This is a genomic window from Actinacidiphila sp. bgisy160, from assembly GCF_965342435.1.
Classification (GTDB): domain Bacteria; phylum Actinomycetota; class Actinomycetes; order Streptomycetales; family Streptomycetaceae; genus Actinacidiphila.
Window position 1 is genome coordinate 1 of sequence record NZ_CBDRCM010000046.1, and the last position, 56683, is coordinate 56683.

Consider the following 56683-nt stretch of genomic DNA (forward strand, 5'->3'; position numbering starts at 1 on the left):
CGAAGATCTCCTCGGCCTCGGAGCCCAGGTGCGGGCCCGCCAGCCAGCGGGGGCTGTCCTGCGGGCCGATGGAGGTGTTGCTGACCAGGGCCGGCTTCCCGCCGGGCCCCCGGGCGAACCAGCCGCCGCCGGAGGAGCCCGCCGTCATGGTGCAGCCCAGCCAGTGCATGGCGGGCGCGCCCGCGTTCAGCGCGAGGCGGACCGGATCGCCCGAGCACTGGTACTGCTGGTAGCCGAAGCCGTCGAAGGGGGCCGCGGCGGGGTAGCCGCGGATGTCCATGGAGTCGATGCCGGCCGAGGTGGGCGCGTCGAACCAGACCGGCACGGAGGCCCCGACCGTCTCCTCCAGCGACCGGGTCGAGTCCGGATCGGTCACCTTCAGCACCGCGAAGTCGTAGGGGTAGGCGGAACTGGTCTGCGAGGACTCCCCGCCCCCGTCGATCCACTGCTGGGAGGTCCCCGCCTTCGTCGCCCACCACGTGCCGTAGGGGGCCAGCTGCTCCTTGCCTGCGCTCCGCAGCGCGGCGCCGCTCAGGCCCGTGTCGTTGAAGGACGGCACGAAGACGATGTTGCGGTACCAGCCGCCCCGGGCGCCCGCGTGCACGCAGTGGCCCGCCGTCCACACCAGGTTGCTGCGGCCCGGGTTCGCCGGGTCGCTCACCACGGTGGCCGAGCAGACCGCCTGGCCGTCGGGCATGTCGAAGAGCAGTTTGCCCGTCGCCGGGGAGGCCCCGTGGTACGGGGCCGGCAGGTGCCGCGCCCGGATCGCGGCGGGCTCCGGGTCGCTGGTGCCGTCGTCCACCTGCCCCAGGTCGGGCCGTTGCTCGTCGTCCGGGGTCTCGTCGGCGCTGCGGAGCCGGTCGGCGTCCCAGAGGTCCTTGATGATGGGATTGATGAAGTCGGCCGCGTCGCGCAGCCACTTGTCCTTGTCCCAGTCCTTCCACCCGCCGTCCTTCAGAGCGTCGGCCCACTTGTCCAGATCGTCCAGGCTGGTGGGGAGGGCGGTCGGCAGCTGGAGGCCGCCGCCACCGGCCGTCGCGGTGGGTGTCGGGCCGGGTTTGGCGTCGGCGTTGTCGTCGGACGGGCCGCAGGCCGTCGCCGTCACGGCGAGCAGGGCCGCCGCGACAGCGGCTGCGGCCAACCGGCTTATCGGTGCCATGGGTTGCGCTCCCCCTGTTGTCAACACGTTGTCAACAGTCGTCTGCCCACTCGAGGGCGACCCCTCACCGTGCCCTCAAGGGGAGGACGGCGGGCGCCCCGCCGACGGTTCCTCACCAGGATCTGCGCTCCAGACAGTTGCCGGTCAGCGCGTACGTCGTTGGTAGCTCCGGGGACGCAAGCACCGACACCGAGGAGTGAGCACGTGGCCGCCATGCCGAGCGCGAGGAGCCGACCGGCGGTGCGCGGGGGCGAGCACGAGTCCGACACCGAGTTCGACGACACCGAGGGCATTCTGAGGCGTCAGTCGATGCGCGAGTCGGCCGCCCGCACCTACGCCCGCTCGCTGCCCGTCGTGCCCGTGCGGGCCCAGGGCATGACCGTCGAGGGCGCCGACGGCCGCCGCTACCTCGACTGCCTCTCCGGCGCCGGCACCCTCGCCCTCGGCCACAACCACCCCGTCGTCCTCGAGGCCATCCGCGCCCTCCTCGACTCCGGCGCCCCGCTCCACGTGCTGGACCTCGCCACGCCCGTCAAGGACGCCTTCACCACCGCCCTCTTCGAGACCCTGCCGCGTGAACTCGCCGACCACGGACGCATCCAGTTCTGCGGCCCGGCCGGCACCGACGCCGTCGAAGCCGCCCTCAAGCTCGTCCGCACCGCCACCGGCCGCGGCGGACTGCTCGCCTTCACCGGCGGCTACCACGGCATGACCGCCGCGGCCCTCGCCGCCACCGGCGACACCGCCGTGCGCGGGGCGGCCGGCGGTACCGTCGACGCGCGGGTCACGCGGCTGCCGTACCCGTACGACTACCGCTGCCCGTTCGGGGTGGGCGGGGAGCAAGGCGCAGAGCTGTCCGCGCGGCTGACGGAGAGCCTGCTCGACGACCCCAAGGGCGGCATCCAGCCGCCCGCGGGCATGCTCTTCGAACCCGTCCAGGGCGAAGGCGGCGTCATCCCCGCCCCCGACACCTGGCTGCGGCGGATGCGCGACCTCACCGCGGCCCGCGGCATCCCGCTCATCGCCGACGAGGTGCAGACCGGCGTGGGGCGCACCGGGGCCTTCTGGGCGATCGAGCACAGCGGCGTCGTCCCGGACGTGATGGTGATGTCCAAGGCGATCGGCGGCAGCCTCCCGCTCGCCGTCATCGTCTACCGCGAGGAACTCGACTCCTGGCGGCCCGGCGCCCACGCCGGCACCTTCCGCGGCAACCAGCTCGCCATGGCGGCGGGCACCGCCACCCTCGGCTACGTGCGGCGCAACGGCCTCGCCGAGCGCGCCGCCCTCCTCGGGGCCCGCATGCTCGCCCGGCTGCGGACGCTGGCCGAGGAACACCCCTGCGTCGGCGACGTCCGCGGCCGCGGCCTCATGCTCGGCGTCGAACTCGTCGACCCCGACACGGACCCCGGGCCGCGGGGCGTCCCCCCGACCGCGCCCCGCCTCGCGGCGGCCGTCCGGCGGGCCGCCCTCGACCGCGGCCTCATCGTCGAACTCGGCGGCCGCGACGGCAGCGTGATCCGGCTGCTGCCCCCGCTGACGATCACCGAAGAACAGTCAGAAGCCGTCCTGGACCGCCTTGCCGACGCCCTCGTCGCCGCGACGGCGGTCCGGGCGTGACCTTGCGCCCAGCGGCCCCGCCCCCGGGGCGGGATCCCACCGGGCGCCGACCCCTCACGGAGCGAAGCGATGACCGTACGTCCCGGCGACGAAGCCACCGCGGCCGTCCCCCATCAGCGCGCCGCCGAGGCCGGCCTGCCGGGCCGGGCCGGCCCCGCGGCCCCGCCGCCCGTCGCCGACCCGCTGGAGCAGGAGGATCCGTGGGCCGCCGCCGACGCCGCCGGCACGGACGCCCTGCTGCGCTGCTGGGTACGTGAGACGGGGCTGCCGCCCGAGCCGGACGGCCGCACCCTGCGCGTGCCGTTGCCCGCCGCCGGCGCCGAGCTCCTCGTCCCGGTCCACCACTGGTCGGCCGTCGGCCACCACCGCTTCGGCGCCCCGCGCCCCGCCGCCGGAGGTGCCCCGCTGGACGCCGTCACCCTCGCCGCGCTGCTCGCACGGGAGGCCGCCGCTCCCGGCCCGGACGGTCCCGGACTCGTCGCGCGGGTCGCCGACTCCGTACACCGCACCGCGGCCTTCCTCACCGCACGCCGCGCCCACCCCGCCGCCCCCCACGGCACCCACCCGTTCCTCGACGCGGAGCAGGACCTCGTCCTGGGCCACCCGCTCCACCCCGCACCCAAGAGCCGGGAAGGAGTCACCGAGGCCGAGGCCGCGGTGTACGCCCCGGAGCAGCGCGGGGCCTTCGCCCTGCACTGGCTGTCCGTGCACCGCTCGCTCCTGGCCACCGACTCCGCCTGGACCGAACGCGGCCGCCCCGTACCCGCCGAGCAGCTGCTGACGGCACTGGGCGGACCGGAGCTCGTCCGGCGGCTCCCCGCGGGTACCGTGCCCCTGCCGCTCCACCCCTGGCAGGCCCGCGAGGCCGCCCACCGTCCGCAGGTGCGCGCCCTGCTGGAGGCCGGGCTGCTCCACGACCTCGGCGCCGCCGGCGACCCCTGGCACCCCACCTCCTCGCTGCGCACCGTGTACCGGCCCGGCGCCCCCGCGATGCTCAAGCTCTCGCTGGCCCTGCGGATCACCAACTGCCGCCGCGAGAACCTCCGCAAGGAACTCCACCGGGGCGTCGAGGTGCACCGGCTGCTCCGGGCCGGCCTCGCCGCGCGCTGGCACGCCGTCCATCCCGGGTTCGACATCGTCCGCGACCCCGCCTGGCTGGCCGTCGGCACCACCGCCGGCGTTCCCGTACCCGGCCTCGACGTCGTCCTGCGGCACAACCCCTTCGGCCCCGGCGACGAGGTGCGCTGCCTCGCCGGCGTCACGGCCCCGCGCCCCGCCCCGGACGGCGGCGGCGCCCTGCGGTCCCGGCTCGCCGAACTGGTGGCGCGGCTCGCCTCCCGTACCGGACGACCGGTGGCGGCCGTCGCCACCGAGTGGTTCCTGCGCTACCTGGAAGCAGTGGTCCGGCCGGTCCTGTGGCTCGACGGCGAGGCGGGCATCGCCCTGGAGGCGCACCAGCAGAACACGCTGGTCGTCCTCGACCCCCACGGCTGGCCGGCCGGCGGCCGCTACCGCGACAACCAGGGCTACTACTTCCGCGAGTCCGCGCGCGCGGCCCTCACCGCCCTGCTGCCCGCAGCGGGCGAGAGCAGCGACACCTTCGTGGCCGACGCCGTCGCCGACGAGCGATTCGCCTACTACCTCGGCGTCAACAACGTCCTCGGTCTCGTCGGCGCCCTGGGCTCCCAGCGCCTCGCCGACGAACGGGTGCTCCTCGCCGCCCTGCGCCGCTTCCTGGAGCAGGCCGCCCGCACCGGCCGCTCCGGGCTGCCCGCGCGGCTGCTGGAGGAGCCCCGGCTGCGCTGCAAGGCCAACCTCCTCACCCGGCTGCACGGGATGGACGAGCTGGTCGGCCCCGTCGACACCCAGTCCGTCTACGTCGCCGTCCCCAACCCCCTCACCACCTGACGAGAGGAGGCCGCGACCACCGTGGCGACCGCCGACCCCACCCCCGCCCCCGTGTCCCCGCCCGGGAACGCCGACGACACCCTTGACCTGGAACTGCCCGCCGACGTCCTCGCCCTCCTCGACGAGGACGTCACGGCCGACGACCGCGCCGGCGGCCCGGCCCCGCTCGACGACCTCCTCGACGGCGTCGCCGACTGGGGCCCGGTCGGCACCCCCGCGGGCACCTTCCAGCTGGTCCCCGTACGTCCCGAGCGCGACCTGCGCGTCATCGCCCACTGGATGAACGACCCCGCCGTCGCCGAGTTCTGGGACCTCGCGGGCCGGCCCGAGGTCGCCGAGCGGCACCTGCGCGCCCAGCTCGACGGCGACGGGCGCAGCGTGCCGTGCGTCGGGGTCCTCGACGGGGTGCCCATGAGCTACTGGGAGATCTACCGGGCCGACCTCGACCCGGTGGCCCGCTACTACCCGGCCCGCCCCCACGACACCGGGCTCCACCTGCTCATCGGCCCCGTCGCCGACCGGGCCCGCGGGCTCGGCGGCATCCTGCTGCGAGCCGTGGCCGACCACGCACTGCGGCAGCGGCCCCGCTGCACCCGGGTGATCGCCGAGCCGGACCTGCGCAACACCCCGTCCGTCGCCGCCTTCCTCGCCGCGGGCTTCCGCTTCTCGGCGGAGGTCGACCTGCCGGGCAAGCGGGCGGCACTCGTCGTCCGCGACCGCGCACTGCGTCACCTCCTGTGACCCGCCGGCCACGCGGGAGGGTCGCCGTACGGGCGGTGGCGACCGCGTTGTCGGTGCCGCCCCGTAGGCTGGACCCGCTATGACACAGCCCTCGAAGCCCGCCCTCACCGACCTCCTCCACGCCGCCGTCTCCGCGGTCGGCGGGGTGGAGCGGCCCGGCCAGGTCGCCATGGCCGAAGCCGTCGCCGAAGCCGTGGACAACGGCTCCCACCTGCTCGTCCAGGCCGGCACCGGAACCGGCAAGTCGCTCGGCTACCTGGTGCCCGCGCTGGCCCACGGCGAGCGCGTGGTCGTCGCCACCGCGACCTTGGCCCTGCAGCGCCAGCTCGTCGAGCGGGACCTGCCGCGCACCGTCGACGCGCTGCATCCGCTGCTGCGGCGCGAGCCGCAGTTCGCGATGCTCAAGGGCCGCTCCAACTACCTGTGCCTGCACCGGCTCCACGAGGGCGTGCCGCAGGACGAGGGCGACGGGCTGTTCGACCAGTTCGAGGCCGCCGCGCCGACCAGCAAGCTCGGTCAGGACCTGCTCCGGCTGCGCGACTGGTCGGACGAGACCGAGAGCGGAGACCGCGACGACCTGACGCCCGGCGTCTCCGACAGTGCCTGGCAGCAGGTCTCGGTGACCTCCCGCGAGTGCCTGGGCGCCTCGCGCTGCGCGTACGGCGCCGAGTGCTTCGCGGAGGCGGCGCGCGAGCGCGCCAAACTCGCCGACGTCGTGGTCACCAACCACGCGCTGCTGGCCATCGACGCCCTCGAAGGCGCGCCCGTCCTGCCCAGCCATGAGGTGCTCGTCGTCGACGAGGCCCATGAACTGGTCTCGCGCGTCACCGGCGTCGCCACCGGTGAGCTCACACCCGGCCGGGTCAACCGGACGGTGAAGCTCGCGGCCAAGCTGGTCAACGAGAAGGCCGCGGACGCCTTGATGAGCGCGTCGGAGGGCTTCGAACGGCTCATGGAACTGGCCCTCCCCGGGCGTCTGGAAGAGCTGCCCGAGGATCTGCGCTACGCCCTGATGGCGCTGCGCGACGCGTGCCGTCTGGTCATCACCTCGCTCGGCGAGACCCGTGACCGCTCCGTGCAGGACGAGGACGCCGTCCGGAAGATGGCCCTCGCCGCCACGGAGAACGTCCACGAGGTCGCCGAGCGCATCGTCGAGGGCTCGGATTACGACGTCGTCTGGTACGAGCGCCACGACCGCTTCGGTGCCTCGCTGCGGGTGGCCCCGCTCAGCGTCTCCGGCCTGCTGCGGGAGAAGCTGTTCACCGAGCGCTCCGTCGTCCTGACCTCCGCCACGCTCCGGCTGGGCGCCGACTTCAACGGCGTCGCGGCCTCACTGGGACTGGCCCCTGAGGGCGCCGTGGCGGCCGAGGGGGAGGAGGACCCGCCGGAGTGGAAGGGCCTCGACGTCGGCTCGCCCTTCGACTACCCCAAGCAGGGCATCCTCTACGTCGCCCGCCATCTGTCACAGCCCGGCCGGGACAGTGGCCGCGAGGACATGCTGGACGAGCTCACCGAGCTGATCGAGGCCGCGGGCGGCCGCACACTCGGGCTGTTCTCGTCCATGCGCGCGGCTCAGGGCGCCGCCGAGGCGCTGCGCGGCCGCATCGACCACCCGATCCTGCTGCAGGGCGAGGAGACCCTGGGCGAGCTGATCCGCCGCTTCGCCGCGGACGCCCGCACCTGCCTGTTCGGCACCCTCTCGCTCTGGCAGGGCGTGGACGTGCCCGGGCCGAACTGCCAGTTGGTGGTGATGGACCGGATCCCGTTCCCCCGCCCGGACGACCCGTTGATGAGCGCGCGCCAGAAGGCGGTGGAGGAGAAGGGCGGCAACGGCTTCATGGCGGTGGCCGCCACGCACGCGGCCCTGCTGATGGCGCAGGGCGCCGGCCGGCTGGTACGGGCCTCCGGGGACCGCGGGGTCGTCGCCGTCCTCGATCCCCGGCTGGTCACGGCCCGCTACGGCGGCTTCATCAAGGCCTCGATGCCGGACTTCTGGCAGACAACGGACCGCAACCAGGTCCGCCGTTCGCTGGCCGCCATCGACGCCGCCGCCTCGGCGGCCGAGTGACGTCGCCGGGGCGACCCCCGGCAGCGCACAGGAACAGCCCCCGCCCACAACGGGGCCCCGGAACCGGCGCAGAGGTCCCGGGGCCCGGTCACGGGCGGGTCCTGGCTCAGACCCGGCGCAGCACCGCCACCACCTTGCCGAGGATGGTGGCCTCGTCACCCGGGATGGGCTGGTAGGCGGCGTTGTGGGGCATCAGCCACACATGCCCGTCCTCGCGCTTGAAGCGCTTGACCGTGGCCTCTCCCTCGATCATCGCCGCGACGATGTCGCCGTTCTCCGCGACCGGCTGACGGCGCACCGTCACCCAGTCGCCGTCGCAGATGGCGGCCTCGATCATCGAGTCACCGACGACCTTGAGCACGAACAGCTCGCCGTCGCCCACCAGCTGGCGGGGGAGCGGGAACACGTCCTCCACGGACTCCTCGGCGAGGATCGGGCCACCGGCGGCGATCCGGCCCACCAGGGGAACGTACGACGCGGAGGGCTTGCCCGCGGTGTCCGTGGGCTGCGCCTGCGCGGAGTCGGAGGCGCGCACCTCGTACGCACGGGGGCGGTGCGGATCACGCCGGAGGAAGCCCTTGCGCTCCAGCGCCATGAGCTGATGGGCGACCGACGACGTGCTCGACAGCCCGACGGCCTGGCCGATCTCACGCATGGAAGGCGGGTATCCGCGCCGCTGGACGGAATCCCGGATCACCTCGATGACGCGCCTTTGGCGGTCGGTGAGTCCGGAACTGTCCGCCCGGATTCCCGGAGGTCGTCCTGGTAGCGCTCGCGCGGGCTTTGGCGTCTCGTCGTTCATCGCTTCCATCGGGCGTAGCCGGTCCTGGGGGCGGTCATGGGCGGTCAATGTGGCGCTGTCGGCGGTGGTGGTCACGGCGGCCCCTCTCGAGATGTTCTCCCTAGTAGGACAACGGTAGTTGCTTTCGAAAGGTTGCGCCAAACACACGTTCGAGTGAATTTGTGCTGATCCACTGTTGCGATCAAGCTGCAGATGGTATTGATCGAATATGAATTCGAATTCATCCGGCATTCGGGTTCCGAACGCCGTTTCCGCGGGCCGGTATTGCGTCGTCGCCTCCTGTCCGCCCGTCCGGCTCCATGATGCGCGAGTCGTGACGATCCGTACACCCAGTGTGTCACTCGCGCCCCGGCTCTCCCGGGAGGCCGCGCGTCGCGTAGGCTCCCGTCCCGTCGGCGAGCCGCGACACGCGGTTCGCGCGATGGGTGCGTTTGGCCACCACGCCACCAGATCTAGTGGTTGGATGGGGTCCTGCCCCCACAAGTAGTGGTCCCCGGGTCATCAGACCCTTCCGGATCGCCTATGCTTGTGGCTGCTTCGCGGGGCCCTGACCGGCCCCTCGGGCTCAGAAGCCGTGCGCTCACCGTGGGTGAGGGAGGGAGAGGGAAACGATGCACTGCCCCTTCTGCCGACACCCCGACAGCCGCGTCGTCGACAGCCGGACCACCGACGACGGCACCTCGATCCGCCGTCGCCGGCAGTGCCCCGACTGCGGCCGCCGCTTCACCACCGTGGAGACGGCCTCGCTGATGGTCATCAAGCGCAGCGGGGTCACCGAACCCTTCAGCCGGAACAAGGTCATCGCCGGAGTCCGCAAGGCCTGCCAGGGCCGGCCCGTCACCGAGGACGCCCTCGCCCAGCTCGGGCAGCGCGTCGAGGAGGCGGTGCGCGCCACGGGCAGCGCCGAGCTGTCGACCCACGATGTCGGGCTGGCCATACTCGGCCCGCTGAAGGACCTGGACCTGGTCGCCTATCTCCGCTTCGCCTCCGTCTACCGGGCCTTCGACACGCTCGAGGACTTCGAGGCGGCGATCGCCGAGCTGCGCGACCAGGGGCCACCGAACGACACCGGGGGGCGGGACCGGGACGTGGCCGTCCCCACCGCCGCCGTCGCCGCGGAGTAGCGGCGACACACCGGCACCAGACTTGCCGGGCACCTGGGGGGGTGCACCGGCCGTGAGAGACACCGGCGCGGGAAGACCGCGGCGCTTCAGGGCGTTTTACCTGTAATGCCTGTAATGGGAGGCGGCACATGACAGAGACGACGAGCGGCCCGGCAAGGGGTTCCCGAGCCAAGGCCGGCAAGGCGGCCGCGGCGGCCCCGGCTGCCAAGGGCCTGCGCATCGAGCGCATCCACACCACCCCGGGGACGCACCCCTACGACGAGGTGGTCTGGGAACGCCGTGACGTCGTCATGACCAACTGGCGCGACGGCTCGATCAACTTCGAGCAGCGCGGCGTGGAGTTCCCCGACTTCTGGTCGGTGAACGCGGTCAACATCGTCACCAGCAAGTACTTCCGCGGCGCCGTGGGTTCCCCGCAGCGCGAGAGCAGCCTCCGCCAGCTGATCGACCGTGTGGTCACGACGTACCGCAAGGCCGGTGAGGACCACGGCTACTTCGCGTCCCCCGCCGACGCGGAGATCTTCGAGCACGAGCTGACCTGGGCCCTGCTCCACCAGGTCTTCAGCTTCAACTCCCCGGTGTGGTTCAACGTCGGCACCGCCCAGCCGCAGCAGGTCTCGGCGTGCTTCATCCTCTCGGTCGACGACTCCATGGAGTCCATCCTCGACTGGTACAAGGAAGAGGGGATGATCTTCAAGGGCGGTTCCGGCGCGGGCCTGAACCTCTCGCGCATCCGCTCCTCCAAGGAGCTGCTCTCCTCCGGCGGCAACGCCTCCGGCCCTGTCTCCTTCATGCGCGGCGCGGACGCCTCCGCCGGCACCATCAAGTCCGGCGGCGCCACCCGCCGCGCGGCCAAGATGGTCGTCCTGGACGTCGACCACCCGGACGTCGAGGCCTTCATCGACACCAAGGTGAAGGAGGAGGAGAAGATTCGCGCCCTGCGCGACGCGGGCTTCGACATGGACCTGGGCGGCGACGACATCACGTCCGTCCAGTACCAGAACGCCAACAACTCCGTGCGCGTGAACGAAGAGTTCATGAAGGCGTACGAGGACGGCGGCAAGTTCGGCCTGCGCGCCCGGATGACCGGAGAGGTCATCGAGGAGGTCGACGCCAAGGCGCTCTTCCGCAAGCTGGCCGAGGCCGCCTGGGCCTGCGCCGACCCCGGCATCCAGTACGACGACGTCATCAACCACTGGCACACCACGCCGGAGACCGGCCGCATCACCGCGTCCAACCCCTGCAGCGAGTACATGCACCTGGACAACTCGTCCTGCAACCTCGCCTCGCTCAACCTGCTGAAGTTCCTGGACGACGACGGCAAGGGCAACCAGCGCTTCGACGCCGTGCGCTTCGCCAAGGTCGTCGAACTCGTCATCACCGCGATGGACATCTCCATCTCCTTCGCGGACTTCCCGACCCAGAAGATCGGCGAGACCACCCGCGCCTTCCGGCAGCTGGGCATCGGATACGCCAACCTCGGCGCCCTGCTCATGGCGACCGGGCACGCCTACGACTCCGACGGCGGCCGCGCGCTCGCCGGTGCGATCACCTCGCTGATGACCGGCGTCTCCTACAAGCGCTCCGCGGAGCTCGCCGCGGTCGTCGGCCCGTACGACGGCTACGCCCGCAACGCCACCGCCCACAAGCGCGTCATGAAGCAGCACTCCGACGCCAACGCCGTCGCCACGCGGATGGACGACCTGGACACCCCGGTCTGGGCCGCGGCCACCGAAGCCTGGCAGGACGTCCTGCGCCTCGGCGAGAAGAACGGTTTCCGCAACGCGCAGGCCTCCCTGCTGGCCCCGACCGGCACCATCGGCCTGATGATGGACTGCGACACCACCGGCATCGAGCCGGACCTCGCCCTGGTCAAGTTCAAGAAACTGGTCGGCGGCGGCTCCATGCAGATCGTGAACAACACGGTCCCGCAGGCCCTGCACCGCCTCGGCTACCAGCAGGAGCAGATCGAGGCGATCGTCGCCCACATCGCCGAGCACGGCAGCGTCATCGACGCGCCCGGCCTAAGGCCCGAGCACTACGAGGTCTTCGACTGCGCCATGGGCGAGCGCTCCATCGCGCCGATGGGCCACGTCCGGATGATGGCCGCGACCCAGCCGTTCCTGTCCGGCGCCATCTCCAAGACGGTCAACATGCCGGAGTCGGCGACCGTCGAGGAGATCGAGGAGATCTACTACGAGGGCTGGAAGCTCGGCCTGAAGGCGCTCGCGATCTACCGCGACAACTGCAAGGTCGGCCAGCCGCTCTCCGCCAAGAAGAAGGCGGCGGAGAAGAAGGCCGAGGAGGCGGTGGCCGCCGCCCCCGCCGCGGTCGAGAAGGTCGTCGAGTACCGCCCGGTCCGCCGTCGGCTCCCCAAGGGCCGTCCGGGGATCACCACCTCCTTCACGGTGGGCGGCGCCGAGGGCTACATGACCGCCAACTCCTACCCGGACGACGGTCTGGGCGAGGTCTTCCTGAAGATGTCCAAGCAGGGCTCGACCCTCGCGGGCATGATGGACGCCTTCTCCATCGCCGTCTCGGTCGGCCTGCAGTACGGGGTGCCGCTGGAGACCTACGTCTCGAAGTTCACCAACATGCGCTTCGAGCCGGCCGGCCTCACCGACGACCCGGACGTGCGGATGGCGCAGTCGATCGTCGACTACATCTTCCGCCGCCTGGCGCTGGACTTCCTGCCCTTCGAGACCCGCTCCGCCCTCGGCATCCACTCCGCCGAGGAGCGTCAGCGCCATCTCGACACGGGTTCGTACGAGCCCGCCGCCGATGAGGTCGACGTCGAGGGCCTGGCGCAGTCCGCCCCGCGCCAGACCGAGGCGCCCAAGCCGGCCGCCACGGCCAAGCCCGAGGCCGCGGCGACCCCAGCGGCGAAGACCGCCCACAACTCCACGGAGTTGCTGGAGATCCAGCTCGGCCTGAACGCCGACGCCCCGCTCTGCTTCTCCTGCGGCACGAAGATGCGCCGTGCGGGCAGTTGCTACCTCTGCGAGGGCTGTGGCTCCACCAGCGGCTGCAGCTGAGACTTAGGCGGAATTGCATCTGCTGCAACATTTCGCAGGTGTAGCCGATCCGCCTGAACGGCAGCTCAAGGGGGTGTCGACCGATCGTCGGCACCCCCTCGTTCGTCGATGAGCTGGGCGTTCCCGAAGGCCGCGTAGCCGATTCAACGATGTTGCGTTGCACGCAAGCAGCGGAGGCCGCTGTGGCTGTTCTTGGAGTACCTCACGGACGCGCGGTATTCGTGGCCGGCGGTCTGCCAGGAACGTCAGCTGACAACAACCGGCACATTGCCGATGCTGCGGCGACTCGAAGCCGCCAACGCCCGCATCCGGCGCCTCACCGAGGAGAACCAGCGGCTCCGTGAGCAACTCGCCCGCGCACTCGGCGAACAGCGCCCGGCGACGAATCGCACGGGCCCGCCGCGGGCGAGTGCGAGGAGTGTCGGGGATGTCTGATCTGACTTTCGCCACCCCGTGCTCGGCACTTCCCCGGACCTGCTCACCTTGGATCCTCACTGCGAGGTGCGGGAACCGTCTGGGTGCGGTCGGCGGTGCGTCGTGCTGGATTGTCCAGGAATGCCTTGGACGGAGACGCAGGGCCTATCGGAAGGCGGCGATGTGGCGCTGGGCCCAGTCGGCGAAGGTGCGGGGCGCGCGGCCGAGGAGCCGCTCGACGTCGGGGCTGATGCGCTGCTCAGCGGGGGTGGGCTCACCCAGGATGGTCAGCGTGGTCTCGACCACGGGCTCGGGCATGAACCGCAGCATCTGCGCCTGGGCCTCGGCGCGGGTCTGCTCGATGAACCGGACGGGTTCGCCGAGTGCGTCGGCAATCGCCTCGGCCCGCTGGCGGGGCGTGCTGAGGGCGGGGCCGGTCAGCTCGTAGATCTGTCCGGCGTGGCCGTCCTCCCGCAGGGCTGTGGCGGCGACCTCGGCGATGTCGTCCGGGTCGATGGTCGGCAGGCCGATGTCGGCGAACGGCGCGGCGATGGTCCTTCGGGCGCGGACCGACTCGGCCCAGGCGTACGCGTTGGAGTTGAAGCCTCCGGGCCGCAGGATCGTCCAGTCCATGCCTGACTGCCGGACGGCGTCCTCGATGGTTCGTCCCAGGTTCCCGTGAGAGGCCGAATGCGGTCGGGTCGCGACTCCTTGGGAGGACAGCAGGACGACCCGCCCGACGCCGCCGGCCTTGGCGACGTCGAGGATGTCTCGTGGGCTCAGCAGGTGGGCGCTGGGGCCGCCGCTTTGCAGGAACAGCGCGTCGGCTCCGTTGAGAACGGGCCGAAGGCTCTCAGGATCGACCAGGTCCGCCTGCGCGTACTGGACGCTCTCCGGCACGTCCGCGTCCGAGATCCCCCGGGATGTCGCGGTCACCTGCGCACCGGCTGCCGCGAGGGCCCGCACGAGCGATCGGCCGACGTTGCCGGTCGCACCCGTCACTACGAACATGAACAACTCCCGTGTCGATTCAGCATGGTTGTCGCCGCCCGAGCGGGCGGGGCCGCCGCGGAGAGTTGCTCTCCGGGCGACACGGGGACGCTAACACCGTCGATATAGTAGGTACCTACAGGAAAGTGACTATCCCGAGGGGGCGTGCATGGCCGGCGACGCTGACTGGGTGGCAGCCGCTGCGACCGACCCAGAACTCGCCTGTCCGACCAGTGCGGTCGTGGACATCGTGTTCAGCCGGTGGACCACGCCGATCCTGTGGACTCTCCACATGCATGGTCGGCAACGGTTCGTCGAGCTGGAACGACGGATCGGCACGATCACACCAAAGGTACTGACCCAGCGGCTGCGTCAGCTGGAACGCGACGGCATGGTCGTGCGTACGTACCACCCGGAGGTCCCCCCTCGGGTCGAGTACGAGATCAGCGAGCTGGGCCGCAGCCTCGCCCCACTCTTCGCGCACCTCGCAGAATGGGCTGCCGGCAACCTGGACAAGGTCGAGCAGGCCCGGCACGACTACGACACCGTTCCACCCCGGTAGCGCGCCAGTGGGAGGACTCGATCCTTGTCCGAACTTCCGCTGCCTGGTTGATTCCGCAAGCAAGTGGCCGGTCCGCCGCGGCCCGAAATAGGGTCGAGGGGATCGCTGTCGCATTCCCGTGACCGTCAGGCGTATTCCTCCTCCGGCGATCGGCGCTTTCTTCCCCCGTACGCCAAGGAGTTCCTGTCGTCCACCGATCCCATCGCCGACACTGTCGCATCGCTCATTCGGCAGCGCCGAAGGAACTCGCGGAACTCGTCGGGTTCAGGTCGGTCGCGGACCCGGACGTCGCACCTCACCTGATCGCTGGAGGAGCCGGCCGCCGCGAGGAGGGTGGCCCTCGACGCCTGTGCGGCGCTTTTCTCCCGCGCAATCTCGGAGCGACCGTGTTCCGGGCTCAGTGCGAGGCCCCGCGGCGAGCGACTGCCTGCGGCCGCCGCGGGAGCCGCCGGACCCGCGGGGGCGGGCCCGGCAGCCCGCGGTCAGGCCGGTGGAGGGGCGTGCCGCCCACGCCGCGGCCGAAGGATCACCAGCGCGAGGAGGAAAGCCGCCGCGAGCAGGCCCGCGCCGGTGCCGAAGGCGAGGCGGAAGCCGCCGGTGAGTGCGGAGGCGGCGTCGTGCCCGTCGGCGGCCAGGGCGTGTGTCCGGGAGTCGGCGAGGGTGGACAGGACGGCCACGCCGAGGGCGCCGCCCACCTGCTGGGTGGTGTTGAACAGGCCCGAGGCGACGCCCGCGTCCTGCGGCCCCGCGCCTGACATGCCGAGCACGGTCAGGGCGGAGACGGCGAGGCCGAAGCCGGCCGCCAGCAGCATCGTGGGCAGCAGGTCGGCGGCGTAGCCTGCGCGGACCGGCAGCCGGGTGAGCAGGCCGAGTGCCACTACGAGCAGGGCGATCCCGGTGAGCAGGACACGGCGTTCGCCGAAGCGGGCGCCCAGCCGGGCGGAGAGCAGCAGCGAGACGGTGCCGATGGACAGCGCGGCAGGCAGCATGGCCAGCCCCGTGGCGGTGGCCCCGTACCCCCGGACGGTCTGCAGGTAGAGCGCCATGAGGATCTGGAAGCCGAAGAGGGCGGAGACCATCAGCACTTGGACGAGGTTGGCCCCGAAGACCTCGCGCGAGCGGAACATGCGCAGCGGCAGCAGCGGGGACGCCGCCATCGCCTGGCGGACCACGAATGCTCCGAGCAGCGCCGTGGCGAGGGCGGCGAGGCCGAGGGTGCGTGCGGAGGACCAGCCGTGACCGCCGGTCTGGACGATCGTGTAGACGCCGGTCATCAGGCCGGTCGTGACCAGGAGCGCGCCGAGGGCGTCGGCGCCCCGGGCGGGGGGACGCACGGGGTCGGGCTCCAGTACGCGGACGGCCAGGAGCGCGGCCGCCAGTCCGATGGGCAGGTTGATGAAGAAGATCCAGTGCCAGTTGACGGCCTGGGTGAGGACGCCGCCGAGTACTTGTCCGATCGACGCCCCGGCGGCGCCGACGAAGCTGAACGCGCCGATGGCCCGCCCGCGTTCACGGGGTCCGGGGAAGAGCGTGACGAGCAGGCCGAGGCTGACGGCGGAGGTCATGGCGCCGCCGATGCCCTGGAGGAAGCGGGCGCCGATGAGCACGGCCTGGCCGGTGGCGAGGCCGCAGAGGAGCGAGGCCCCGGTGAAGACGGACAGCCCGGCGATGAACATCCGCTTGCGTCCGAGGAGGTCGCCGAGTCGGCCGGACAGCAGGAGCAGTCCGCCGAAGGCGATCATGTAGGCGTTGACGGTCCAGGTCAGGTCGGCGGAAGAGAAGTGCAGGTCACGCTGGATGGCAGGCAGCGCCACTGTGACGATGCTGCCGTCCAGGATGATCATGAGCATCCCCGCGCACAGGACCGCGAGGGCCAGTCCGCCGGAGCGGCTGTCGGGGACGGCTCCCGCGGTTGCCGCCGTGGGCGTGATCCGGGCGCGTAAGGACATGGCGTCGTCTCCTGGTTGTCGAGGACCCAGGTAAGACGCTAACAGATGGTTTCGTTAAAGACTATTTGTTTCAGTGCTTCTGAGGTCCGGCGGGTCCGGCAGGTCCGGTGGTCAGGGTGAGTCCGGCAGGTTCGGGTGAGTCCGGTCAGTACGACTGGAGCTCCACGCGGCTGCCGGCCGGGGTGCGCAGATGCGCGGTTCGCGGGCCGGGGCCCATTCGGGCCGGTCCTTGCGGCTCGGCGAGGACGGTCGCACCGTGCGCGGTCAGCTTTCCCGAGGCCGTTTCGATGTCGTCGACCCGCAGGACGAGCATGGTCGCGTCCTGCGCGAGGGCCTGTGTGGGCAGGGTGCCGGTGTCGCTCGCCGGGCGAGCGCGGCACGGGAGAAGCGTGTGCGGGCGGCCTCGCCACCCAGATCCCCATTGGCGTAGCCGGCCTGCGCGATCAACCTGACCGGCTCGATGCCGAGCAGGTCGCGCGGGGCGGCGGTCAGAAGCGGGCGGCGGTGCCGATGTCCTCGACCGAGGAGGCGTGGGTGGAGGGCGTGCACGGCCTGATCGTATTCCTCTCTCGTTCAGGGGAGTTGGTACTCGGATGGGGCGGAAGGCCCGCCGGCGGGCCATAGGATGGCGCGGTGCTGGTGAAGTGGATTCGCTGCGGAATCGTCGATCGCGCCGGATTCGAGCGCGGGCAGCGGAAATGGGCCAACGGGCTCATGGGGGAGCCGGGCTTCCGAGGGCAGGGCGGCGGCTGGAGCCGCAGCCAGCCGGGCGTGGCGCACCTGTTCGCGTTCTGGGAGGACCGCGACTACTACGACGCCTTCATGGCGGGCCCGCACGACCGCCTCGCGGCCGCCCAGGCCGGCACTTACGAGAGTCTGGGCGTCAAGCTCTTCGAGCACCGTCTGGACGTCAAGGTCGGCTTCCGGCCCCGCTTCGCCGACAGCGACTTGCTGCGCCTTGCGCACTGCAAGGTGCGGCCGGACCGCGTCGAGCACTTCGTGCTCATGCAGGAGAAGGTCTGGAACCCGGCCATGGCCGGCTCCCCGGGGATGCTGCGCGGGGTCTTCGCGCAGGGACCCGGGTCCGACTTCCTGGTGCTGTCGATGTGGGACTCGGCCTCCGAGCACGCCAAGTACCGGGACGGCTCCATTCTGCGACTGTCCGAACGTGCCGATCTGGAAGCCGACGTGCTCACCGTCGCCGGGGACCTCGTCGACCTGGAACAGGCCTGGTCGATATGACGGCACGGCTGACGGCACGGCGACCGGGGACCCGCCCGGGAGTCGTCCGCGTCAGCCCTTCCCGCCCTGTGCGGGACGGGTGATGACCGAGAAGTACGCGCCGTGCGGATCGTCGAGCACGGCGACCCGCCCGACGTGCTCGAGGTCGAAGGGCGGCACGCAGACGCTGCCCCCGAGCTCCGTGGCCCGCGCGGCGGCCGCGTCGGTGTCGGCGACGGAGAAGTAGTGCATCCAGTGCTGGGGTATCTCCTGCGGCCAGGCGTCGTTGATGAGCAGGATGCCGCCGAACTTGCGGTCCGTCCCCTCCACTTCGATCTCGGTGTACGAGCTGTCCCCGGCGAAGGGGTGGGTCTCGCCCGTCCAGCCGAAGACGCTGCGGTAGAAGGCCCGGGAGCCTTCCACATCCCGGGTGTTGAGCTCGATCCAGCACAGCGTGCCCGGCTCGTCGAGCAGGCCCGCGCCGCTGAACCGGCCCGGCTGCCACGCGGCGAACTCCGCCCCGTGCGGGTCCGTGAACTGCGCGAAGCTGCCCTCATCGAAGACCGCCATGGGCGGCACGCACACCGAGCCGCCCGCGGCCTCGACCGCCTTGGCCGTGTCGGTCACGTCGCTCGTGGCCATGTAGGTGATCCACCGCGGCCGGTCGCCCTCGGCCATCACCGGGCCGACGGCCGCCACGTGTTCGCCGCGCAGGCTGAAGAAGGTGTATCCCCCGGCCTCCGGGGGGCCCGCCTGGGAGTCCCAGCCGAACAGGCCGCCGTAGAACGCACAGGAGGCCTCGATGTCGGGACTGCTCAGATCGGTCCAGCAGGGTGTGCCGGGAACGAACGACGTGGTCTTCATGGCGGCCTCCAACCGTGGCGCGCGAAGGCTCCCCCTCTTCATGCTGAGTCTGCGGTACGCCACTGACAATCGGGGGCGGGGACGCCCGGCCTGTGGACGGAGCGTGCGAGCGCCGTCACGACCCTGGTCAGGCACGTGACAGGCCCGGACGGGGACCCGCCCACGGCCTCGCGCGGGGACCGCCGCGACCTTGCCCACGCGTAAGAATTACAGTGAGGCCATGGCCCGACCGCGTCGCATAGTGCTCATCAGGCACGGAGAGTCCCAGGGCAATGCCGACGACACGATCTACGAGCGGGTGCCCGACCACGCGCTGACCCTCACCACGAGAGGCGAGGAGCAGGCCCGCGCGGCCGGCCGGGAGCTGCGCGAGCTGTTCGACGGGGAACGGGTGCAGGCCTTCGTCTCGCCATATCGCCGGACGCATCAGACCTTCCACCTGCTCGGCCTCGATCCCTGCCGTACCCGGGCCAAGGAGGAGCCCCGGCTGCGCGAGCAGGACTGGGGGAACTACCAGGACGCCGGGGACGTGCAGCGGCAGCGCAAGGCCAGGGACGCCTACGGCCACTTCTTCTACCGCTTCGCCCAGGGCGAGTCCGGGGCGGACGTCTACGACCGCGTCGGGTCCTTCCTGGAGACGCTCTACCGCGCCTTCGACAAGCCCGAGTTCCCGCCGAACGTCCTGCTGGTCACGCACGGGCTCACCATGCGGCTGTTCTGCATGCGGTGGTTCCACTGGACGGTCGACGAGTTCGAGTGCCTGTCGAACCCCGACAACGGCGAGACGCGGATGCTGCTGGCCGAGCCCGACGGCCGGTACCGGCTCGACCGGCCCTTCGCCCGCTGGCGGACCACCGACTCCGGCCTGGCGCGATATCACGGGTGAGATTGCGCACAGGACGATTGACCCGGGTGGCACCGGATGTCAGAGTTCTCCCGCCATGACCGCTGACCCTCGTGACCTCCCACGCCGCCGCGCGCTGTCCAGCCTGCGCGGTCTCGCCCTGGGCGACGCCCTCGGCTCCCAGTTCTTCGTGCCGGCGCACTACCCGGCACTGCAGGGCCGCGCGCTGCCGCCGGGAACATGGCAGTGGACGGACGACACCGAGATGGCGTGCTCGGTCGTCGCGGTCCTGGACTCGCACGGTGCGATTGACCAGGACGCGCTGGCCGCCTCCTTCGCGGCGCATCACGACTTCGACCGTGGCTACGGCCCCGGCGTGAACCGGATGCTGCGGCTGATCCGGCAGGAGGGCGCCGACTGGCGCACGCTCGCGGCCGAGATGTTCAACGGCCAGGGCTCCTGGGGCAACGGAGCGGCCATGCGCGTGGCGCCCCTGGGCGCCTGGTACGCGGGCGAGCCGGAGAAGGCCGCCGAGCAGGCCGAGCTGTCGGCTTACACCACCCACCAGCACCGGGAGGCCGTCGTCGGCGCGATGGCCGTCGCGGCCGCCGCCGCGCTCGCCGCGGACCCGGCCGGCCCCGGCGACCCCGCGGACCTCATCACCCGCGTCGTGGCGCTGCTGCCGCGCAGCGCCGTGCACGCCGGACTGCGCCGCGCCGTCGACATGCTCGATTACGACGACGTGGCCACCGTCGCGGCCGTGCTCGGCAACGGCCGTCGCACCAGCGCGCACGACACCGTCCCCTTCGCCATGTGGTCCGCCGCCCGGGGCCTGGGCGACTACGAGGGTGCCTTCTGGACCACCGCCCGCGCGGGCGGCGACGTGGACACCACCTGCGCCATCGTCGGCGGGATCATCGCCGCCGGGGCCGGTGGCGAGCCCCCGCGACATTGGCAGGAGCGCTGCGAGCCGTTGCCGGAATGGCTGCCCGCGGACTGAGCCCCGTCCACGGGCCGCATCCACGGGCCCCATCCCTGGACCCCGTCCACGGGTCCCAGGTCCCGTCCGGGGGTCTCGCCATCCTGTGCATTGTCACGGCCCTGTCACAGACTCCGCCGTCGGGCCCGTACCGCGTTTGCGCAGCTGGTCGGCGCGCCTAGCCTGTCGGCCACGCCGTCCGGCTGATCTTCGCCGGACGCGCAGTCGAGCACCGGTCCGGCGCGCGGCCCCCGGCCGCCGTGCGACCGGCGGGGAGGGGTTCTCATGTCCGACACGCCGTCCGACGCCGCGCCGACGGCGCAGGCGCCCGCGCAGGCACAGCCGCAGTCACCGCTGCGGAAGCAAGGTCCACCCGTCCATCCGGCGCCACCGTACGCACGTCCCTGGACGCCACCGCCCCCGCCCACGCCGCCGGCGTGGGTGACCGCGAGCCGGCCCCGGACCCCGCGTGCCGTGCGGCCCGCCGTGCTGTGGACGGCGCTGCTCACCGGTGTGCTGGCCGCGACCCTGCTGCGCGGCGGCCTGGGGATCAACCTGCTGCTGGTCAGCGTTCCCGCCGCGGTCGCGGCCGCGGTCGCCGCCCTGGACCACGGCCGGCGGCTCAGACCCTGGTCGGCGGTCTGGTCGGTGGCCGGCCTGACGCTGCTGCTGATCCCGGCCCTTCGGGACGCCTGGTGGCCGTCGTTCCTGGCCGTCGTCGCCGGCGCCTTCCTGGGCTCGCTGGCCCTGCACGGCGGCCGTCGCTGGCCCGGCGTGCTGCTCGGCGGTGCCGGGCTGTGGTTCGCTCCGGCACCGGCGATCGGCTGGGCACTGCGCGGGCTGCGCGAGCGCGCCACCCACGACCGGAGCCGGCTGCTGCCGATGCTGAAGACGGTCGGCGTGACCGTCGTGCTGCTCGTCGTCTTCGGCGCGCTCTTCGCCGGGGCCGACGCGGCCTTCGCCGACCTGCTGGGTGACCTGACGCCCGATGTGAAGGTCACAGACGTCCCGCTGCGGTTCCTGCTCCTCGCCCTCGGCACGCTGTTCGCGCTCTGCGCCGCGTGGAGCGCCGCCGCGCCGCGCCGCTGGGACCGGATCGAGGTGAAGCCGGGACGCGCGCGCCGGCGTGTGGAATGGGCGCTGCCGCTGGTCGTCCTGGCCGCGCTGTTCGCCGCCTTCAACGCCGTCCAGCTGACGGTGCTGTTCGGCGGCTACGGGAAGGTGCTCGACAAGACCGGCCTGACCTACGCGGAGTACGCCCGGCAGGGGTTCTGGCAGTTGCTCGTCGTCACGGTGCTCACCGTGGTGGTGATCGCCCTTGCCCTGCGCTGGGCGCCACGCGGCACCGAGCGCGACCGCCTGCTCGTGCGTTCCGTCCTCGGCACGATCTGCGTGCTGACCCTGGTCGTGGTCGCGTCCGCGCTGCGCCGCATGGACCTGTACGTCGACGCGTACGGGCTGACCCGGCTGCGGATATCGGTGGCGGGGGTGGAGCTGTGGCTCGGGCTGCTGATCGTCCTCGTCATGGCGGCCGGGCTGTTCGGCGCGCGCTGGCTGCCGCGCGCCGTGGTGGTGAGCGCCGCGGCGTCCGTGCTCGTCTTCGGACTGGTGTCGCCCGACGCGCTCATCGCCGACCAGCAGGTGAGCCGCTACCAGAGCACCGGCAAGATCGACCTGGCGTACCTGCGGAACCTCTCCGCGGACGCCGTCCCGGAGCTGGACCGGCTGCCGGAGCCGCAGCGCTCCTGCGCCCTGGAGAAGATCGTGGAGCACCTCTACGAGGACGGCACCGAGGCCTGGTTCACCACCAGCCTGGGTGAGGTCCGGGCGCGGTCGCTGCTCGACGAGCGCCCGCCGCGGACCGATGACCAGCCGTGCGACGCCGCAGGGCTGGAGGGCTTCTACGACGAGTGGCGCGACCCCGAGTTCCCGTGACGTGAACGCCTTGTGCCGCCGCCCCGGCCTCCCCTCGGGCCGGGCGGCGGCGCCGGCGTCAGGCCGCGGGCATGCCCGCGCTGCCGCTGAGCGCCTCCAGGTCGCTCTTGCGGACCCGGATCACGAACAACGCCGTGAGCAGGGCGAGCGCGACCAGCCCCACGCCCGCGTAGAACGCGGTCGAGATGCCGTGCGCGAGCACCTCGTGGCCCCACGGCGGCGGCAGTTCGTGCGTCTGCTGGAAGGCGGCCTGCTGCTCCGGAGTGGAGTGCGCGAGGAAGTCCGGGACGAGACCGGTGGCCTTGTCGCGGCTCGCGGTGCCGAACACCGTCACCAGGATGGACAGCCCGAGCGAGCCGCCCACCTGCTGCATCGCGTTGAGGAGCCCGGAGGCTGCCCCCGCCTCGTGCTGGGCGACGCCGGAGACGGCCGTCAGGGTCAGCGTGACGAAGTTCAGGCCCATGCCGAAGCCGAAGAGCAGCATCGGGCCGAGGACGCCGCCCACGTAGCTGCTGCCGGGGTCGATCAGGGTCAGCCACGCCATACCGGAACCGGTCAGCGCCGAGCCGGTGACCAGGAACGGCTTCGGCCCGAGCACCGGCAGGAAGCGGGTGGACAGCCCGGCCCCGGTCACGATCGCCGCGGTGACCGGCAGGAAGGCGAAGCCTGCCGCGATCGCGCTGTAGCCGAGCACGTTCTGCACGAAGATGACGATGAAGAAGAACATGCCGAACATGGCCGCGGCCAGGCTCAGCATCATCAGGTAGGTGCCGGAGCGGTTGCGGTCGGCGAACATCCGCAGTGGGGTGATCGGCTCCCGGGCCCGCCGCTCGACGACCACGAAGGCGCCCAGCAGCACGACGGCCACCACGAACGAGGAAACGGTCAGGGTGTCCCGCCACCCCGAGTGGGCGGCTCGGATGAAGCCGTAGACGAGCGAGGCCATGCCGAGCGTCGAGGTGACGGCTCCGGCGATGTCGAACCGGCCCGGGTGCCGCTGCGACTCGCTGATGAAGCGCGGCGCCAGGAAGGCGATCAGCAGGCCGATCGGCACGTTGACGAAGAACACCCAGCGCCAGTCGAGCCAGTCGGTGAGCATGCCGCCCGCCAGCAGGCCTACGGCGCCGCCGCCCGCGGAGACCGCGGCGAACACACCGAAGGCGCGGTTGCGCTGCGGACCCTCGGGGAAGTTGGTGGTGATGAGTGCGAGCGAGGTCGGCGAGGCGATCGCGCCGCCGACGCCCTGCAGCGATCGCGCGGCCAGAAGTTGCCACGGCTCCTGGGCGAAGCCTCCGAGGAGGGAGGCGAGGGAGAACAGCAGGATGCCGAAGACGAACACCCTGCGCCGTCCCAGGATGTCGCCCGCGCGTCCGCCGAGCAGCAGCAGACCGCCGAAGGTGAGCGTATAGGCGTTGAGCACCCAGGACAGATCGGTGGTGGAGAAGGAGAGCGCGTCCTGGATGTGCGGGAGCGCGATGTTCACAATGGTGGCGTCCAGCACGACCATGAGCTGGCAGGCCGCGATCACCGCGAGTGCGATGCCCGGCCTGCCGTCGCGTCGCGCGGCTCCGGGCTTTCGTGGTGAGGTGAGTTGCCCAGTCGTCACGAGGTCCCCCAGTCGGTGACTTAGTGAACGGTTGCGTTCACTGTGTACGACACTAGGCTGATGGTGGTAGTGAACGCAAGCGTTCACTAGAGAGTGAATGAGAAGGTGGCATGGTCATGTCGCAGGGAGCGGGGACCCGTCGTCGCGGGCCCGTTCTGGAGCGGGCGATCCTCGGAGCCGCCCTGGAGCAGCTGAGCACGGTGGGCTGGCGAGGGCTGACCATGGAGGGCGTCGCGGCCGGCGCCCAGACCGGCAAGGCGGCCGTCTACCGCCGCTGGCCGTCCAAGCAGGCGCTCGTCGCCGACGCCCTGCAGACGGCCTTCCCCGAGGTCCCCGACGTCCCGGACCTGGGCGGTCTGCGGGAGGATCTGGTCTTCCTCGTACTACGGATGCGCGAGGCGATGTACTCGCGCGGCGGGCTCGCCCTGCGTTCGGTGATCGACGAGTGCGACCAGGAAGCGGCCCACTGCTTCGTGCGGCTGATCTTGGAAGGGGTTGTTGAACCCACCAAGAACCGCATCCTGGACGTGGTCCGGCGCGGCATCGAGCGGGGCGAGGTGCGGCCCGACGCCACCGGGGACATCGTCGCCGACGTCGTGCCCGCGCTGATGATGTACCGGTCGAAGATCGGTGGACGGGAGATCACCGAGGAGGATCTGATCGAGGTCGTCGACCAGGTGATGCTGCCCTTGCTGCGCCCCTGATCCGGTCGCCGGGCCGGTCGCCCCCCGGCCCGCGTCCCACCCTGGCCGACCTGCTCTCGGGCGGCCCAACGCGGGAGCGTAGGCTAAGCCTTGCCATGGTCCACGAACCCCCCACCCACACTGTCGAACGCTCGCTGCGCGCGACCCTCGGCGCCAAGGTCATCGCGGGCGTCGACGAGGTCGGACGGGGTGCCTGGGCCGGACCTGTCACGGTGTGCGCGGCCGTCACCGGCCTTCGGCGGCCCCCCGATGGCCTCACCGACTCCAAGCTGATCACCGTCAAGCGCCGTACCGAACTCGCCGGTGTGCTCACCGGATGGGTGAACTCCTTCGCGCTCGGCCACTCCTCCCCGGAGGAGATCGACGGGCTGGGGATGACCGCCGCGCTGCGGCTCGCCGCCACGCGCGCCCTGGACGCCCTGCCCGTGCGGCCGGACGCGGTGATACTCGACGGAAAGCACGACTACCTGGGGGGCCCCTGGCGGGTGCGCACGGTGATCAAGGGCGACCGTTCGTGCGTGGCCGTGGCGGCCGCATCCGTGATCGCCAAGGTGCGGCGGGACGCGATGATGGCGGAACTGGGCGTGGACTATGCTCCGTTCGGTTTCGAGGACAATGCCGGGTACCCTTCGCCGGTGCACCGGGCGGCGCTGGAGGAGCTGGGGCCCACCCCCCTTCACCGGCTGTCCTGGGCATATCTCGATACGCTGCCGCGTTGGCAACACCTGAAGAAGGTCCGGGAGACCGTGGAGGCGGGCGAGTCGGGTGAGCAACTCGGGTTCGACTTCGGAGCCGAGTTGTGACCTGAGCCGATTTGTGACCTACCCGCCGCTGCGTTGTTCCGGTGCATTTGATAGACATCAGCACATGCCTCTCACCCCCGAGGAGCCTCAGATTCACGAGAGTGTCCCAGGTCCCCGCGTAGCCCCGGCCTCCGGCCGGCCCGCGTCGACCCCCCGTCCCGTACCGGGCCCCGGCCCCCGTCCCGCGCCTCCGCGTGGTGCTCCGGCGGTGAACGCCCGGCCTGGCCGTCCTGGTCCGACCCGCGGGTCCGTCGTACCCCCGCAGCAGCGATCGCCGCGGGAGTCCGAGGCCGTGGCCTCCGGCTCCGCCGGCCCGTCCGCGCAGATCCAGCTCATCCCCGCCTCGGTGGAGGGCGCCCTCGACGCCGCCGACGAGACCGTCGACCTGCTGCTGGACAGCGGGCGCGCTCCGGGTGAGGTCCTGGTGCTCACCACCGGCGAGCAGCACCCCTGGGCGGCCCACGAGTTGAGCTTCGGCGAGGCGTCCTACTGGGCGCAGCACGACGCCGGCGACGACGTGTTCTACGCCGCGCACGACGCCGACCGCGCCAAGGGCCGGCCCGTCGTGGTCGTGGCCGTCAACGGCGGCTCCGACGAGACCGTGGCGGATGTCCTGCCCTCCGCGATGGCGAGGGCCGGAACGCTGCTGGTCGTCTGCGGAGACCCGCAGCGGATCAACGCGCTGCTCGGCGTCAACGCCTGATCAGCGCGCCGCCGCGCGGCGCAGGGGCGGCGTCCCGCTGGGACGCAGGCTCGCTGCGCCGCGGCTCGTGGCCGACCACGAGGCGGCGTTCGGGGTCCGTCCGGCACGTTCCTCGCCCTGCACCCGCCAGCCGTCGTCGGTCATGGTGATGTACGAACCGGGGCGTAGGCCGTACAGCGAGCAGGCGTCCCGCAGTCCCCACATCCAGGCACCGTCCACCTCGGTCCACCCCGCTCCGCCGTCACGGCAGACGAGCAGCACCGCGGTGCGCACCGGCCTGCGCCGCCGCAGGTCGTCCGCGGTGATCCGACGCAGGTGGACGAGGATCGCGTTGCGGCGCTCCCAGCCGTCGGTGACGTGGGGGCGCTGCGCGAAGGACGCGCTGGCCGTCAGCCGTTCGTCGGGGGAGTAGACCGCGACCACGGCGGTGCCCGGTGCCGGGAGGTGGCGCGTGTGGAGGTCCGTGACCACTTCGCGCGGGTTGATCAGCAGGGGGATGCCCGCGGCGGTCCATTCGGCAGGCTCGAGGTTGCGATGGCGTGCGGCACGGCGGGAGGAATTCACGGAAGCGGTTTCCGGAGCGAAGCCGATGGCCACGGTCCTCCCTTCGGGTATGCGTCCGCGACCGGGCGTGCGTGGGCATGCCGGTCGGGGGGCTCCAAGAGCCGATGCGGGGATCCAGAGTCAATTGTTCCTGTCGCACACCCAGGCGGCAACGGTCATTTTGTCGACCTGTCTGTTATCTGACCCTCCGCCGCATAGATCCCGTCTCTGTCTCACATGGTGACTACCGGTCAGCCCTGCAGGGCCAGGACCAGCGGAAACACCGCGGTAACACCGGAACGGCGCAAGAGCCGCGCTGCGACGGCCACGGTCCACCCCGTCTCGGTGAAGTCGTCGACCAGCAGGACCGGTCCCGCGGCCGAGCCGAGCGCCTCGCTGAGGGCGGGCGGAACGGTGAACGCACCGTGCAGCGCCCGCAGTCGCTGTGCGCTGTTGCTGCGCGGCACCCGCGAGGGCTCCAGGTCACCGCTGTGCGCGACCTCCCCGAGCAGGGGCATGCGGCCGATCTCGGCGATCCGCGCGCCCAGTGACGCGATGAGCTGCGGCCGGGTGTGCGAGGCGATGGTGACGACGCCGACCGGTCGCTGCGGGGCGTCGGGCTCGCCGCTCGCCCAGCCGCCGGGGCCCTTCGCCCAGTCGGCCAGCACCTGCACCACGGCCTGCGACACGTCCTCCGGGACGGGGCCGTCCGTGGCGTTCTCGGCGAACAGGGGGCGGAGCCGGTTGCCCCAGCCGATGTCGGAGAGCCGTCCGAGGGCCCGACCGGTCGCGGCCTGCTCACCCGGCGGGATCTTCCCCCTCAGGTCGATGCCGATCGCGGGCAGACCCGTCGGCCACATCCGGCGGGGCTCGACCTCGACCCCGGGGCGCCCGAGCGCGGCCCGCGCCGCCTCCAGGGCCTCGCGGGAGACCTCCGCGGTGAACCGGGGCCCGGCGCAGTTGTCGCAGCGGCCGCAGGGGGCGGCCTCCTCGTCGTCGAGCTGACGGCGCAGGTACTCCATGCGGCACAGCGAAGTCGTGGCGTACTCGCGCATCGCCTGCTGTTCGGCCTTGCGCTGCCGGTCGACCCACGCGTACCGCTCGGTGTCGTACGCCCAGGGCCGGCCCGTGGCTGTCCAGCCGCCGCGCACCCTGTGCACGGCGCCGTCCACGTCGAGCACCTTGAGCATGGTCTCCAGCCGGTTGCGGCGCAGGTCCACCCGGGTCTCGAGCGCGGGGACCGACATCGGGCCGTCGGAGGCGGCCAGAGTCTCCAGGGTGTGCCGCACCTGTTCCTCACGGGGGAAGGCGAGCGAGGCGAAGTAGCGCCAGATCGCCTCGTCCTCGGGCCCGGGGAGCAGCAGCACCTCCGCGTGGTCGACACCGCGGCCGGCGCGGCCGACCTGCTGGTAGTAGGCGATGGGCGAGGAGGGCGAGCCCAGGTGCACCACGAAGCCCAGGTCCGGCTTGTCGAATCCCATGCCGAGCGCCGACGTGGCGATCAGCGCCTTGACCTCGTTGTTCAGCAGCGCGGCTTCGGCGGCCCGGCGGTCGGCGTCCTCCGTGCGCCCGGAGTAGGCGGCGACCCGGTGCCCGCGCTGCCGGAGGAAGGCGGTGACCTCCTCCGCGGCCGCCACCGTCAGGGTGTAGACGATGCCCGAGCCCGGGAGGTCGCCGATGTGGTCGGCGAGCCAGGCGAGCCGGTGGGCGGCGTCGGGCATGCGCAGTACCCCGAGCGACAGGCTCTGGCGGTCCAGCGGTCCGCGCAGCACGAGGGCTCCCTCGTGGTCACCGGTCCCCAACTGCTCGGCCACGTCGGCCGTCACGCGCGCGTTGGCGGTGGCCGTCGTGGCCAGCACCGGGACGCCCGGGGTGAGATCGGCGAGCATCGTCCGCAACCGGCGGTAGTCGGGCCGGAAGTCATGGCCCCAGTCGGAGATGCAGTGGGCCTCGTCGACCACGAGCAGACCGGTCGTGGACACCAGCTTGGGCAGCACCTGGTCACGGAAGTCGGGGTTGTTGAGCCGCTCCGGACTCACCAGGAGGACGTCGACCTCCCCCGAGGCGACCTCGGCCTGCACCGTGTCCCACTCCTCGGGGTTGGCCGAGTTGATCGTGCGGGCGCGGATGCCGGCGCGGTCGGCGGCCTCGATCTGGTTCCGCATCAGCGCCAGCAGCGGGGAGACGATCACCGTGGGACCGCTGCCCCGCTCGCGGAGCAGCGCGGTGGCCACGAAGTAGACGGCCGACTTGCCCCATCCCGTGCGCTGCACCACCAGGGCCCGGCGGCCGTGCGCGACCAGCGCCTCGACGGCACGCCACTGGTCCTCGCGCAGGCGTGCGGTGCCCGTCGGGTCCCCGACGAGCCGGCTGAGGATGGTGTCGGCGGCGGTGCGCAGTGCGGTGGTCATGCCCCCATGCAACCCGATGGCACCGACACCGCGCCAACCGCACGCAGGCGGCCTGTGGACAACCCGCCCCGGATCATTGTGATGATATGCGCAAGTTATCCACAGGTTTTGGAGGGGGCTGGCGGAGATCCACGGCGTACGGGACCTTCGGATCATGACTCAGCACACCGAATCCCCCCGCCCCTCGGACGACCCGAAGGTCACCCTGCGCAGCCCGGCCGACCTCGCCGCCGCACTCCCGTACCTGTGCGGATTCCACCCCGACGACAGCATTCTGTTGATCGCCCTGCACGGCGAGCGCGGCCGCTTCGGCGGCCGGGCCCGGCTCGGCATCCCACGGGACGCCGCCGAGTGGCCCGGCGCCGCCCAGCAGTTGGCGGAGTGCCTGGTGAACGGCAGCGAGCAACGCGGCGGACGGCCGGACGCGATCGTGCTCTTCCTGGTTCAGGAACCCGCTCCCGGCGAGACCCCCCACCAGCTCATGGAACGGCTGCGCCCGCTGGCGCAGCGGCTGCGGATCGCCTGCGGCACGCTCGACGTCCCCGTCGTCGAGGCGCTGTGCGTCTGCGCCGGCCGCTGGTGGTCCTACTGCTGCCCGGACCCGGAGCGGTTCCCGCGCGAAGGCATCGGGATCACAAAGTCCGGCGATTCCGTGATGGCCGCGGCGGCCGCCTACGCGGGCCTGCGGATCAGCGGCTCCCTCAAGGAGATTGAGGAGCGCCTCACCCCGCCCCCGCCGGGCGCACCGGCGTCCGCGGCCCGCGCGGACGCGCTGGACGCGGCGGCCGCCGCCCTCGTCCCCCGCATGCTGGAGCGGGACGACTCCGCAGAGGTGCGGCGCACCACCCTGCGCCTGTTGCGGGCGGCGCTCGAGCGCTTCCGGGCCGCCACCCCGGTGGGGGACGGAGTGGCGGCCGACCGCGACGACGACGCGCTGCTGGACGACGACGAGGCCGCCACGATGATCCTCGGCCTGCAGGACCGCACCACCCGCGACGAGGCCGCGGAGTGGATGGACCCGCCCCACACCGACCCGGCGGTGCGCCTGTGGCGGGCGCTCGCCCGGCGCTGCGTCGAGCCGTACCACGAGCACGCCGCCGCGCCCCTGACCCTCGCCGGCTGGGTGGCCTGGTCCGCCGGGGACGAGGCGGCGGCGCGCGTGGCCTTCGGCCGCGCCCTGCACCTCGCCCCCGACTACACCTTCGCCCGGCTGCTCCACGCCGCCGTCAACAACGGCCTCTCGCCGGAACCGCTGCGCCGCTACCTGCGCCAGCAGAGCATCGGACGTGCCCGCCGGGCCGCGCTCCTCACAGCTCGCCGCGGGCCAGCCGGATCAGCCGGTCGAGGACCCGGCCGCCGCTCACCCGGAGCCCGTCGTGCTCGTACTCGTCGGTGACCCAGGTGCGCAGGCCGCGGACCGAGCGCGCGGTGGTGAGCGATTCGGCGGTGTCCACGTACATGTCGTCGTGGTAGACGGCCGCGGCCACCGGCACCTCGTTCCGCCCCAGCTGAGCCGGGTCGTACAGGTCGGGCCACTCCTCGTGCTGCGCCAGGTGGTGCGCCGTCTCGCGCAGCGGTGCCAGCGCGGGGTCCGTGGCGAACATCCAGGGGTAGATCATCTCGCCGGTCAGCAGCACCGGCGCGTCGTCCGCCAGCGGCTTGTCGACGTCGAACTGGGGGAACTCGCCCCGAACCGAGTCGGCGGCCCAGCCGGTGGCCCGCGGCGAGACCGAACGCTGGCCGTAGATCGACTCGTGCAGCACCGCGTAGAGCGGATTGGCCGCGAACGACAGATGACCCTGGACCTCGGCGAGGAAGAAGTCGGAGAGCTGGAGGCCGGATCCCCCGGCCACGAAGGCGTCCTCGAGCAGGTAGTGCAGCGTGTGCGAGCCGGTGCCCGTGCCCAGCAGCATCCCGGTGGTCTGGAAGGCCTCCGCGGTCAGCAGGCCGCCGCCCGGCAGCCTGACCTCGCGCTCGCGCAGGTGCCGCACGATCGCCCGGACCGTCTCGACGTCCTCCGGGTAACGCGCGTAGTGCGCCGCGGTCTTCCGCTCCACGCGGGGGTAGGCGGCCCGGTAGACGTCCTCGGCTGTGCTGCGCAGACCGGCGAGGCCGCCGGTCACGAAGGCCTCGCGGACGCCCTCGGGGGCGAAGGACAGGTAGGTGAGCGCGCAGAAGCCGCCGTAGCTCTGGCCCAGCAGGCTCCACTGGCCGTCCTCGCCGAGCAGTTCGCGGCGGATCAGCTCGCAGTCGCGGACGATCGAGTCCGCCCGGAAGTGCTCCAGATAGCGGGCCTGGGCCGAGGCGTCCCCGCGCAGCGGCAGGGTCTGCCGGTTCGCCGGGGTGGAGCGGCCGGTGCCCCGCTGGTCGAGCAGCAGCACCCGGTAGTCGTCCAGCGCCCGGGTGAGCCAGCCGTCGCGGCCCAGCGGCCGCGGCGACCGGCCGCCCGGCCCGCCCTGCAGGAACAGCAGCCAGGGCAGCGAATCTCGCTCCTTCCCGGTGGCCACGACCTCCCGTGCGTACACCTCGATCCGCTCGCCGCCCGGGTCCGCGTGGTCGAGCGGCACCTGGAAGGTGTGGTCGGTGATGACGGTTCCCGGCTGGCGGTAGACGGCCATGGCTCTCTTTCCGGTGATACGGACGGCTTCCCGATCAGGAACGGTAGACGGCGCGTGACCCGAGTGCCCACACGGCCGTTCTCGTGGGTAGTGGCGGCAGCGCCCGAGCGATCGAACCGACGAGGAGGTGGCATGAGCCCGCAGCCGGTCAACCGGCCGCCCCGGCAGGACCGGGGGCCGCAGCCGGTGCACGACGCCGTGATGTGCGTCGCGGCCCCGGCCCTCGCGGTCTCGCCGGAGCACGGACAGCTCGACGGAAGCGGCCTGGGCGGCTTCTACCAGGGCGGCCGCCGGGTACTGGCCCGCTGCGAGCTGCGCGTCGCGGGGGTGCCACCGCTCCCCGTGCAGGGCGGGCTGGTCACGGCGGGGCGGGCGCGGTTCACCTCCGTCGCCCGCGTGCCCGGCGACACGGCACCGGACCCCGCTCTCACCGTCGAGCGGCTCCGCACGGCCGGGGGCACCGAGCGCATCACGATCCACAACACCGGTTCCCGCGCCCTGCGCATCCCCTTCGAAGTGGCCCTGGCGACCGACCTCGCGGAGCTGGCGGCGATCGCGGCCGGATCCTCCGGGCCGGAGCTGCAGCCCAGTGTCTGCGACGCGGGACTGCTGTGGTCGGCCGAGGGTCTGCGGGCCCGGGTCACCGCCGTGCCGGCGCCCGAGAGTGCCCTGGCCTCCGCGGGGTTGCTGTGCTGGGAGCTGGCGCTGCCCGCCGGGGCGTCCCGCACGATCGAGCTGCGCGCGACGCTGGAGCCCGCCGTGGCCGGCGTGAACGGTGGATCCGCCCCGGCGGTCCCCGTGCCCTGGTCCGCCCCGGAGGTCCGGGGCGGTGACGGCCGGGCGGAGACGCTGCTGCGGGCCGCCCTCGACGACCTAAGGGCGCTGCTGCTGCGCGACCCGGGGCACCCCCTGGACGTCCATGTGGCGGCGGGCGCGCCATGGCGGCTCGGTCCCGCCCCGGCCGACGCCCTGTGGGCGGCCCGGATGCTGCTGCCGCTCGGCACCCGCCTGGCGGCCGGTACCCTGCGGGCGTTCGCCCGCCGCCAGGACCCGGAGACCGGCGGCCTGCCGGGCCCGCTGCGCCATGCCGGCCCGCTTCTGCCGCCCACCTGCTCCGGGGTGGAGGCGGGGCTCCTCTTCGTCACCCTGCTCGCCGAGGCACGCCGGTGGGGACTTCCGGAGCGGGACACCGAACAGTTGCTGCCGGCCGCCGAGCGCAGTCTGCGGTGGCTGCGGTCGGTGGCGGCCGAGAGCGGGTACGTTCCCGACCCCGTGCCGGGCGGCCCCCTGCGCTGCGACGTGCAGGCACACGCCCACCGGGCCATGCTGCTTGGCGCCGATCTGCTCCAGGCCCTTGGACGCCCGGGTCCGGAGGAGTGGCGGGAGCGGGCCGAGGCGCTGCGCCGCAGGTTCCGCGAGGACTTCTGGCTGGACGACCCCACCGGCGGGAGCCCGGCCGCCGCGCTCACCCCCGACGGCAGACCCGTGCCCCACCTGGGCTCGGCCGCCGCCCATCTGCTCGACACCGGCCTGCTGGGCGGCTGCGAGCTCGCTCCCGGCCTGCTGGACAAGGCGCAGACGGAGCAGCTCGCTCGCCTTCTCGCGGCTCCGGAACTCGACTCGGGATGGGGACTGCGCACCCTGTCCGCCAGGGCCCCCGGCTACAACCCCTTCGGACACCGCGGCGGAGCGGTGCGGATCCACGAGACGGCCGTCGCGGTCGCCGGGCTGGCTGCGGCCGGCCATGAAGACCAGGCCGCGGCACTGCTGCTGGGCGTGCTGGACGCGGCCGGTGCGTTCGGCCATCGCCTGCCCGAGATGTACGCGGGGGAACAGCGTGACGACTCCCGGCGGCCCGCCCCGCACCCGACGGCCTCGCGCCCCGCCGCGCTGGCCGCCGCCGGCGCCGTCCACCTGCTGATGGCCCTCGCCGGGATCCGCCCCGACGCTCCCGAACGCATGGTGGCCGTGCGTCCCCTGGCCGCCGCCCCGCTCGGGGATCTCGGCCTCGCCGGGCTGCGGGTGGCCGAGGAGCCCTTCGCGCTGCGGATCGGCGCGTCCGGTACGGCCGTGATCGAGGAGGCGGCTCCCGGACTCCAGGTCGGTGCCTGAATCCGCCGGGCGGCAGCGGGCGCCGGGCCACCGCCGCGACGTCGAACAACAGGCCGAACGCGAGGCGCGTCATCCCGCCAACCTGCTGTTTATCGTCAGGCAGACGACTATGATCGCGGGCATGGCGCCCTACGACCCGTCAGCTTTCCCGCCCTTCGCCGTCACTGTCGATCTCGTCGTGCTCACAGTGCGCAGCCACGCCCTGTGCGCCCTCGCGGTCCGCCGCGGCGAACCGCCCTACCAGGGCCGGTGGGCGCTGCCCGGCGGCTTCGTACGCGGCGACGAGGACCTGGCCGGGGCGGCCGCCCGCGAACTGGAGGAGGAGACCGGACTGCGCGCGGGCAGCGGCGTCCACCTCGAGCAGCTGGCCACCTACGGCGACCCCAAGCGCGACCCGCGCATGCGCGTGGTGAGCGTCGCCCACCTCGTGCTCGCCCCGGACCTGCCCGCGCCCCGTGCCGGGGGCGACGCGCGAAGCGCCCGCTGGGCCCCGGTCGAGGAGCTGCTGCGCAACGGCGAGGAGGGCACCCTCGCCTTCGACCACGCGCGCATCCTGGCCGACGGCGTGGAGCGCGCCCGCTCCAAGCTCGAGTACTCGGCGCTGGCCACCGCCTTCTGTCCGCCCGAGTTCACCGTCGGCGAGCTGCGCCGCGTCTACGAGGCGGTGTGGGGCGTCGCCCTCGACCCTCGCAACTTCCATCGCAAGGTGACGGGGACGGTCGGCTTCCTCGTCCCCGCCGGTGGCACGACGACCCGTCAGGGCGGCCGTCCCGCACAGCTGTTCCGCGCGGGTGGAGCAACCATTCTCAATCCGCCCATGTTGCGACCAGAGGTGTAAATTCCGGGCCATTTGCGCGTTATGGTGCAATGGTGATCCAGGCCATCGGACTGACCAGCGCGTCCCGGGGCGAAGAGCCCCCTGCCGTCGACGACCTCACCTTCGACGCCCACCCCGGCGAGATCACCGTCCTGCTCGGCGACAGCGGCGCCGGCAAGTCCACCGTCCTGCGGCTGATGCTCGAACTCGAACCGGGCCGCGGCGTCACGCTGTTCGGCGGGCGCCCCCTGCACCGCCACACCCATCCGGCCAACGCGGTGGGAGTGCTCCTCGGTGACGTGGCCGGCCACCCCGCCCGGACCGCACGTGGCCACCTGCGCATGCTCGCAGCCGCGGCGGGGGCCCCGGCCGAACGCGCCGACCACGTCCTGGAGATCGTGGGCCTGCGCGAGACGGCCGGACGCCGCCTGTCGACCTTCTCCCTCGGTATGGACCGCCGCCTGGGCGTGGCTGCGGCGCTCCTCGGGGACCCGCCCGCGCTGGTCCTGGACGACCCGGCCCAGGGGCTTTCCCCGCGCGACAGCGCCTGGTTGTACGGCCTGCTCAAGGCGTACGCGGCGCGCGGCGGCGCCGTCGTGGTCACCTGCGCCGACCCCAAGGCGGCGGGCAGGCTCGGCGATCGCGTCGTCACCCTCGACAAGGGCCGGCTCGTCGCCGACCAGTCCGCCCACGAGTTCTGCCGCCGCCGGCTGCGCCCGTACGTGGCCGTCCAGTCACCCCAGGCCGAACGCCTGGGCCTGCTGCTGACCGGCGACGGGACCGAGATCACCCACGAGAGCGGCAGCCGCATCCGTGTACACGGCGCGACCACCGCCCAGGTCGGCGAAACCGCCTTCCGGAACGGCATCCTCCTGCACCGTCTCGCGGACGAGGTGGCCGACACCGGTGTGCCGGAGGCCCCGGACGGCGACCGAGACCGGCCTGCGGTGCCCCTGGCGGCCGCGCGCGCCGCTGTGCCACCCGCCGGTCCGGCCCGGCCCGTCCGCTACGAACTGCGCCGCCTGACCGGCGTCCGCGGCCCCTGGCTCGTCACGCTCGTCTCCGTCCTGGTCTCGGGTCTGGCCACCCTGGCCCTGCTGCGGACCGGCCATCACACCTTCTCGCTGCGTCTGCTGACCGGCTGGCCGCACTCGCTGCCCCTGCCGCCCGTCGCGTTGGGCGCCGGCCTCATCGGCGCCCTCGCCTACGGCCAGGAGTTCCGCTATCCCGCGCTGGCCCCCGCGCACGCACCCGTGCCGCGACAACTGCGCCTGCTGCTCGCCAAGCTCGTCGTCAACGGTTCGACGGCGGTACTGATCGCCCTCCTGGGAACGACGCTCGGCCTCGTCGCGATGCGCCTCGAACACGGACCGGGCGCACTGCCCTCGACGTTCGTGCTGGCCTCGACCGCGGCCCCCGCGGTCGCCCTCTCGCTCGTCTGCTGCTGGGCCGGGGTGCTGGCCGCCGGGGTGTTCCGCACCACGGCGCTCGGGCTGGCCGGTGTCCTGGCGGTTCCGTTGCTGGTGGCCCCGCTGATGAGGCGGGCGGCGTCCGCCCCGGCGATCGACATGACCCGTCTGGCGACCCAACCGGTCCGGTATTCCTTCGTTTTGTCGCTCCTCGCTCTCTCGTGTGCCTATGTGGCAACGGTCTTGCGTCGGAGAAACCCCATTTCCTTCCGATAAAGCGTCAATTATCAGGTGATGAGTGCTCACCCTTTCGTGTGCTTTTCAGGAAAGCCCTCAAGGCATCCCGCGCCATCGCCGACAAATGATGCGTGAGTACCCTTGCGCACACCATGATGACCGCGGCCCGCCCCGCCGACCCGAGTCTCGGCGGCGGGGACATCGACCGCTATCCGTACGCCGACGCCCCCGCCGGCCTCGACCGCCCGGGCGGCACACCCTCCTGGGACGGCGGCGACGCCGACATGGGCCGGGTCGGCCGCCGCCCCGCCGGGAGCCGTGGCCGCGGGCTGCACGGCCAACTCGTCCAGCAACTCGGCCAGATGATCGTCTCCGGCGATCTCGGGGCCGACCGCCCGCTCGTCCCCGAGGAGATCGGCCAGCGTTTCGAGGTCTCCCGTACCGTCGTCCGCGAGTCGCTGCGGGTACTGGAGGCCAAGGGCCTCGTCAGCGCCCGGCCCAACGTCGGCACCCGGGTCCGCCCGGTCAGTGACTGGAACCTGCTCGACCCCGACATCATCGAATGGCGGGCCTTCGGCCCGCAGCGCGACGACCAGCGTCGCGAGCTGTTCGAACTGCGCTGGACGATCGAGCCCCTGGCCGCCCGCCTCGCGGCGGGTCACGGCCGCGAGGACGTCCAGCAGCGCCTCGTCGACATGACCGACATCATGGCCCACGCCGTGGGGCAGGGTGACGGCCTCACCTTCTCCCGGGCGGACGCCGAGTTCCATGCCCTGCTGCTGCAGGTCGCGGGCAACCGGATGCTGGAACACCTGTCCGGCATCGTCTCCGCCGCCCTGCAGGTCTCCGGCGGCCCCGTCACCGGCTGCGAGCGCCCCGGCGAGCACTCGGTGGCCCTGCACACGCGGGTCGTCGAGGCGCTGGCCGCCTCCGACGGTGCCGAGGCGGAGACCGCCATGCGCCAGCTGCTCGCCGTCCACCCCGACACGGGTCCCGGCGGCGCGGCGGACCATGTCGTCCCGGCCCCCCGCGAGCACTGAGCGTTCCCGCGCAGCACGAGACGGCACCGACTTCCGCCGCCGGCCCACGGCCTCCGGGCCCGGCGGCGGAGCCGTCCGCCATGGTTGACGCACGTATTCAACCGGGCATGGTGCCGGCGTGCACGGGGAGTGTCCCGCTATCGACGGTTTGGCGCCGATGCGGGGTGTGACTCGAACCACGTACGGCGGGGCGTAACGCTCTGGGCGGCAGCGCGATGAGCTTAGAGGTGGCGGCCGCGCGAGGAATATCCGCGACGAACATGACGCTGAGTTGCCGAGCGGTTCCCACCCTAGTCGTTTTCCATCGTTCCGAGAGGTTGTTCGTGTCGGCCAGCACATCCCGTACGCTCCCGCCGGAGATCGCCGAGTCCGAGTCTCTGATGGCGCTCATCGAGCGGGGTAAGGCTCAGGGTCAGATCGCCGGCGACGACGTGCGCCGAGCCTTCGAAGCGGACCAGATCCCGGCAACCCAGTGGAAGAACGTTCTGCGCAGCCTCAACCAGGTCCTCGACGAGGAGGGTGTGACGCTGATGGTGAGTGCCGCCGAGGCGCCCAAGCGCACCCGTAAGAGCGTCGCAGCCAAGAGCCCGGCGAAGCGTACTGCCACCAAGACCGTCGCCACCAAGGCCGCCCCGGTCAAGAAGTCCGTCGCAGCCAAGGCCGCCGCGGCCCCCGCCCCCAGTGGGGCGGCGGAGCCCGTGGGGGAGCCGGAGGACGAGGCCGTGGCACCCGCGAAGAAGGCCGTCGCCAAGAAGACTGCGGCGAAGAAGACCACCGCAACCGCCAAGAAGACCGCCGCGAAGAAGACCACCGCCACCAAGGCCAAGAAGGACGACGAACTCGGCGAGGGCGAGGAGCTCCTCGAGGACGTGGCCCCCGGCAAGGACGAGGACGTCCCCGCCGAGGCCGAGGCGGAGAGCTTCGTCCTGTCCGACGAGGACGAGGACGACGCGCCCGCCCAGCAGGTCGCCGCGGCCGGCGCCACCGCCGACCCGGTGAAGGACTACCTCAAGCAGATCGGCAAGGTCCCGCTGCTCAACGCCGAGCAGGAGGTGGAGCTCGCCAAGCGCATCGAGGCCGGTCTGTTCGCCGAGGACAAGCTGGCCCAGGCCGACAAGCTCGCCCCCAAGCTCAAGCGCGAGCTGGAGATCATCGCCGAGGACGGCCGCTGGGCCAAGAACCACCTCCTGGAGGCCAACCTCCGTCTGGTGGTCTCGCTGGCCAAGCGCTACACCGGCCGCGGCATGCTGTTCCTGGACCTGATCCAGGAGGGCAACCTCGGTCTGATCCGTGCCGTCGAGAAGTTCGACTACACCAAGGGCTTCAAGTTCTCGACGTACGCGACCTGGTGGATCCGCCAGGCGATCACCCGTGCGATGGCCGATCAGGCCCGCACCATCCGCATCCCGGTGCACATGGTCGAGGTCATCAACAAGCTGGCCCGCGTCCAGCGCCAGATGCTCCAGGACCTGGGCCGCGAGCCCACCCCGGAGGAGCTGGCCAAGGAACTCGACATGACTCCCGAGAAGGTCATCGAGGTCCAGAAGTACGGCCGCGAGCCCATCTCGCTGCACACCCCGCTCGGTGAGGACGGCGACAGCGAGTTCGGTGACCTCATCGAGGACTCCGAGGCGGTCGTGCCGGCCGACGCGGTCAGCTTCACGCTGCTGCAGGAGCAGTTGCATTCGGTGCTCGACACGCTCAGTGAGCGCGAGGCGGGCGTGGTCTCCATGCGCTTCGGCCTCACCGACGGTCAGCCGAAGACGCTGGACGAGATCGGCAAGGTGTACGGGGTCACCCGTGAGCGCATCCGCCAGATCGAGTCCAAGACCATGTCCAAGCTGCGTCATCCCTCGCGTTCCCAGGTTCTCCGCGACTACCTGGACTGATCCCGCAGAACGCCCAGATGGGCCCGCGACCGCCACGGCGGTCGCGGGCCCATCGGCCTTTCCGGACAGTTCTCCGGATGCGACCCCCGCCCTGTCAGGTCACTGTGGGTGCTCAGGGCATTCCGGATGGTGAGGAGAATGCATGCGTTCCTCGATCCGCACGCTGATCGGCGGGCTCATAGCCGGGTCCGCGCTCGCGCTGTCGCTACCGGCTTCCGCCACCGCCGCGGTGTTGGCGTACGCTCCGGTGGCCCCGGGCGCCGACAACGGTGTCATAGGCGGCACGCCGGTCACCACGGAGCAGTACCCGTGGGCGGTGGTCCTGTCGAGCCGGTCCCGCTACGGCACGGGCCGCTCGGGGCAGTTCTGCGGCGGAGCGCTCGTCGGGCCGAACACCGTGGTCAGCGCGGCGCACTGCTTCAGCCCGACCGCGCTGGGCGGGGACTGGAACCAGGTGTCCGACCTTCGTGTCATCGCCGGGCGGACGGATCTCGCCGGCTCCGCGGGCAGGGAGGTGGCGGTCCGCCGGGTCTGGGTCAATCCCGCGTACGATCCCACGACCAACAGCGGCGACGTCGCGGTCGTGACGACCGCGGAGCCGTTTCCCGCCGGAAGCACGATACCCATGGCGGCACCCGGGGACCTGGGTTCCTACGAGGCGGGCACGCCGGCGCAGGTCTTCGGCTGGGGGGACACGGCGGGCCTGGGGACCTACTCGAACGTCCTGATGGCGGCGAACGTCTCGGTGCTCGACGACTCGGTCTGTGAGCAGGCGTATCCGGGCAGTGTGGAAGGCAAGTACCAGAAGAACGGCATGGTCTGCGCCGGCGACCTGGCCGGCGGGCACGACTCGTGCCAGGGGGACAGCGGCGGTCCGCTGGTGGCGGGCGGGCGGCTGATAGGGCTGGTGTCCTGGGGCGCGGGATGCGCCCAGGCCGGCCATCCCGGTGTGTACACCCGGGTTTCGGCGGTGGCGGGACTGGTGGGCCAGCACTCTTCATGACGCGGCGGACAAGCCGACGGGCGGCCTCCCTCACGGGAGGCCGCCCGTCGTGAGAGCTCGTCGCAGTGCTATGCGTCAGCGTTCGTCATCGGCCGCGACGGCCGGGGCGGCGGTGAGCCGACCGGTCTCGTCCTGTATTTCCGCAGCGATCTTCTTCAATTCGGGCTCGAACTTACGCCCATGGTGCGCGCAGAAGAGCAGCTCGCCGCCACTGATGAGTACGACGCGCAGGTATGCCTGGGCGCCGCAACGGTCGCAGCGGTCCGCCGCCGTCAGCGGGCTCGCGGGGGTCAGAACAGTAGTCACGTCGCCTCTTCTCTAGCTCGACGAGCTGTCGTACCAGGGTCAACATCCAACCAGGCCGAAACTGTTCCCGCTCAGGTCTTTTCCTTGGAAACTGTTGTTGTTGCGGCCGGATGCTACCGATTGGCGGCGAATGATCCTCTGGCGTCTTATCTGTCGGCTTCGGGTCGTTCTGGCGGATCTGGTCAGATTGTTCGGTTGCGTCCCCCCGGCCCTGCGGCCGGTTGTTGAGGAGGACGTGCCCCGAGCCTAAATGGTTCATGCCTCCAGTGGAACGTGACATGTGTATCACTCAAACGAGGGATCGAACATGTCTTCGAAAGCGGGCTAGCATGGTGCCCATACCGGGTCGCGGCGAAACGGCCGTGCGTGACCTCGGTACCCTCTCACCGATACGGCTGAAGAACTTCATGAGGAGACGTTCGCGTGACCGCCGAAACATCCGTGCCGTCCACCGCGTTGCTGACCGGTGCAGATCGTGACGGCTCCAACTACACCGCGCGACACCTGCTCGTGCTCGAGGGCCTCGAAGCGGTCCGCAAGCGCCCGGGCATGTACATCGGTTCCACCGACAGCCGCGGCCTCATGCACTGCCTGTGGGAGATCATCGACAACTCGGTGGACGAGGCCCTGGGCGGGCACTGCGACCACATCGAGGTCATCCTCCACGACGACGCCTCCGTCGAGGTCCGGGACAACGGCCGCGGCATCCCCGTCGACGTCGAGCCCAAGACCGGCCTGTCCGGTGTCGAGGTCGTCATGACCAAGCTGCACGCCGGCGGCAAGTTCGGCGGCGGCTCCTACGCGGCCTCCGGCGGTCTGCACGGCGTCGGCGCCTCCGTCGTCAACGCGCTCTCCGCCCGCCTGGACGTCGAGGTCGACCGCGGCGGGCACACGCACGCGATCAGCTTCCGCCGCGGCGTCCCCGGCGGCTTCGCCAAGGCCGGCCCCGAGGCGCCCTTCGAGCCGGGCAACGGGCTGGACAAGGTCAAGAAGGTGCCGCGGGCCCGTACCGGCACCCGCGTTCGCTACTGGGCGGACCGTCAGATCTTCCTCAAGGACGCCAAGCTCTCCCTGGAGACGCTTCACCAGCGCGCCCGCCAGACCGCGTTCCTGGTCCCCGGGCTCACGATCGTCGTCCGCGACGAGCGCCCCGACAACGGCTCCGAGGACGGGAAGCCGGTTGAGGAGACCTTCCACTTCGACGGCGGAATCAGCGAGTTCGCCGAGTACCTCACTCCGGACAAGCCGATCTGCGACGTGCTGCGGCTGACCGGCAGCGGCACATTCAAGGAGACCGTCCCCGTCCTCGACGACCGGGGCCACATGACCCCCTCCGAGGTCACCCGCGAGCTCGGCGTCGATGTCGCCCTGCGCTGGGGCACCGGTTACGACAGCACGCTGCGCTCCTTCGTGAACATCATCGCCACCCCCAAGGGCGGCACCCATGTGCGCGGCTTCGAGGGCGCCGTCACCAGGACGTTCAACGAGGTGCTGCGCGCCACCAAGATGCTGCGCGTCGCCGAGGACGACATCGTCAAGGACGACGCCCTGGAGGGGCTGACCGCGGTCGTCACGGTCCGTCTCGCCGAGCCGCAGTTCGAGGGCCAGACCAAGGAGGTGCTGGGCACCTCGGCGGCCAACCGCATCGTGGCCAACGTGGTGTCCCGCGAGCTCAAGGCCTTCCTCACCTCCACCAAGCGGGACGACAAGCAGCAGGCCCGAGCCGTCCTGGAGAAGGCCGTCGCCGCGGCCCGAACCCGGATCGCCGCCCGGCAGCACAAGGAGGCGCAGCGACGCAAGACCGCGCTGGAGTCCTCGTCGCTGCCGGCCAAGCTGGCCGACTGCCGAAGCGACGACGTCGACCGCAGCGAACTGTTCATCGTCGAGGGTGATTCGGCGCTGGGTACCGCCAAGCTCGCACGCAACTCGGAATTCCAGGCGCTGCTCCCGATCCGGGGCAAGATCCTCAACGTCCAGAAGTCCTCGGTGTCGGACATGCTGAAGAACGCCGAGTGCGGCGCCATCATCCAGGTCATAGGAGCCGGCTCGGGCCGTACGTTCGACATCGACCAGGCCCGTTACGGCAAGATCATCATGATGACGGACGCCGACGTCGACGGCAGCCACATCCGCTGTCTGCTGCTGACGCTCTTCCAGCGCTACATGCGACCCATGGTCGAGGCCGGCCGGGTCTTCGCCGCCGTGCCGCCGCTGCACCGGGTCGAGCTGACCAACCCCCGCAAGGGCCAGGACAAGTACGTCTACACGTACTCCGACCGGGAGCTGCGCGAGACTCTGCTGGAGTTCGAGCGCAAGGGCATCCGTTACAAGGAGTCCATCCAGCGCTACAAGGGCCTGGGCGAGATGGACGCCGACCAGCTGGCCGAGACCACGATGGACCCGCGCCACCGCACCCTGCGCCGGATCAACATCAGCGACCTGGAGGGCGCGGAGCTCGCCTTCGACCTGCTGATGGGCAACGAGGTCGCGCCGCGCCGCGAGTTCATCGCCAACTCCGCCGCCACGCTCGACCGTTCGCGGATCGACGCCTGACGGACCGGTTCCCCGCGGCGGCGTCCTCCACGGGCACCCGCCCGTGGAGGACGTCGGCGCTGCCCCACCCCAAGGGGTGGGGCACCATCACCCGATGAGGTGAAGGATTCCGCTTGGAGGCTCCCGGATCTTCCCGCAATGTCCATGCTTGGGCGCACGGCCGATCGGCCCGTGAAGCGAGGAGAGTTCGTGAAAGAGCACGACCGGGCGGAAACCGGAGGGCTGCGGGTGGACGACCCCTGGTACGACGTCCTGACCGCGGGGAAGTGGGAGGGACCCGAGCCGCCGCCCGTCTCCCTCCCTTCGCAGGCCCGCCCGGCCGACGGGCACGCCGGGGTCTACCGGGAGGTGCAGGCCAGCGGCCCCTTCATGGAGGTGCGTTCCCGTTACCGGCGATTCGTCTTCCCGGCGGCCGGCGCCTTCCTCGCCTGGTACCTGCTCTACGTCGTCCTGGCGACGGCCGCGCCGCGCCTGATGGCCCGGCCACTGGCCGGCGAGCTCAACGTGGCCATGGTCCTCGGCCTCGCCCAGTTCGCCTCGACCTTCCTCCTGACCTGGGCCTACGCCCGGCATGCCCGGCTGCGCCGAGACCGGGCCGCCCTTGACCTGCGCTGGGACACCCAGGAGCGGATGCGGTGACCGGCAACCACCAGGGCATGGCACTGGTCCTCTTCACCGTCTTCGTCTCCGTCACCCTGGCCATCACCGCCTGGGCCGGCCGGCGGCGCAGCTCGTCCGTGGAGTTCTTCGCCGGCGGCCGTCTCTTCTCCCCGCTGGAGAACGGATTCGCCATCGCCGGCGACTACATGTCGGCCGCCTCCTTCCTCGGCATCTCCGGGCTCATCGCGCTCTTCGGCTACGACGGCATGCTTTATTCCGTCGGATTCCTCGTCGCCTGGCTGCTCGTGCTGCTGCTCGTCGCCGAACTGGTCCGCAACTGCGGCCGCTACACCCTCGCCGACGTCCTCACCGCCCGCATGCGACAGCGCCCGGTCCGGATCGCCGCTGGCACCTCCTCGGTCACCGTCTCGGTGCTCTACCTCGTCGCGCAGATGGTCGGCGCCGGAAGCCTGGTCTCCCTTCTGCTCGGCGGCCAGGGGCCGGCGGCCCGCACCTGGACCGTCATCGGCGTCGGCGCGCTCATGGTCTTCTACGTCGCCTTCGGCGGCATGCGCGCCACGACCTGGATCCAGATCGTCAAGACCGTGCTGCTCATGGGCGGTACGGTGACCCTTACCGTGCTGGTCCTCGTCCGCTTCCACGGTGACATCGGATCGCTGCTGCGCTCGGCCGCCGACGGCAGCGGCCACGGCCGGGACTTCCTCGGCCCCGGCATGCTGTACGGGCAGAGCTGGACCGACCGGCTGGACTTCATCAGCCTCGGCCTCGCCCTCGTCCTGGGCACCGCTGGACTGCCGCACATCCTGTCGCGCTTCTACACCGTGCCCACCGCCCGGTCGGCACGGCGTTCCGTGGTCTGGGCGATCGGCCTCATCGGCGGCTTCTATCTGATGACGATCGTGCTGGGCCTCGGTGCCGCGGCGCTGGTCGGCTCCCATACCGTGCGCGCCTCCAATGCCGCCGGGAACACGGCGGTGCCACTTCTCGCCCTCGATTTGGGCGGGGGAGCGGGCTCCACCGGCGGCACGGTGCTCTTCGCGGTCGTCGGAGCGGTCGCGTTCGCCACGATCCTGGCCGTCGTCGCCGGGATCACGCTCGCCTCGTCCGCCTCGGTCGCGCACGACCTCCACGCGACGCTGCGCCGCCGCCGGCCGACGTCGGGCGGCAAGCGCCCCGAGAACCAGGACGTGCGCGTGGCCCGGGTGGCCGCCGTCTGCATCGGCGGGGTGGCCATCGCGCTGAGCCTGTTCGCGCAGGGCCAGAACGTGGCCTTCCTGGTGGGGCTCGCGTTCTCGGTGGCCGCGTCCGCCAACCTGCCCGCGCTGCTGTTCACGCTGTTCTGGCGGAGGTTCACCACGCGCGGCACGGTGTGGGCGATCTATGGGGGTCTCGTCCCGGCGGTCGCGCTGGTGGTGCTCTCCCCGGTGGTGTCGGGCGGCCCGCAGTCGCTGTTCCCGGGTGTGGACTTCCAGCTCTTCCCGCTGGAGAACCCGGGCCTGGTGTCCATCCCGCTGGGCTTCGCCGCGGGCTGGCTGGGCACGGTCCTGTCCCGCGAGCGCGCCGACGAGGACAAGTTCGCCGAGGTCGAGGTCCGTTCGCTCACCGGGGCCGGAGCGGTGTGACGCCCGTTCCGCCTGGCAAAGCTCTCTGATTGCCGCAGGCCCACGGCACCTCCACGCTGTGCGGCTTGCCATCGAGCCGTATGGGTTGGCTGCTGCGCGACGAGTCAGGCGTGGCAGTGGTGCTGGTCCCGCCGGCGCTCGTCGTGGGCCACCGCCGAGCCCGGCTTCCTCACCCGGTCGACCCGACCGGCACCGCCACAACGCTCGCCATGGCGGCCTGATGGCGGCCGGCATGGTCTTCGCCCTCACCATGCGCGAGGTCGACCTCGCGGTCTACGGGGTCCACGCGCGCGGCGTGACCGTCGGCGCGGTCTGCATCCGTGACGGCTGCTCCCCGTGGGTGGCGGCCGCCGTCGTGCTGGTGCTCTGGTCGTCAACTCCGGCGTCGCCGGACTGACCGCCGATCCCGGCATCAGCGGCTACGCGGCCGTCAAGCACGCCGAGGCAGGCCGGGCTGATGCGCGTCGCGGCACGTGAGAGCACCGTCTGGGGTGCCCGCGTCGGCACCATCCATCCGGGCCCGCTGACACTTCGTTCATGCGGCGCATCGAGGCCACCGCCACCGGGCAGCCTTCGGAGCACGCGGCCAAGGCATCCGACGCGACGATCCCCCTCGGCCGGCACGCGGCACCCGAGCAGATCGCCGCACCGTGCTCCATCTCGCGGGCGACGACGGGAGCTCCACCACCGGAGCCCCCGTCGCGGTCGACGGTGGCATGAGCGTATGAGAGGCGACCCCGCTGACGACCGCCCTTCGGGCCCTGCTGGAGATCCTCGCCGACGAGGGGTGGACCGGGTCTTCGGCAACCCGGCACCTGTGCGCCGTGCTCGGCCGGCACCGGCCGGGCGGCTTCGTCCGCGCGGTCGGCGGGGGCCTCGGCTGGGGCATTGGCGCGGCCGTTGGCCATCGGCTCGGCGCGCCGGAACGCCCCGCGGTGGCCGTCCTGGGCGACGGCTGCGCGATGTTCGGGCTGCAGGGGCTGTGGAGCGCGGCGCACCACCGGGTGCCGGTCCTCTTCGTGGCGATGGCCAACGGCGAGTACCACACCCTGAAGGACACCTTCGACGCCCGGGGCGGCAGCCCCTCCGTCGCTTGCCCCGGCCTCGACCTGGGCGAGCTCGACTGGCGGCCGGCGGCGCGGTTCTTCGGCATCCCCGCGGTCCGCGTGGACGATGCGGAGGAACTGGCGCAGACCGTCGCGGCGGTCCGCGGGCTCGACGGCCCGCTGCTGGCCGAGGTGGCCTCGCAGGGGCACGCAGGAGCGCCGAGGGTGCGGCCGTGACGGAGAGCCTGTGATGCCGGGCGCGCGGGGCCGCGCTGCCCCTTCGCCGCGGGCGAGGACCAGATCCGCTCGGCGAACTCGCCGCCCGCGCCGGCCTGCCCACGTCGGCCGTGCACCGGCCGCTCGCCGAACTGACCACCGTCGGCCCCGTCGAGCGCGGGACGGACGGCTACCGGCTCGGCCTCGCCCTCTTCGAGCCGGGCGGGGGGGCGCCGCACCGGCGGCGCCGCCTTCCCGTCCACTGCAACCGCCACCGGCAAGGCCTGCTCGCCTACGGGACCCCGCCCGGCCTGGCCGCGGTGCTCGGCGCGGGCCTGCGCCGCCGCGGCCCGCGCACCATCGTCGTGCCGCGGCTGCTCCAGCTGGACCTCGTCCGCGCCCACACCCGCGCCCACGGCTACGCCGTGAACTGGGAGGCGGCCGAGGCCGGCGCCTCCTGCGTCGTCGTCCCGTCCACGGGACGCGGATCGGCCCGCACGCCCACCCGTCGCCGTCGCCGTCGCCGCCGCCTCCTCCGTCGCCGTCGCCGCGCGGGGGCTGCGGCTGGACCGCGTCGTGCCCGTGGTGTGCGCGGCGGCGCGGGCGCTGAGCCATGAACTCACCCGCCGCCGCGCCGCTTCAGCCGGTCCGGGCCCACGCGTACCGGTGCTCGGGGCGGCCGGTGTCGCCGTACTTGAGGGTGAGGCTGATCCGGCCCTCGCGCTCCAGGAACTTCAGGTAGCGCTGCGCGGTGGAGCGGCTGATGCCCGCGCGTTCCGCGACCTCGTGGGCGGAGAGCGGCTGCGCGGCCTCGGTGAGGACCTTGCGCACCAGGTCGGCGGTGGGAGCCGAGTGCCCCTTGGGCAGTTCCGCCGGCGCCGCGCCGGCCGTGCGCAGCGCGCCGAAGATACGGTCCACCTGCTCCTGGCCGGCCTCGCCGCGCCCGCCGACGCCGTCCAGCGTGCGGCGCAGAGCCGCGTAGGCGTCCAGCTTGGCCCGCAGCCCGGCGAAGCTGAACGGCTTGACCAGGTACTGCAGTGCGCCGAAACGCATCGCCGCCTGCACCGTCGCCACGTCGCGGGCGGCCGTCACCATGATGACGTCCGCCGTGTGGCCGAGCTGCCGTATGCGGCGCACGAGGGTGAGGCCGGTCTCGTCGGGCAGGTAGTGGTCGAGCAGGACGAGGTCGACGTGCATGCGCTCCAGTGTCGCCAGCGCCTGGGCCGCGGTGTGGGCGCGGGCGGTCACCCGGAAACCGGCGACCTTGGAGACGTACGCCGCGTTGATCTCGGCGACGCGGAAGTCGTCGTCCACGACCATGACGTCGATCATCGCGCTCCCCCCGCGGAGGCGGCGGACGCCGCCGTGGTGAGTTCGGCGCCGGCCAGCGCCTCCGGCAGGACGACGGTGAAGACCGCGCCACCGCCCGCGCGGGCGGTCACCCGGGCCATGCCGCCGTACCGTTCGGCGAGCCGCCGCACGAGGGCGAGACCGAGCCCGCGGCCACGGTGCGCCGGAGACTGCTTCGTCGTCCAGCCCTCGGCGAAGATCTGCTCACGGGCCTCGGGCGGCACGCCGGGACCGTCGTCGGACACCCGCAGGACGACCGTCGTGCTCTCGGCGCGCAGTTCGACCTCGACGACCGATCGGGCCGCGTCCAGGGCGTTGTCGATGAGATTGCCGAGCACGGTGACCAGGTCGCGCGGGTCCACGACCCGGTCCGGCAGCAGGGTGACGGGGGAGACCGACAAGGTCACGCCCCGCTCCGCGGCGATCGGCGACTTGCCGACCAGCAGGGCGGACACCAGCGGGTCCCTGACGCGTTCCGCGACCTGCTCCGCGGAGGCCCGCTGGGCGTCGGCGACCTCGCCGACGAAGTCCACCGCCTCGTCGTACAGGCCGAGTTCGAGCAGCCCCAGCAGGGTGTGCAGCCGGTTGGCGTGCTCGTGGTCCTGGGCCCGCAGCGCGTCCAGCAGGCCGTGCGTGCTGTCCAGCTCCCGGCCCAGCCGCTCCAGTTCGGTGCGGTCCCGCAAGGTGGCCACCGCCCCGCCGTCCCCGGTCGGCATCCGGTTGGCGACCAGCACCCGCGCCCCGCTGACGGTCAGCAGGTCGGTGCCCGCCACGCGGCCGGCCAGCACATCGGTCGTCCGACCGGCGGGCAGCACCTCGTCCAGCGCGCGGCCCGCGGCGTCCGGGCCGAGGCCGAGCAGCCGCTGCGCCTCGTCGTTGAGCAGCCGCACCCTGCCCTGGGCGTCCAGGGCGATGACGCCCTCACGGATGCCGTGCAGCATCGCCTCGCGCTCGTCGAGCAGAGCTGAGATGTCGGCGAAGGCCAGACCGTGCGTCTTGCGCTGCAGCCGCCGTGACACCAGCAGCGCCGCGAGGACGCCGACCCCCAGGGCTGCGCCCGCGTACAGCAGCAGCACCGGCACCGTGGCCAGCAGTCGCTCCCGGACGCTGTCGTACGCGATGCCCACCGACACGGCGCCCACGATCCTCCCGTCGGTCCCGTGCAGCGGCACCTTGGCGCGCGCGGAGCGCCCGAGGGTGCCCCGGTCGATCTGCATGATCTCGCGCCCCGACAGGGCCACGCTCGGGTCGGTGGAGACGTGCCGGCCGATCTGGGTGACGTCCGTGTGCGACCAGCGCACGCCCCGGGTGTCCATGACGACGATGTACAGGGCGCCGGTGGCACGGCGGATCCGCTCGGCCTCCTCCTGCACCGGGCCGGAGACGCTCGGCCGGGTGGTGAGCAGGTCGTGGGCGAGACCCGGGGTGGCGGCGGTGGTCTGGGCGATCGACAGCGCCTGCCGCATCGCCTGCTGGTCCAGCTGGGAGCTGAGCGGGGCGAGGAAGAGCCCGGTGGCCAGGGTGATCACGCCGGTGGTGAGCACCACCTGGACGAGCAGCACTTGCGCGAAGACACGGCGGGGCCAGCGGATGCGCATGAACGTCACCCCTGCCCTTCCCGGTGTCCCGCGCCCTTGCGGAATTCGCTCGTCCGTTTGCCCTGCTGTGAACGCAACGTAAACGCGTCCGGGGCCCGCTGCCCAGCCCCCGTGGCCCTTTCGTTGTTGTAGCGCGAGCAAAACGAGCAGAACAGGGGGTTGTGGGCACAAGGAGGAGTTGTGACCGCAAGGGTGCCGCGGTGACCCGGGCCACACCTACCGTCCCGGCCCATGAGCACACACACCAGCCCCGCCATCGAACTGCGGGGTGCGAGCAAAGCGTTCCGGACCCCGTCCGGGGCCCTGCACACCGCCGTGCGAGACCTCGACCTGACCATCGGGCGCGGGGAGTTCGTGGCCGTCGTGGGCCCGACCGGCTGCGGCAAGTCCACGACGTTGACCCTGGTCAGCGGGCTGGAGGAACCCACCGAGGGCGAGGTGCTCGTCGCCGGCGAGCCGGTGCGCGGCATCGGCGACAAGGTCGGTTTCGTCTTCCAGCAGGATGCCGTCTTCCCCTGGCGGACCGTGCTGTCCAACGTCATGGCCGGCCCTCGCTTCCGGGGCGTGCCCAAGACCGAGGCCCGGGAGAGGGCCCGCGAGTGGCTCGCCCGCGTCGGCCTGTCCGCCTTCGAGGACCGCTACCCGCATCAGCTGTCGGGCGGCCAGCGCAAGCGTGTCGCCCTGGCCGCCACCTTCGTCAACGACCCCGAGATCCTGCTCATGGACGAGCCCTTCTCCGCGCTCGACGTGCAGACCCGCGCGCTGATGTCGGACGAGCTGCTGGAGCTGTGGGCCGGCACGGGCGCCTCGGTCGTCTTCGTCACCCACGACCTGGAGGAGTCCATCGCCCTCGCCGACAAGGTCGTCGTCATGACCGCCGGGCCGGCCACGGTCAAGGAGGTCTTCGAGATCGACCTGCCGCGCCCGCGCAAGGTCGAGTCCGTGCGGCTGGAGCCGCGGTTCATCGAGATCTACCGGGAGATCTGGGCCTCGCTCGGCGAAGAGGTCCGCATCACCCGCGAGAGGGGTGCGGCCGATGTCGCCTGAGACCGTGGCGGCCTCCCCGGCCGCCGCCACCTTGGACCCTGCGGGCACCGACCGCGCGCGCTCCCGCGCCCGCGCCGCCCGCAACAGGGGCTACCTCGTCCACGGCAGTCGCGTCCTGCTGCTGGCCGTCGTCCTGGGGCTGTGGGAGTGGCTGGCCAGGGCCGGGGTCATCGACCCCTTCCACTTCTCGATGCCGTCGAGGATCTGGGAGCAGATCCGCACCTGGGCCGTGGACGGCACCGCGCAGGGCACGTTGTGGGAACAGATCTGGTACACGCTCTACGAGGCCCTGCTCGGCTGGGTCATCGGCGTCGTCGCGGGTGTGGTGCTCGGCATCGCCCTGGGGCGGGTCCGTTTCCTCGCCGACGTGCTCGGCCCGTACATCAAGGTGCTCAACGCGCTGCCGCGGATCGTGCTCGCGCCGATCTTCCTGATCTGGTTCGGACTCGGCCCGGCCTCCAAGGTGGCCTCCGCCGTCGTGCTGGTCTTCTTCCCGGTCTTCTTCAACGCCTTCCAGGGCGCCCGGGAGGTCGACCGCAACCTGGTGGCCAACTCCCGCATCCTGGGCGCCCGCGACCGTCAGGTCACCTTGCAGGTCGTCATTCCCTCGGCCACCTCCTGGATCTTCACCAGCCTCCACGTGAGCTTCGGCTTCGCCCTCATCGGCGCCATCGTCGGCGAGTACATCGGCGCCACCAAGGGCCTCGGCCTGCTGGTCGCGGCCTCGCAGGGCACCTTCAACTCGGCCGGCGTGTACGCCGCGATGGCGATCCTCGCGGTCGTCGCGTTGCTCGCCGAGGGCCTGCTGACCTTCCTGGAGAAGCGGCTCTTCCGCTGGAAGCCGGCCGAGGCCGGCTCCGCCCGCTGACCCGCCACCGTCTCCCGCCCACCCCCTTCACAAGGACGTGAACCAGATGCGCGCAACCCTCAGGGCCGCGGCCGCCGTCGCCGCCTCCGCCGTCGCCCTCACCACGCTCACCGCCTGCGGCGGCGACTCCACCGCCTCCGCCTCCGGCGGCAAGGGTGACAGGGTCAAGATCATGGTCGGCGGCCTGGACAAGGTCATCTACCTGCCCGCGATGCTCACCGAGCGGCTCGGCTACTTCAAGGCCGAGGGCCTGGACGTCGAGTTGCTCACCGAGCCGGCCGGCGTGCAGGCCGAGACCGCACTCGTCTCCGGCGACGTGCAGGGCACCGTCGGCTTCTACGACCACACGCTCGACCTGCAGGTGAAGGGCAAGCAGGTGGAGTCCGTGGTGCAGTTCTCGCAGGCTCCCGGCGAGGTGGAGATCGTCTCCAACGCGGCGGCCGGCGACCTCACCAGTGCCAAGGACTTCAAGGGCAAGAAGATGGGCGTGACGGGCATCGGCTCGTCCACGGACTTCCTCACCAAGTACCTCGCCGTCAGCAACGGCGTCAAGACCAGCGAGTTCACCCCGGTCGCGGTCGGCGCGGGCCAGACCTTCATCTCCGCCATGGAGCAGGGCTCGATCCAGGGCGGCATGACCACGGACCCGACCGTGGCCACGATCCTGGACAAGGGGCTCGGCAAGGTGCTCATCGACATGCGCACACCGGAGGGCTCCCGGCAGGCGCTCGGCGGGCTCTACCCGTCCTCCAGCCTCTACATGCAGACGGAGTGGGTGAACAGCCACAAGGAGACCGTCCAGAAGCTCGCGAACGCCTTCGTGAAGACGCTGCGGTGGATGTCGACGCACAGCGCCGCGGAGATCGCGGCGAAGATGCCCTCCGACTACGCGCAGGGCGGCGGGAAGGACCTCTATGTGGAGGCGATCGAGAGCACGCTGCCGATGTTCACCAAGGACGGCGTGATGCCCGAGGGCGGCCCCGAGACGGTGGAGCGGGTCCTCAAGGCGTTCAACCCCAACCTGCAGAACACCAAGGTGGACCTGAGCAAGACCTACACGACGGAGTTCGTCAAGAGCGCCGGCTGAATACCGCTGATCTCCATCCGCAGCGGCGCCCCCAGGGCCGCCCCGCAGCTCTCGGGCCGGGGCGGCTCCGCCGCGACCGGCGTCACCTCGACGTCCCAGGCCCGGCCGTCGAGGTGCCGCACGCGGGTGCCGTGCTCACCGTCCACGGTCAGCGCGTCGGCGCACAGTTCGCCGGTCAGCCGCCGAACGGCCAGTTCGGCGGCCTGGCCCGGGCGCTCCCACGCGGAACGCCCGCGGCAGCCCTCCAGCACCATGTCGCCCTCGCGGGCGGCCGTCAGCACCCGGCGGGCCAGCCCGGCGTCGACCCGGCCGTAGGCGTAGCCGTACGGCAGCACCAGCATCGTCGGCGAGAACCGGTGTCCGCCCAGGTGGGTCACCTCCCACACCTCGCCGAGGCCCGAGGCGGCCAGCTCGGCGGCGAGCGGGCGGCCGTTGAGGGCGCAGCAGCGGTCGCGCTTGCCGTTGGTGCAGACGAGGGCGAGCGGGTCGCCCTCGTACGGCATCCCGAAGCCGCGGTGGTCGCCGCGGCCCAGCGCCTCGAAGTCCAGGCCCAGCAGGGCGCCCGGATCCTCCAGGACCGCGTCCCGCACCCAGGAGCCACCCGGCGTCGTATGCGCCAGGTAGGCCGCGCGGCGTCGTACCTCGTGCCGGTCCGCGTGCCGCCCGGGCCGGCGGATCAGGCCGACCCGCACCCCGGTCCCGGCCGCGGCCCGCTCCAGCGCCCTGCCCACCCGCGGATCAAGATGGCTCTGGGTCAGCGCCTTGGGGCCCCACGGCCCCGGCTGCTCCAGCAGTAGCCAGGTCCGCGCGGTGGCCGCCGTCGCGGCGACGGGCTCCGCCAGTGAGCTGGACGCTGTTGTGCAGGTGCTCATGAAGGCAAGCCTAACCTTGTACGTCACCCCCCGGCCCTCCAGCCCCTCCGGCTCGGGTCGCGGTTCGCGCTGCGGGGCCGTCGCGCCGGTGCCGACGAGGCGAAGTCGTCCTGCGCCGTGGTGCCGGGTGTCACCCGCCGCGGAGGGCCGTGAAGCGTGCCATTCAGGACAGGGGTGCCTGCTGTATCGACGCAGGTAGGAGGCGAGGCGGCACTGGCGCCCCAGCAGTCCTGGCGGGCCGCTCGCGTCTCCCTGGTCCCGACGGACTTGCGCAAGAACGCAAACCACTTGCACACCGTGTCGTATGCTTGCGCTCATGACGCGACGGCTTGCCGAAGTAGCGAAGAAGGTCGGGGTCAGTGAGGCCACCGTCAGCCGTGTGCTGAACGGGAAGCCGGGGGTGTCGGAGGGCACCCGGCAGGCGGTGCTCACGGCGCTCGACGTGCTGGGGTACGAGCGGCCGACGCAGCTGCGGGGCAACCGTGCCCGGCTGGTCGGGCTGGTGCTGCCGGAGCTGCAGAACCCGATCTTCCCGGCCTTCGCCGACATCGTGGGCGCGGCGCTCGCCCAGCAGGGCCTGACGCCGGTGCTGTGCACACAGACCGCGGGCGGGGTGTCGGAGGCGGACTACGTCTCGCTCCTGCTGCAACAGCACGTCTCCGGCGTGGTCTTCGCCGGCGGCCTGTACGCGCAGGCGGACGCACCGCACGACCACTACCGCCTGCTGGCCGAGCGCAACCTGCCGGTGGTGCTGATCAACGCCGCCATCGAGGACCTCGGCTTTCCCCGGGTGTCCTGCGACGACGCGGTCGCCGTGGAGCAGGCCTGGCGGCACCTGGCCTCGCTCGGCCACGAGCGGATCGGCCTGCTGCTCGGGCCCACCGACCACATGCCGTCGCGGCGCAAGCTCACCGCGGCGCGGGCGGCGGCCGCCGCGGGCGGCGGGTCGCTGCCGGACGAGCACGTCGGGCGGGCGATGTTCACGCTGGAGGGCGGCCAGGCCGCGGCCGCCAAGCTCTGGGAGCGCGGGGTCACCGGGATCATCTGCGCCAACGACCCGATGGCGCTGGGTGCTGTGCGGGCGGCACGCCGGCTGGGGCTTTCCGTGCCGGGCGACGTGTCCGTGGTGGGCTACGACGACTCGGCGTTCATGACCTGCACCGACCCGCCGCTGACCACGGTGCGGCAGCCCATCGAGGCGATGGGCCGCACGGCCGTCGAGCTGCTCGCGCTGAAGATCGCGGGCAAGCAGGTGGCCTCCGACGAGCTGCTGTACGAGCCCGAGCTGGTCGTCCGCGGGACGACAGGGCCCGTGCGCGGCTGAGCGGCCGCGCGCCCCGCGGACGGGCGGTTCCCGACGACGTCGGAAGCGCCCGGTCCGCGTTTGCGGCCTCGGACTTCCCGCCTCGGCCCCGGGGTTCACGGCCTTCGTTGGCGAGCTGCGCAAGGCCGTCAATCTTTTGCGATATCTGCGCGAGATATTGCGGACATCTGTTTGCGGTGCTTGAGTGTGCGACGCCCCCGCTGCGTGTGGTCGGGGGCTTCCACGCTCATGCCCGAAGGGGACCACCGATGAGAAGCTCCTGGTTCCGCCCCGCCCGCCGTGCCTCCGCGGCCACGCTCGTCTCCGCGCTGGCCCTGGCCGTCCTGACCGCCTGCGGCACCAGCAGCAGCGCGGACAACGACGACAACGCGGGCGGCGGTTCGTCCGATCCCACCGCCCCGCTGGACCCCAAGGCCAAGGTCACGCTCACCATCGACTGCATGCCGCCGGCCGCGAAGAAGGCGGAGCTCAAGGAGTGGAAGGAGGACGTCGCCGCCTTCAACAAGAAGTACCCGAACGTGACGATCGACGGTAAGTCGACGCCCGGTCAGTGCGAGGAGCCGGCCCGCTTCACGGCCGCGCTGAAGGCCAAGTCCCAACCGGATGTGTTCTACACGTACTTCACCGACCTGCAGCAAGTGCTCGACAACAACGGCGCCGAGGACATCAGCGCGTACGTCACCGACAAGACCGTTCCGGCGCTCGCGGACATCGACTCCAACGTGCTCGACGTGCTGAAGAAGGACGGCAAGCTGTACGGCCTGCCCACCAGCAACTACCGCATGGGCCTGCTCATCAACCGCAAGCTCTTCACCCAGGCCGGCCTCGACCCCAACAAGCCCCCGGCCACCTGGGACGAGGTGCGCAGCGCGGCGAAGGCCATCGCGGGCCTGGGCAAGGGCGTATCGGGCTATGGCGAGTACAGCGCGCAGAACACCGGCGGCTGGCACTACACCGCGACGATGTACGGCCTCGGCGGCGACGTCGTGTCCGCCGACGGCACCAAGGCGGCCTTCAACACCGACCTCGGCAAGGAGATCGTGCAGAACCTGCACGACATGCGCTGGACCGACAACAGCATGGGCCAGACCCAGCTGCTGAAGTGGGGCGACCTGCAGAAGCAGATGGCCGCCGACAAGCTCGGCATGTTCCTGGCCGCGCCCGACGACATCACGTACATGGTCCAGCAGCTCGGCGCCGACTACGCCAACTTCGGCATGGGCCCGATCCCCGGCGGCAAGGCCACCCTCTTCGGCGGCAACGACTACATGATCAAGAAGGGCAGCTCGCCCGACAAGATCAAGGCCGCGATCGCCTGGCTGAACTTCAAGACCCTCACCCCCGGCGCGGGCCAGTTCGACTACGCCCGCAGCAAGGCGGACGGCCTCCCCGTCGGACTGCCCCAGCCGGCCTTCTTCACCGGTGCCAGCAAGACCAAGGACGACCAGCTGAAGGCCGCCAGCGCCACCATGCCGGTCGAGAACTTCCGCGCCTTCATGGACAACCCGGTTCCCGGCAAGGCCGAGCCGCCGAAGGCCCAGGAGATCTACAAGGTCCTGGACAACGTGATGTCCGGCGTCCTGACCAACAAGAACGCGGACGCCGCCAAGCTGCTGTCCACCGCGGAGAACCAGGTCAACCAGGTCCTCGCCAATCAGTAGCCCAGGCCCCTCGGCACCCGGCACCCAGGAGCGACGATGTCGGCCCCCAGCGCCCCCACTCTGCCCACCAGCACTCCCGCGAAGAGCCGGTCGCGCCGTACGGTGCGCCGCCCCGCCCCGGACGGCCGCCGTCCGGGGCGGGCCGGCCGCGCCCTGCGCCGCAACCTCACCGCGCACGGCTTCCTGATCGGCGCCGTGCTCTGCTTCGCGTTCTTCTCCTGGTACCCGATGGTCCGGGAGGTCCTGCTGGCCTTCCAGAAGACCCAGGACGGGAACACCACCTGGGCCGGCTGGTCGAACCTGAACTACGTCTTCCACGACCCGGCGTTCTGGCAGGCCTGGCGCAACACCCTGCTGTACACCGGCCTGGCCCTGCTGCTCGGCTTCGCGGTGCCGTTCCTTGTC

The 56683-nt window shown here is 72.0% G+C and carries 49 protein-coding genes (1 of these 49 cut by a window edge); 35 read left to right on the plus strand and 14 right to left on the minus strand.

What is annotated here, in order from left to right:
- The coding region (locus ACRWNP_RS28145) for a trypsin-like serine peptidase (protein ID WP_431966166.1) at positions 1 to 1159 on the minus strand (1159 nt) is incomplete at its 3' end.
- Positions 1160 to 1372: 213 nt separating this feature from the next.
- Between ACRWNP_RS28145 and ACRWNP_RS28150 the strand changes: the two genes are divergently transcribed.
- The 4 genes from ACRWNP_RS28150 to ACRWNP_RS28165 all read left to right on the plus strand — a co-directional run bounded on the left by ACRWNP_RS28150 (position 1373) and on the right by ACRWNP_RS28165 (position 7493).
- The gene (locus ACRWNP_RS28150; RefSeq protein WP_431966259.1) at positions 1373 to 2776 is read left to right on the plus strand and encodes a diaminobutyrate--2-oxoglutarate transaminase family protein; all 1404 of its coding nucleotides are present in this window, start codon (positions 1373 to 1375) and stop codon (positions 2774 to 2776) included.
- A gap of 69 nt (positions 2777 to 2845) precedes the next feature.
- Complete coding sequence (locus ACRWNP_RS28155; protein WP_431966168.1) at positions 2846 to 4684, plus strand: IucA/IucC family protein; 1839 nt, start codon at positions 2846 to 2848, stop codon at positions 4682 to 4684.
- A 21-nt stretch (positions 4685 to 4705) separates the two neighbouring features.
- Positions 4706 to 5425: a GNAT family N-acetyltransferase gene (locus ACRWNP_RS28160; protein ID WP_431966170.1), complete on the plus strand. Its 720-nt coding sequence runs from the start codon at positions 4706 to 4708 to the stop codon at positions 5423 to 5425.
- Positions 5426 to 5504: 79 nt separating this feature from the next.
- Positions 5505 to 7493, plus strand: coding sequence for an ATP-dependent DNA helicase (locus tag ACRWNP_RS28165; RefSeq protein WP_431966172.1), 1989 nt, complete (start codon positions 5505 to 5507; stop codon positions 7491 to 7493).
- A gap of 106 nt (positions 7494 to 7599) precedes the next feature.
- Here ACRWNP_RS28165 and lexA read toward each other — a convergent pair whose 3' ends face one another.
- Positions 7600 to 8370: a transcriptional repressor LexA gene (lexA, locus tag ACRWNP_RS28170; RefSeq protein WP_431966174.1), complete on the minus strand. Its 771-nt coding sequence runs from the start codon at positions 8368 to 8370 to the stop codon at positions 7600 to 7602.
- Between the two features lie 536 nt (positions 8371 to 8906).
- Here lexA and nrdR point away from each other — a divergent pair.
- Together nrdR and ACRWNP_RS28180 are read left to right on the plus strand one after the other, a co-directional pair.
- Entirely contained in the window at positions 8907 to 9419 is a 513-nt protein-coding gene (gene nrdR / locus ACRWNP_RS28175) for a transcriptional regulator NrdR (RefSeq protein WP_431966176.1), read from the plus strand.
- Between the two features lie 128 nt (positions 9420 to 9547).
- Positions 9548 to 12454, plus strand: coding sequence for a vitamin B12-dependent ribonucleotide reductase (locus tag ACRWNP_RS28180; RefSeq protein WP_431966178.1), 2907 nt, complete (start codon positions 9548 to 9550; stop codon positions 12452 to 12454).
- 579 nt (positions 12455 to 13033) lie between these two features.
- On the opposite strand, the gene ACRWNP_RS28185 is transcribed toward ACRWNP_RS28180, so the two are convergent.
- On the minus strand, positions 13034 to 13879 hold the full coding sequence (locus ACRWNP_RS28185; protein ID WP_431966180.1) for an NAD(P)H-binding protein: 846 nt from the start codon (positions 13877 to 13879) through the stop codon (positions 13034 to 13036).
- A gap of 148 nt (positions 13880 to 14027) precedes the next feature.
- Between ACRWNP_RS28185 and ACRWNP_RS28190 the strand changes: the two genes are divergently transcribed.
- The gene (locus ACRWNP_RS28190; protein WP_279566556.1) at positions 14028 to 14420 is read left to right on the plus strand and encodes a winged helix-turn-helix transcriptional regulator; all 393 of its coding nucleotides are present in this window, start codon (positions 14028 to 14030) and stop codon (positions 14418 to 14420) included.
- A 482-nt stretch (positions 14421 to 14902) separates the two neighbouring features.
- Here the strand turns inward: ACRWNP_RS28190 and ACRWNP_RS28195 are convergent, their stop codons facing one another.
- Together ACRWNP_RS28195 and ACRWNP_RS28200 are read right to left on the minus strand one after the other, a co-directional pair.
- The gene (locus ACRWNP_RS28195; RefSeq protein ID WP_431966182.1) at positions 14903 to 16369 is read right to left on the minus strand and encodes a DHA2 family efflux MFS transporter permease subunit; all 1467 of its coding nucleotides are present in this window, start codon (positions 16367 to 16369) and stop codon (positions 14903 to 14905) included.
- Between the two features lie 145 nt (positions 16370 to 16514).
- On the minus strand, positions 16515 to 16682 hold the full coding sequence (locus tag ACRWNP_RS28200; RefSeq protein ID WP_431966184.1) for a hypothetical protein: 168 nt from the start codon (positions 16680 to 16682) through the stop codon (positions 16515 to 16517).
- Positions 16683 to 17002: 320 nt separating this feature from the next.
- Between ACRWNP_RS28200 and ACRWNP_RS28205 the strand changes: the two genes are divergently transcribed.
- Positions 17003 to 17611 (plus strand): YdbC family protein, encoded by a 609-nt coding sequence (locus ACRWNP_RS28205; RefSeq protein ID WP_431966186.1) that lies wholly within the window; start codon positions 17003 to 17005, stop codon positions 17609 to 17611.
- 51 nt (positions 17612 to 17662) lie between these two features.
- On the opposite strand, the gene ACRWNP_RS28210 is transcribed toward ACRWNP_RS28205, so the two are convergent.
- The gene (locus ACRWNP_RS28210; RefSeq protein WP_431966188.1) at positions 17663 to 18454 is read right to left on the minus strand and encodes a VOC family protein; all 792 of its coding nucleotides are present in this window, start codon (positions 18452 to 18454) and stop codon (positions 17663 to 17665) included.
- A 220-nt stretch (positions 18455 to 18674) separates the two neighbouring features.
- On the opposite strand from ACRWNP_RS28210, the gene ACRWNP_RS28215 reads away from it, so the two are divergent.
- From ACRWNP_RS28215 to ACRWNP_RS28225, 3 genes are all read left to right on the plus strand, one after another.
- Positions 18675 to 19340 carry a phosphoglycerate mutase family protein gene (locus tag ACRWNP_RS28215; protein ID WP_431966190.1) on the plus strand — a complete coding sequence of 222 codons (666 nt, stop codon included), beginning with the start codon at positions 18675 to 18677 and terminating at the stop codon, positions 19338 to 19340.
- 55 nt (positions 19341 to 19395) lie between these two features.
- On the plus strand, positions 19396 to 20298 hold the full coding sequence (locus tag ACRWNP_RS28220) for an ADP-ribosylglycohydrolase family protein (protein ID WP_431966192.1): 903 nt from the start codon (positions 19396 to 19398) through the stop codon (positions 20296 to 20298).
- A gap of 453 nt (positions 20299 to 20751) precedes the next feature.
- Entirely contained in the window at positions 20752 to 22212 is a 1461-nt protein-coding gene (locus tag ACRWNP_RS28225; protein WP_431966193.1) for a DUF4153 domain-containing protein, read from the plus strand.
- A gap of 58 nt (positions 22213 to 22270) precedes the next feature.
- Here the strand turns inward: ACRWNP_RS28225 and ACRWNP_RS28230 are convergent, their stop codons facing one another.
- Positions 22271 to 23818, minus strand: a complete 1548-nt coding sequence (locus ACRWNP_RS28230; protein ID WP_431966194.1) for an MFS transporter — start codon at positions 23816 to 23818, stop codon at positions 22271 to 22273.
- Between the two features lie 110 nt (positions 23819 to 23928).
- On the opposite strand from ACRWNP_RS28230, the gene ACRWNP_RS28235 reads away from it, so the two are divergent.
- The 3 genes from ACRWNP_RS28235 to ACRWNP_RS28245 all read left to right on the plus strand — a co-directional run bounded on the left by ACRWNP_RS28235 (position 23929) and on the right by ACRWNP_RS28245 (position 26028).
- Positions 23929 to 24522, plus strand: coding sequence for a TetR/AcrR family transcriptional regulator (locus tag ACRWNP_RS28235; RefSeq protein WP_431966196.1), 594 nt, complete (start codon positions 23929 to 23931; stop codon positions 24520 to 24522).
- A gap of 95 nt (positions 24523 to 24617) precedes the next feature.
- Positions 24618 to 25325 (plus strand): ribonuclease HII, encoded by a 708-nt coding sequence (locus ACRWNP_RS28240; protein ID WP_431966198.1) that lies wholly within the window; start codon positions 24618 to 24620, stop codon positions 25323 to 25325.
- Between the two features lie 64 nt (positions 25326 to 25389).
- Positions 25390 to 26028, plus strand: a complete 639-nt coding sequence (locus ACRWNP_RS28245; protein WP_431966200.1) for a hypothetical protein — start codon at positions 25390 to 25392, stop codon at positions 26026 to 26028.
- On the opposite strand, the gene ACRWNP_RS28250 is transcribed toward ACRWNP_RS28245, so the two are convergent.
- Together ACRWNP_RS28250 and ACRWNP_RS28255 are read right to left on the minus strand one after the other, a co-directional pair.
- Positions 26029 to 26625, minus strand: a complete 597-nt coding sequence (locus ACRWNP_RS28250; protein ID WP_431966201.1) for a hypothetical protein — start codon at positions 26623 to 26625, stop codon at positions 26029 to 26031.
- A gap of 197 nt (positions 26626 to 26822) precedes the next feature.
- Positions 26823 to 28982, minus strand: a complete 2160-nt coding sequence (locus ACRWNP_RS28255; protein WP_431966203.1) for a RecQ family ATP-dependent DNA helicase — start codon at positions 28980 to 28982, stop codon at positions 26823 to 26825.
- A 154-nt stretch (positions 28983 to 29136) separates the two neighbouring features.
- Between ACRWNP_RS28255 and ACRWNP_RS28260 the strand changes: the two genes are divergently transcribed.
- Entirely contained in the window at positions 29137 to 30378 is a 1242-nt protein-coding gene (locus ACRWNP_RS28260) for a DUF4192 domain-containing protein (RefSeq protein ID WP_431966205.1), read from the plus strand.
- Here ACRWNP_RS28260 and ACRWNP_RS28265 read toward each other — a convergent pair.
- Positions 30290 to 31600 carry an alpha/beta fold hydrolase gene (locus tag ACRWNP_RS28265; RefSeq protein ID WP_431966207.1) on the minus strand — a complete coding sequence of 437 codons (1311 nt, stop codon included), beginning with the start codon at positions 31598 to 31600 and terminating at the stop codon, positions 30290 to 30292. The genes ACRWNP_RS28260 and ACRWNP_RS28265 overlap by 89 nt on opposite strands.
- 132 nt (positions 31601 to 31732) lie before the next feature.
- Between ACRWNP_RS28265 and ACRWNP_RS28270 the strand changes: the two genes are divergently transcribed.
- The 6 genes from ACRWNP_RS28270 to ACRWNP_RS28295 all read left to right on the plus strand — a co-directional run bounded on the left by ACRWNP_RS28270 (position 31733) and on the right by ACRWNP_RS28295 (position 40107).
- Positions 31733 to 33712, plus strand: a complete 1980-nt coding sequence (locus ACRWNP_RS28270) for a glycogen debranching N-terminal domain-containing protein (protein ID WP_431966209.1) — start codon at positions 31733 to 31735, stop codon at positions 33710 to 33712.
- A gap of 121 nt (positions 33713 to 33833) precedes the next feature.
- Positions 33834 to 34550, plus strand: coding sequence for an NUDIX hydrolase (locus tag ACRWNP_RS28275; protein WP_431966211.1), 717 nt, complete (start codon positions 33834 to 33836; stop codon positions 34548 to 34550).
- A gap of 29 nt (positions 34551 to 34579) precedes the next feature.
- Positions 34580 to 36214, plus strand: coding sequence for an ATP-binding cassette domain-containing protein (locus ACRWNP_RS28280; protein WP_431966213.1), 1635 nt, complete (start codon positions 34580 to 34582; stop codon positions 36212 to 36214).
- Between the two features lie 92 nt (positions 36215 to 36306).
- Positions 36307 to 37215, plus strand: coding sequence for a FadR/GntR family transcriptional regulator (locus tag ACRWNP_RS28285; protein WP_431966215.1), 909 nt, complete (start codon positions 36307 to 36309; stop codon positions 37213 to 37215).
- 317 nt (positions 37216 to 37532) lie between these two features.
- Complete coding sequence (locus tag ACRWNP_RS28290) at positions 37533 to 39104, plus strand: RNA polymerase sigma factor (RefSeq protein WP_431966217.1); 1572 nt, start codon at positions 37533 to 37535, stop codon at positions 39102 to 39104.
- Between the two features lie 142 nt (positions 39105 to 39246).
- Complete coding sequence (locus tag ACRWNP_RS28295; RefSeq protein WP_431966219.1) at positions 39247 to 40107, plus strand: S1 family peptidase; 861 nt, start codon at positions 39247 to 39249, stop codon at positions 40105 to 40107.
- A 75-nt stretch (positions 40108 to 40182) separates the two neighbouring features.
- Here ACRWNP_RS28295 and ACRWNP_RS28300 read toward each other — a convergent pair whose 3' ends face one another.
- Positions 40183 to 40413 (minus strand): DUF7455 domain-containing protein, encoded by a 231-nt coding sequence (locus ACRWNP_RS28300; RefSeq protein ID WP_431966221.1) that lies wholly within the window; start codon positions 40411 to 40413, stop codon positions 40183 to 40185.
- Positions 40414 to 40836: 423 nt separating this feature from the next.
- On the opposite strand from ACRWNP_RS28300, the gene ACRWNP_RS28305 reads away from it, so the two are divergent.
- The 8 genes from ACRWNP_RS28305 to ACRWNP_RS28340 all read left to right on the plus strand — a co-directional run bounded on the left by ACRWNP_RS28305 (position 40837) and on the right by ACRWNP_RS28340 (position 47088).
- Positions 40837 to 42966 (plus strand): DNA gyrase/topoisomerase IV subunit B, encoded by a 2130-nt coding sequence (locus ACRWNP_RS28305; protein WP_431966223.1) that lies wholly within the window; start codon positions 40837 to 40839, stop codon positions 42964 to 42966.
- A gap of 189 nt (positions 42967 to 43155) precedes the next feature.
- A complete protein-coding gene (locus tag ACRWNP_RS28310) occupies positions 43156 to 43605 on the plus strand; it encodes a DUF485 domain-containing protein (RefSeq protein ID WP_431966225.1) in 450 nt (149 codons plus the stop codon).
- On the plus strand, positions 43602 to 45209 hold the full coding sequence (locus ACRWNP_RS28315; RefSeq protein WP_431966227.1) for a solute symporter family protein: 1608 nt from the start codon (positions 43602 to 43604) through the stop codon (positions 45207 to 45209). The genes ACRWNP_RS28310 and ACRWNP_RS28315 overlap by 4 nt, the downstream gene beginning before the upstream one ends.
- Before the next feature lie 65 nt (positions 45210 to 45274).
- Complete coding sequence (locus tag ACRWNP_RS28320; protein WP_431966229.1) at positions 45275 to 45430, plus strand: hypothetical protein; 156 nt, start codon at positions 45275 to 45277, stop codon at positions 45428 to 45430.
- Positions 45430 to 45606 carry a hypothetical protein gene (locus ACRWNP_RS28325; protein WP_431966231.1) on the plus strand — a complete coding sequence of 59 codons (177 nt, stop codon included), beginning with the start codon at positions 45430 to 45432 and terminating at the stop codon, positions 45604 to 45606. Before ACRWNP_RS28320 ends, ACRWNP_RS28325 begins: the two co-directional genes overlap by 1 nt.
- Before the next feature lie 140 nt (positions 45607 to 45746).
- Positions 45747 to 45929: a hypothetical protein gene (locus ACRWNP_RS28330; protein WP_431966233.1), complete on the plus strand. Its 183-nt coding sequence runs from the start codon at positions 45747 to 45749 to the stop codon at positions 45927 to 45929.
- Between the two features lie 104 nt (positions 45930 to 46033).
- Positions 46034 to 46492, plus strand: a complete 459-nt coding sequence (locus tag ACRWNP_RS28335; RefSeq protein ID WP_431966235.1) for a thiamine pyrophosphate-dependent enzyme — start codon at positions 46034 to 46036, stop codon at positions 46490 to 46492.
- A gap of 35 nt (positions 46493 to 46527) precedes the next feature.
- The gene (locus tag ACRWNP_RS28340; protein WP_431966261.1) at positions 46528 to 47088 is read left to right on the plus strand and encodes an IclR family transcriptional regulator domain-containing protein; all 561 of its coding nucleotides are present in this window, start codon (positions 46528 to 46530) and stop codon (positions 47086 to 47088) included.
- 22 nt (positions 47089 to 47110) lie between these two features.
- Here ACRWNP_RS28340 and ACRWNP_RS28345 read toward each other — a convergent pair whose 3' ends face one another.
- Together ACRWNP_RS28345 and ACRWNP_RS28350 are read right to left on the minus strand one after the other, a co-directional pair.
- Positions 47111 to 47803, minus strand: a complete 693-nt coding sequence (locus tag ACRWNP_RS28345; protein WP_431966237.1) for a response regulator — start codon at positions 47801 to 47803, stop codon at positions 47111 to 47113.
- Positions 47800 to 49419, minus strand: a complete 1620-nt coding sequence (locus ACRWNP_RS28350) for an ATP-binding protein (RefSeq protein WP_431966239.1) — start codon at positions 49417 to 49419, stop codon at positions 47800 to 47802. Before ACRWNP_RS28350 ends, ACRWNP_RS28345 begins: the two co-directional genes overlap by 4 nt.
- Before the next feature lie 231 nt (positions 49420 to 49650).
- Between ACRWNP_RS28350 and ACRWNP_RS28355 the strand changes: the two genes are divergently transcribed.
- Genes ACRWNP_RS28355 through ACRWNP_RS28365 form a run of 3 tightly spaced genes read left to right on the plus strand, consistent with a single transcriptional unit; the run spans position 49651 to position 52421 of the window.
- Positions 49651 to 50466, plus strand: coding sequence for an ABC transporter ATP-binding protein (locus ACRWNP_RS28355; RefSeq protein ID WP_431966241.1), 816 nt, complete (start codon positions 49651 to 49653; stop codon positions 50464 to 50466).
- The gene (locus ACRWNP_RS28360; RefSeq protein WP_431966243.1) at positions 50456 to 51334 is read left to right on the plus strand and encodes an ABC transporter permease; all 879 of its coding nucleotides are present in this window, start codon (positions 50456 to 50458) and stop codon (positions 51332 to 51334) included. Before ACRWNP_RS28355 ends, ACRWNP_RS28360 begins: the two co-directional genes overlap by 11 nt.
- 46 nt (positions 51335 to 51380) lie before the next feature.
- A complete protein-coding gene (locus ACRWNP_RS28365) occupies positions 51381 to 52421 on the plus strand; it encodes an ABC transporter substrate-binding protein (protein WP_431966245.1) in 1041 nt (346 codons plus the stop codon).
- Here ACRWNP_RS28365 and ACRWNP_RS28370 read toward each other — a convergent pair.
- Positions 52388 to 53293: a sucrase ferredoxin gene (locus ACRWNP_RS28370; RefSeq protein ID WP_431966247.1), complete on the minus strand. Its 906-nt coding sequence runs from the start codon at positions 53291 to 53293 to the stop codon at positions 52388 to 52390. The genes ACRWNP_RS28365 and ACRWNP_RS28370 overlap by 34 nt on opposite strands.
- 316 nt (positions 53294 to 53609) lie before the next feature.
- Here ACRWNP_RS28370 and ACRWNP_RS28375 point away from each other — a divergent pair, with 316 nt between their 5' ends.
- The 3 genes from ACRWNP_RS28375 to ACRWNP_RS28385 form a co-directional block, all read left to right on the plus strand.
- Positions 53610 to 54617, plus strand: coding sequence for a LacI family DNA-binding transcriptional regulator (locus ACRWNP_RS28375; protein ID WP_431966249.1), 1008 nt, complete (start codon positions 53610 to 53612; stop codon positions 54615 to 54617).
- 248 nt (positions 54618 to 54865) lie between these two features.
- Positions 54866 to 56278, plus strand: a complete 1413-nt coding sequence (locus ACRWNP_RS28380; protein ID WP_431966251.1) for an extracellular solute-binding protein — start codon at positions 54866 to 54868, stop codon at positions 56276 to 56278.
- Between the two features lie 36 nt (positions 56279 to 56314).
- Positions 56315 to 56683 carry the 5' end (the start) of a carbohydrate ABC transporter permease gene (locus ACRWNP_RS28385; protein ID WP_431966253.1) on the plus strand. It continues 606 nt past the right edge of the window, so the window shows 369 of its 975 coding nt (coding positions 1-369); the start codon lies at positions 56315 to 56317; the stop codon falls past the right edge of the window.

Excerpts from the sequence above, each read along its gene's own strand:
- ACRWNP_RS28150 (WP_431966259.1), top strand. The coding sequence starts at position 1,373 with ATGCCGAGCGCGAGGAGCCGACCGGCGGTGCGCGGGGGCGAGCACGAG.
- ACRWNP_RS28155 (WP_431966168.1), top strand. The coding sequence starts at position 2,846 with ATGACCGTACGTCCCGGCGACGAAGCCACCGCGGCCGTCCCCCATCAG.
- ACRWNP_RS28165 (WP_431966172.1), top strand. The coding sequence starts at position 5,505 with ATGACACAGCCCTCGAAGCCCGCCCTCACCGACCTCCTCCACGCCGCC.
- nrdR (WP_431966176.1), top strand. The coding sequence starts at position 8,907 with ATGCACTGCCCCTTCTGCCGACACCCCGACAGCCGCGTCGTCGACAGC.
- ACRWNP_RS28180 (WP_431966178.1), top strand. The coding sequence starts at position 9,548 with ATGACAGAGACGACGAGCGGCCCGGCAAGGGGTTCCCGAGCCAAGGCC.
- ACRWNP_RS28185 (WP_431966180.1), bottom strand. The coding sequence starts at position 13,879 with ATGTTCGTAGTGACGGGTGCGACCGGCAACGTCGGCCGATCGCTCGTG.
- ACRWNP_RS28190 (WP_279566556.1), top strand. The coding sequence starts at position 14,028 with ATGGCCGGCGACGCTGACTGGGTGGCAGCCGCTGCGACCGACCCAGAA.
- ACRWNP_RS28195 (WP_431966182.1), bottom strand. The coding sequence starts at position 16,369 with ATGTCCTTACGCGCCCGGATCACGCCCACGGCGGCAACCGCGGGAGCC.
- ACRWNP_RS28200 (WP_431966184.1), bottom strand. The coding sequence starts at position 16,682 with ATGCTCGTCCTGCGGGTCGACGACATCGAAACGGCCTCGGGAAAGCTG.
- ACRWNP_RS28210 (WP_431966188.1), bottom strand. The coding sequence starts at position 18,454 with ATGAAGACCACGTCGTTCGTTCCCGGCACACCCTGCTGGACCGATCTG.
- ACRWNP_RS28215 (WP_431966190.1), top strand. The coding sequence starts at position 18,675 with ATGGCCCGACCGCGTCGCATAGTGCTCATCAGGCACGGAGAGTCCCAG.
- ACRWNP_RS28220 (WP_431966192.1), top strand. The coding sequence starts at position 19,396 with ATGACCGCTGACCCTCGTGACCTCCCACGCCGCCGCGCGCTGTCCAGC.
- ACRWNP_RS28235 (WP_431966196.1), top strand. The coding sequence starts at position 23,929 with ATGGTCATGTCGCAGGGAGCGGGGACCCGTCGTCGCGGGCCCGTTCTG.
- ACRWNP_RS28240 (WP_431966198.1), top strand. The coding sequence starts at position 24,618 with ATGGTCCACGAACCCCCCACCCACACTGTCGAACGCTCGCTGCGCGCG.
- ACRWNP_RS28245 (WP_431966200.1), top strand. The coding sequence starts at position 25,390 with ATGCCTCTCACCCCCGAGGAGCCTCAGATTCACGAGAGTGTCCCAGGT.
- ACRWNP_RS28255 (WP_431966203.1), bottom strand. The coding sequence starts at position 28,982 with ATGACCACCGCACTGCGCACCGCCGCCGACACCATCCTCAGCCGGCTC.
- ACRWNP_RS28260 (WP_431966205.1), top strand. The coding sequence starts at position 29,137 with ATGACTCAGCACACCGAATCCCCCCGCCCCTCGGACGACCCGAAGGTC.
- ACRWNP_RS28265 (WP_431966207.1), bottom strand. The coding sequence starts at position 31,600 with ATGGCCGTCTACCGCCAGCCGGGAACCGTCATCACCGACCACACCTTC.
- ACRWNP_RS28270 (WP_431966209.1), top strand. The coding sequence starts at position 31,733 with ATGAGCCCGCAGCCGGTCAACCGGCCGCCCCGGCAGGACCGGGGGCCG.
- ACRWNP_RS28275 (WP_431966211.1), top strand. The coding sequence starts at position 33,834 with ATGGCGCCCTACGACCCGTCAGCTTTCCCGCCCTTCGCCGTCACTGTC.
- ACRWNP_RS28280 (WP_431966213.1), top strand. The coding sequence starts at position 34,580 with ATGGTGATCCAGGCCATCGGACTGACCAGCGCGTCCCGGGGCGAAGAG.
- ACRWNP_RS28295 (WP_431966219.1), top strand. The coding sequence starts at position 39,247 with ATGCGTTCCTCGATCCGCACGCTGATCGGCGGGCTCATAGCCGGGTCC.
- ACRWNP_RS28325 (WP_431966231.1), top strand. The coding sequence starts at position 45,430 with ATGGCGGCCGGCATGGTCTTCGCCCTCACCATGCGCGAGGTCGACCTC.
- ACRWNP_RS28330 (WP_431966233.1), top strand. The coding sequence starts at position 45,747 with ATGCGGCGCATCGAGGCCACCGCCACCGGGCAGCCTTCGGAGCACGCG.
- ACRWNP_RS28345 (WP_431966237.1), bottom strand. The coding sequence starts at position 47,803 with ATGATCGACGTCATGGTCGTGGACGACGACTTCCGCGTCGCCGAGATC.
- ACRWNP_RS28350 (WP_431966239.1), bottom strand. The coding sequence starts at position 49,419 with ATGCGCATCCGCTGGCCCCGCCGTGTCTTCGCGCAAGTGCTGCTCGTC.
- ACRWNP_RS28355 (WP_431966241.1), top strand. The coding sequence starts at position 49,651 with ATGAGCACACACACCAGCCCCGCCATCGAACTGCGGGGTGCGAGCAAA.
- ACRWNP_RS28360 (WP_431966243.1), top strand. The coding sequence starts at position 50,456 with ATGTCGCCTGAGACCGTGGCGGCCTCCCCGGCCGCCGCCACCTTGGAC.
- ACRWNP_RS28365 (WP_431966245.1), top strand. The coding sequence starts at position 51,381 with ATGCGCGCAACCCTCAGGGCCGCGGCCGCCGTCGCCGCCTCCGCCGTC.
- ACRWNP_RS28370 (WP_431966247.1), bottom strand. The coding sequence starts at position 53,293 with ATGAGCACCTGCACAACAGCGTCCAGCTCACTGGCGGAGCCCGTCGCC.
- ACRWNP_RS28375 (WP_431966249.1), top strand. The coding sequence starts at position 53,610 with ATGACGCGACGGCTTGCCGAAGTAGCGAAGAAGGTCGGGGTCAGTGAG.
- ACRWNP_RS28380 (WP_431966251.1), top strand. The coding sequence starts at position 54,866 with ATGAGAAGCTCCTGGTTCCGCCCCGCCCGCCGTGCCTCCGCGGCCACG.